The 57,671-nt window shown below is 42.3% G+C and carries 51 protein-coding genes and 2 pseudogenes (2 of these 53 cut by a window edge); 29 read left to right on the forward strand and 24 right to left on the reverse strand.

The genetic code is table 11. The annotated features are described in order from the left end of the window. On the reverse strand, positions 1 to 244 hold the 5' portion of the coding sequence (locus tag ACWU4D_RS17280; RefSeq protein WP_456052698.1) for a tripartite tricarboxylate transporter TctB family protein. Its footprint begins 230 nt before the window's first position; the window shows 244 of its 474 coding nt (coding positions 1-244); the start codon lies at positions 242 to 244; its stop codon lies beyond the left edge, outside the window. A gap of 111 nt (positions 245 to 355) precedes the next feature. Further along, complete coding sequence (locus tag ACWU4D_RS17285; RefSeq protein WP_456052699.1) at positions 356 to 1,339, reverse strand: tripartite tricarboxylate transporter substrate binding protein; 984 nt, start codon at positions 1,337 to 1,339, stop codon at positions 356 to 358. 176 nt (positions 1,340 to 1,515) lie between these two features. Here ACWU4D_RS17285 and ACWU4D_RS17290 point away from each other — a divergent pair, with 176 nt between their 5' ends. After that, a complete protein-coding gene (locus tag ACWU4D_RS17290; protein WP_456052700.1) occupies positions 1,516 to 3,120 on the forward strand; it encodes an ATP-binding protein in 1,605 nt (534 codons plus the stop codon). Positions 3,121 to 3,143: 23 nt separating this feature from the next. Beyond that, positions 3,144 to 3,830, forward strand: a complete 687-nt coding sequence (locus tag ACWU4D_RS17295) for a response regulator (protein WP_456052701.1) — start codon at positions 3,144 to 3,146, stop codon at positions 3,828 to 3,830. A 78-nt stretch (positions 3,831 to 3,908) separates the two neighbouring features. Here the strand turns inward: ACWU4D_RS17295 and ACWU4D_RS17300 are convergent, their stop codons facing one another. After that, complete coding sequence (locus ACWU4D_RS17300) at positions 3,909 to 4,337, reverse strand: Lrp/AsnC family transcriptional regulator (RefSeq protein ID WP_456052702.1); 429 nt, start codon at positions 4,335 to 4,337, stop codon at positions 3,909 to 3,911. A 152-nt stretch (positions 4,338 to 4,489) separates the two neighbouring features. Between ACWU4D_RS17300 and yjeH the strand changes: the two genes are divergently transcribed. Then, positions 4,490 to 5,746 carry an L-methionine/branched-chain amino acid transporter gene (gene yjeH, locus ACWU4D_RS17305; RefSeq protein ID WP_456052703.1) on the forward strand — a complete coding sequence of 419 codons (1,257 nt, stop codon included), beginning with the start codon at positions 4,490 to 4,492 and terminating at the stop codon, positions 5,744 to 5,746. A gap of 52 nt (positions 5,747 to 5,798) precedes the next feature. Here yjeH and ACWU4D_RS17310 read toward each other — a convergent pair. Beyond that, positions 5,799 to 6,062: pseudogene (locus ACWU4D_RS17310) on the reverse strand (cupin domain-containing protein); the annotation flags it as partial. A gap of 7 nt (positions 6,063 to 6,069) precedes the next feature. On the opposite strand from ACWU4D_RS17310, the pseudogene ACWU4D_RS17315 reads away from it, so the two are divergent. After that, positions 6,070 to 6,984 (forward strand): annotated as a pseudogene (locus tag ACWU4D_RS17315) (benzoate/H(+) symporter BenE family transporter); the annotation flags it as partial. Between the two features lie 162 nt (positions 6,985 to 7,146). On the opposite strand, the gene ACWU4D_RS17320 reads toward ACWU4D_RS17315, so the two are convergent. The 4 genes from ACWU4D_RS17320 to ACWU4D_RS17335 all read right to left on the reverse strand — a co-directional run bounded on the left by ACWU4D_RS17320 (position 7,147) and on the right by ACWU4D_RS17335 (position 9,771). After that, positions 7,147 to 7,854, reverse strand: coding sequence for a ChrR family anti-sigma-E factor (locus tag ACWU4D_RS17320; RefSeq protein WP_456052704.1), 708 nt, complete (start codon positions 7,852 to 7,854; stop codon positions 7,147 to 7,149). Continuing rightward, the gene (locus tag ACWU4D_RS17325; protein ID WP_456052705.1) at positions 7,847 to 8,491 is read right to left on the reverse strand and encodes a sigma-70 family RNA polymerase sigma factor; all 645 of its coding nucleotides are present in this window, start codon (positions 8,489 to 8,491) and stop codon (positions 7,847 to 7,849) included. The genes ACWU4D_RS17320 and ACWU4D_RS17325 overlap by 8 nt, the downstream gene beginning before the upstream one ends. 63 nt (positions 8,492 to 8,554) lie before the next feature. Next, positions 8,555 to 9,187: an LON peptidase substrate-binding domain-containing protein gene (locus ACWU4D_RS17330; protein ID WP_456052706.1), complete on the reverse strand. Its 633-nt coding sequence runs from the start codon at positions 9,185 to 9,187 to the stop codon at positions 8,555 to 8,557. Between the two features lie 89 nt (positions 9,188 to 9,276). Continuing rightward, positions 9,277 to 9,771: a fasciclin domain-containing protein gene (locus ACWU4D_RS17335; RefSeq protein ID WP_456052707.1), complete on the reverse strand. Its 495-nt coding sequence runs from the start codon at positions 9,769 to 9,771 to the stop codon at positions 9,277 to 9,279. 188 nt (positions 9,772 to 9,959) lie between these two features. Here ACWU4D_RS17335 and ACWU4D_RS17340 point away from each other — a divergent pair, with 188 nt between their 5' ends. Genes ACWU4D_RS17340 through ACWU4D_RS17360 form a run of 5 tightly spaced genes read left to right on the forward strand, consistent with a single transcriptional unit; the run spans position 9,960 to position 14,710 of the window. Then, a complete protein-coding gene (locus ACWU4D_RS17340) occupies positions 9,960 to 11,348 on the forward strand; it encodes a cytochrome ubiquinol oxidase subunit I (RefSeq protein ID WP_456052708.1) in 1,389 nt (462 codons plus the stop codon). Positions 11,349 to 11,360: 12 nt separating this feature from the next. After that, positions 11,361 to 12,359, forward strand: coding sequence for a cytochrome d ubiquinol oxidase subunit II (gene cydB / locus ACWU4D_RS17345; RefSeq protein ID WP_456052709.1), 999 nt, complete (start codon positions 11,361 to 11,363; stop codon positions 12,357 to 12,359). After that, complete coding sequence (locus ACWU4D_RS17350; RefSeq protein WP_456052710.1) at positions 12,359 to 12,463, forward strand: DUF2474 family protein; 105 nt, start codon at positions 12,359 to 12,361, stop codon at positions 12,461 to 12,463. The genes cydB and ACWU4D_RS17350 overlap by 1 nt, the downstream gene beginning before the upstream one ends. A gap of 7 nt (positions 12,464 to 12,470) precedes the next feature. Continuing rightward, positions 12,471 to 13,190, forward strand: a complete 720-nt coding sequence (locus ACWU4D_RS17355; RefSeq protein ID WP_456052711.1) for an SDR family NAD(P)-dependent oxidoreductase — start codon at positions 12,471 to 12,473, stop codon at positions 13,188 to 13,190. Further along, the gene (locus ACWU4D_RS17360) at positions 13,187 to 14,710 is read left to right on the forward strand and encodes a cryptochrome/photolyase family protein (RefSeq protein WP_456052712.1); all 1,524 of its coding nucleotides are present in this window, start codon (positions 13,187 to 13,189) and stop codon (positions 14,708 to 14,710) included. The genes ACWU4D_RS17355 and ACWU4D_RS17360 overlap by 4 nt, the downstream gene beginning before the upstream one ends. Before the next feature lie 391 nt (positions 14,711 to 15,101). Here ACWU4D_RS17360 and ACWU4D_RS17365 read toward each other — a convergent pair whose 3' ends face one another. The 7 genes from ACWU4D_RS17365 to ACWU4D_RS17395 form a co-directional block, all read right to left on the reverse strand. Continuing rightward, on the reverse strand, positions 15,102 to 15,866 hold the full coding sequence (locus ACWU4D_RS17365) for an SDR family NAD(P)-dependent oxidoreductase (RefSeq protein WP_456052713.1): 765 nt from the start codon (positions 15,864 to 15,866) through the stop codon (positions 15,102 to 15,104). A gap of 312 nt (positions 15,867 to 16,178) precedes the next feature. Further along, on the reverse strand, positions 16,179 to 17,897 hold the full coding sequence (locus ACWU4D_RS17370; protein ID WP_456052714.1) for a polysaccharide biosynthesis/export family protein: 1,719 nt from the start codon (positions 17,895 to 17,897) through the stop codon (positions 16,179 to 16,181). 2 nt (positions 17,898 to 17,899) lie between these two features. After that, positions 17,900 to 18,340: a hypothetical protein gene (locus ACWU4D_RS17375; protein WP_456052715.1), complete on the reverse strand. Its 441-nt coding sequence runs from the start codon at positions 18,338 to 18,340 to the stop codon at positions 17,900 to 17,902. A 284-nt stretch (positions 18,341 to 18,624) separates the two neighbouring features. Beyond that, positions 18,625 to 20,739, reverse strand: coding sequence for a glucans biosynthesis glucosyltransferase MdoH (gene mdoH, locus ACWU4D_RS17380; protein ID WP_456052716.1), 2,115 nt, complete (start codon positions 20,737 to 20,739; stop codon positions 18,625 to 18,627). Then, positions 20,736 to 22,310 carry a glucan biosynthesis protein G gene (locus tag ACWU4D_RS17385; RefSeq protein WP_456052717.1) on the reverse strand — a complete coding sequence of 525 codons (1,575 nt, stop codon included), beginning with the start codon at positions 22,308 to 22,310 and terminating at the stop codon, positions 20,736 to 20,738. Before ACWU4D_RS17385 ends, mdoH begins: the two co-directional genes overlap by 4 nt. A gap of 305 nt (positions 22,311 to 22,615) precedes the next feature. Then, a complete protein-coding gene (locus tag ACWU4D_RS17390; RefSeq protein WP_456052718.1) occupies positions 22,616 to 24,481 on the reverse strand; it encodes a DUF2207 domain-containing protein in 1,866 nt (621 codons plus the stop codon). Continuing rightward, complete coding sequence (locus ACWU4D_RS17395) at positions 24,481 to 25,035, reverse strand: LemA family protein (protein WP_456052719.1); 555 nt, start codon at positions 25,033 to 25,035, stop codon at positions 24,481 to 24,483. The genes ACWU4D_RS17390 and ACWU4D_RS17395 overlap by 1 nt, the downstream gene beginning before the upstream one ends. A gap of 231 nt (positions 25,036 to 25,266) precedes the next feature. On the opposite strand from ACWU4D_RS17395, the gene ACWU4D_RS17400 reads away from it, so the two are divergent. After that, on the forward strand, positions 25,267 to 25,512 hold the full coding sequence (locus ACWU4D_RS17400; protein WP_456052774.1) for a LysE family translocator: 246 nt from the start codon (positions 25,267 to 25,269) through the stop codon (positions 25,510 to 25,512). A gap of 127 nt (positions 25,513 to 25,639) precedes the next feature. On the opposite strand, the gene ACWU4D_RS17405 is transcribed toward ACWU4D_RS17400, so the two are convergent. Both ACWU4D_RS17405 and pdxR read right to left on the reverse strand, forming a co-directional pair. Beyond that, a complete protein-coding gene (locus ACWU4D_RS17405; RefSeq protein ID WP_456052720.1) occupies positions 25,640 to 26,416 on the reverse strand; it encodes an SDR family NAD(P)-dependent oxidoreductase in 777 nt (258 codons plus the stop codon). Positions 26,417 to 26,596: 180 nt separating this feature from the next. Next, positions 26,597 to 28,078: a MocR-like pyridoxine biosynthesis transcription factor PdxR gene (pdxR, locus tag ACWU4D_RS17410; protein ID WP_456052721.1), complete on the reverse strand. Its 1,482-nt coding sequence runs from the start codon at positions 28,076 to 28,078 to the stop codon at positions 26,597 to 26,599. A 167-nt stretch (positions 28,079 to 28,245) separates the two neighbouring features. Here pdxR and ACWU4D_RS17415 point away from each other — a divergent pair, with 167 nt between their 5' ends. From ACWU4D_RS17415 to serC, 6 genes are all read left to right on the forward strand, one after another. Then, positions 28,246 to 29,610 carry an aminotransferase family protein gene (locus ACWU4D_RS17415; protein ID WP_456052722.1) on the forward strand — a complete coding sequence of 455 codons (1,365 nt, stop codon included), beginning with the start codon at positions 28,246 to 28,248 and terminating at the stop codon, positions 29,608 to 29,610. A gap of 265 nt (positions 29,611 to 29,875) precedes the next feature. Further along, the gene (tauA, locus tag ACWU4D_RS17420; RefSeq protein ID WP_456052723.1) at positions 29,876 to 30,904 is read left to right on the forward strand and encodes a taurine ABC transporter substrate-binding protein; all 1,029 of its coding nucleotides are present in this window, start codon (positions 29,876 to 29,878) and stop codon (positions 30,902 to 30,904) included. Positions 30,905 to 31,014: 110 nt separating this feature from the next. Continuing rightward, positions 31,015 to 31,869: a taurine ABC transporter ATP-binding protein gene (locus tag ACWU4D_RS17425; protein ID WP_456052724.1), complete on the forward strand. Its 855-nt coding sequence runs from the start codon at positions 31,015 to 31,017 to the stop codon at positions 31,867 to 31,869. Continuing rightward, positions 31,866 to 32,813 (forward strand): ABC transporter permease subunit, encoded by a 948-nt coding sequence (locus tag ACWU4D_RS17430; RefSeq protein WP_456052725.1) that lies wholly within the window; start codon positions 31,866 to 31,868, stop codon positions 32,811 to 32,813. Before ACWU4D_RS17425 ends, ACWU4D_RS17430 begins: the two co-directional genes overlap by 4 nt. A 150-nt stretch (positions 32,814 to 32,963) precedes the next feature. Further along, positions 32,964 to 33,701: a TSUP family transporter gene (locus ACWU4D_RS17435; RefSeq protein WP_456052726.1), complete on the forward strand. Its 738-nt coding sequence runs from the start codon at positions 32,964 to 32,966 to the stop codon at positions 33,699 to 33,701. A 32-nt stretch (positions 33,702 to 33,733) separates the two neighbouring features. Beyond that, a complete protein-coding gene (gene serC, locus ACWU4D_RS17440; RefSeq protein WP_456052727.1) occupies positions 33,734 to 34,924 on the forward strand; it encodes a 3-phosphoserine/phosphohydroxythreonine transaminase in 1,191 nt (396 codons plus the stop codon). 155 nt (positions 34,925 to 35,079) lie between these two features. Here serC and ACWU4D_RS17445 read toward each other — a convergent pair whose 3' ends face one another. From ACWU4D_RS17445 to ACWU4D_RS17460, 4 genes are all read right to left on the reverse strand, one after another. Continuing rightward, positions 35,080 to 36,840, reverse strand: a complete 1,761-nt coding sequence (locus tag ACWU4D_RS17445) for an FAD-binding protein (RefSeq protein WP_456052728.1) — start codon at positions 36,838 to 36,840, stop codon at positions 35,080 to 35,082. A gap of 10 nt (positions 36,841 to 36,850) precedes the next feature. Beyond that, a complete protein-coding gene (locus ACWU4D_RS17450) occupies positions 36,851 to 38,521 on the reverse strand; it encodes an FAD-dependent oxidoreductase (RefSeq protein WP_456052729.1) in 1,671 nt (556 codons plus the stop codon). Positions 38,522 to 38,791: 270 nt separating this feature from the next. Further along, a complete protein-coding gene (locus tag ACWU4D_RS17455) occupies positions 38,792 to 40,114 on the reverse strand; it encodes an MFS transporter (RefSeq protein ID WP_456052730.1) in 1,323 nt (440 codons plus the stop codon). A gap of 738 nt (positions 40,115 to 40,852) precedes the next feature. After that, a complete protein-coding gene (locus ACWU4D_RS17460; protein WP_456052775.1) occupies positions 40,853 to 42,148 on the reverse strand; it encodes a serine hydroxymethyltransferase in 1,296 nt (431 codons plus the stop codon). Positions 42,149 to 42,454: 306 nt separating this feature from the next. Here ACWU4D_RS17460 and ACWU4D_RS17465 point away from each other — a divergent pair, with 306 nt between their 5' ends. Next, positions 42,455 to 43,825, forward strand: a complete 1,371-nt coding sequence (locus ACWU4D_RS17465; protein ID WP_456052731.1) for an L-serine ammonia-lyase — start codon at positions 42,455 to 42,457, stop codon at positions 43,823 to 43,825. Between the two features lie 76 nt (positions 43,826 to 43,901). Here the strand turns inward: ACWU4D_RS17465 and ACWU4D_RS17470 are convergent, their stop codons facing one another. After that, complete coding sequence (locus ACWU4D_RS17470) at positions 43,902 to 45,344, reverse strand: sigma-54 interaction domain-containing protein (RefSeq protein ID WP_456052732.1); 1,443 nt, start codon at positions 45,342 to 45,344, stop codon at positions 43,902 to 43,904. A gap of 524 nt (positions 45,345 to 45,868) precedes the next feature. Between ACWU4D_RS17470 and ACWU4D_RS17475 the strand changes: the two genes are divergently transcribed. The 12 genes from ACWU4D_RS17475 (at position 45,869) to ACWU4D_RS17530 (ending at position 56,828) form a co-directional block, all read left to right on the forward strand. Beyond that, the gene (locus tag ACWU4D_RS17475; RefSeq protein WP_456052733.1) at positions 45,869 to 47,149 is read left to right on the forward strand and encodes an MFS transporter; all 1,281 of its coding nucleotides are present in this window, start codon (positions 45,869 to 45,871) and stop codon (positions 47,147 to 47,149) included. 481 nt (positions 47,150 to 47,630) lie between these two features. After that, positions 47,631 to 49,346, forward strand: coding sequence for an FAD-binding protein (locus ACWU4D_RS17480; protein WP_456052734.1), 1,716 nt, complete (start codon positions 47,631 to 47,633; stop codon positions 49,344 to 49,346). Positions 49,347 to 49,470: 124 nt separating this feature from the next. Further along, positions 49,471 to 49,689 carry a 4Fe-4S dicluster domain-containing protein gene (locus ACWU4D_RS17485; protein WP_456052735.1) on the forward strand — a complete coding sequence of 73 codons (219 nt, stop codon included), beginning with the start codon at positions 49,471 to 49,473 and terminating at the stop codon, positions 49,687 to 49,689. A 90-nt stretch (positions 49,690 to 49,779) separates the two neighbouring features. Next, on the forward strand, positions 49,780 to 50,358 hold the full coding sequence (rsxA, locus tag ACWU4D_RS17490; RefSeq protein WP_456052736.1) for an electron transport complex subunit RsxA: 579 nt from the start codon (positions 49,780 to 49,782) through the stop codon (positions 50,356 to 50,358). Between the two features lie 13 nt (positions 50,359 to 50,371). Continuing rightward, the gene (locus ACWU4D_RS17495) at positions 50,372 to 50,923 is read left to right on the forward strand and encodes an RnfABCDGE type electron transport complex subunit B (RefSeq protein WP_456052737.1); all 552 of its coding nucleotides are present in this window, start codon (positions 50,372 to 50,374) and stop codon (positions 50,921 to 50,923) included. Beyond that, the gene (gene rsxC / locus ACWU4D_RS17500) at positions 50,916 to 52,409 is read left to right on the forward strand and encodes an electron transport complex subunit RsxC (protein WP_456052738.1); all 1,494 of its coding nucleotides are present in this window, start codon (positions 50,916 to 50,918) and stop codon (positions 52,407 to 52,409) included. Before ACWU4D_RS17495 ends, rsxC begins: the two co-directional genes overlap by 8 nt. Continuing rightward, the gene (locus tag ACWU4D_RS17505) at positions 52,409 to 53,392 is read left to right on the forward strand and encodes an RnfABCDGE type electron transport complex subunit D (protein ID WP_456052739.1); all 984 of its coding nucleotides are present in this window, start codon (positions 52,409 to 52,411) and stop codon (positions 53,390 to 53,392) included. The genes rsxC and ACWU4D_RS17505 overlap by 1 nt, the downstream gene beginning before the upstream one ends. Continuing rightward, on the forward strand, positions 53,389 to 54,063 hold the full coding sequence (gene rsxG, locus ACWU4D_RS17510) for an electron transport complex subunit RsxG (protein ID WP_456052740.1): 675 nt from the start codon (positions 53,389 to 53,391) through the stop codon (positions 54,061 to 54,063). Before ACWU4D_RS17505 ends, rsxG begins: the two co-directional genes overlap by 4 nt. Further along, positions 54,056 to 54,754, forward strand: a complete 699-nt coding sequence (locus ACWU4D_RS17515) for an electron transport complex subunit E (protein ID WP_456052741.1) — start codon at positions 54,056 to 54,058, stop codon at positions 54,752 to 54,754. Before rsxG ends, ACWU4D_RS17515 begins: the two co-directional genes overlap by 8 nt. After that, the gene (locus ACWU4D_RS17520) at positions 54,751 to 55,002 is read left to right on the forward strand and encodes an RnfH family protein (protein ID WP_456052742.1); all 252 of its coding nucleotides are present in this window, start codon (positions 54,751 to 54,753) and stop codon (positions 55,000 to 55,002) included. The genes ACWU4D_RS17515 and ACWU4D_RS17520 overlap by 4 nt, the downstream gene beginning before the upstream one ends. A gap of 121 nt (positions 55,003 to 55,123) precedes the next feature. Next, complete coding sequence (locus tag ACWU4D_RS17525; RefSeq protein WP_456052743.1) at positions 55,124 to 55,660, forward strand: flavodoxin; 537 nt, start codon at positions 55,124 to 55,126, stop codon at positions 55,658 to 55,660. A 271-nt stretch (positions 55,661 to 55,931) separates the two neighbouring features. Beyond that, on the forward strand, positions 55,932 to 56,828 hold the full coding sequence (locus ACWU4D_RS17530; RefSeq protein WP_456052744.1) for a homocysteine S-methyltransferase family protein: 897 nt from the start codon (positions 55,932 to 55,934) through the stop codon (positions 56,826 to 56,828). Positions 56,829 to 56,835: 7 nt separating this feature from the next. On the opposite strand, the gene ACWU4D_RS17535 is transcribed toward ACWU4D_RS17530, so the two are convergent. Next, positions 56,836 to 57,642: an ABC transporter ATP-binding protein gene (locus tag ACWU4D_RS17535; protein ID WP_456052745.1), complete on the reverse strand. Its 807-nt coding sequence runs from the start codon at positions 57,640 to 57,642 to the stop codon at positions 56,836 to 56,838. Continuing rightward, a protein-coding gene (locus ACWU4D_RS17540; protein ID WP_456052746.1) for an ABC transporter ATP-binding protein crosses the window boundary here: on the reverse strand, positions 57,639 to 57,671 show its 3' portion. Its footprint extends 846 nt past the window's final position; the window shows 33 of its 879 coding nt (coding positions 847-879); its start codon lies beyond the right edge, outside the window; the stop codon is at positions 57,639 to 57,641. Before ACWU4D_RS17540 ends, ACWU4D_RS17535 begins: the two co-directional genes overlap by 4 nt.

Genomic DNA, 57,671 nt, shown 5'->3' on the forward strand with positions numbered 1-57,671 from the left:
TGCCGACTAAAGCAAAGTCATAACCTTTTAGAGAGAGCGAGTTACTTCCATCGCGCTTTGCTGTAATCAGCAGCACAAGCGACAGAAACCCGCCCATCATGGCTAAAAACTTGGGAACCGTCTGAGCATGAAAAGGTTCAAATTCATCGCCGGGAAGAAGATGAATATCGCCCGCGTAATATCCGTAGGCAGCGGATAGCCCAAGAAACACTAAGCCTCCAATATGATCTTTACTAAGTGTCATCGAATCCTCCTGATGCGGTATCAACCTAATGCTTGTTCTATAAAAAGCGCCATTCAGTCGCGTTAAACCTGCGTACCGAATGGCCGAATTTATGATTTTTTGGCTAATGAGTTACTTAAGAAAACCCAGTTCACGCATCAAATCCCCTACTTCTTTTTCTTGCTCTTCTAGGAAAGCGATAAACTGATCGTCTGGCTTAAATATCTCTGTCCAACCATTACGAGCACGAACGGTTTCCCATTCTTCGGTTTCGTACATTTTCTCTAACGCATCGATAAATTCTGCTTTTTGTTCACTAGAAATGCCCGGTGCCGCAAAGAATCCACGCCAGTTTACAAACTCAGCATCGTAACCAAGCTCTTTTAACGTCGGAACATCAGGCGCCGCTTCATTTCGTTCACTGCCCGTCATCACAAGAATTCGCACTTCTCCGGCTTCAGCTAATGCTAATGCTTCCGAAAAACCCGTTGATAGCAATTGCGTTTCGCCGGATAACAATCCAGCCATCGCTTTTCCACCTGCATCGTAGGCCACGTAGCGTACCTTACGAGCATCACCACCGGCAGACTTAAACGCCATCGCGGCAACCAAATGGTCCATACTGCCTCGAGCTGAGCCACCGGCTATTTTGACCGAGCGAGCATCTTCATTGAAGTCTGCGACCACTTCACTAAAACTGGTATAAGGAGAGTCTTTACGTACTACAAACGCGCCAAAATCACCGATTGTCGCGGCAACAGGCGTTAAGTCTCTAAATGATTGAGGGAACACTTTTGAAAGTGAACGAATGACGATCGGTGTCGAATTCACCATCAAGGTATCTTGCTTTTGCTGGGCGGTTTCAATCAGATGCGCTATCGCTTTACCACCGCCACCGCCAGACATATTTTCGTAGGAAATTGAGTCAACGAGGCCAGCTTTCGACAGAGCCTCCCCGGTACCGCGTGCTGTGCCATCCCATCCACCACCAGCGCCGCCGGGAATCAAGAAGTGAACACTATCTAATGCTTGGACGTTAAACGTCGTACCAGCAGCTAAACAGGTCGCTAACACAGATACCAATACACTTTTTCTCGTTTTTAGTTTGCGGAGCATCACAATTACCTCGTCTTTATTTTTATGGAGAGCCCAATATAGTTCAATAATACGGAGGTAGAAGCTTGTGCATTTAAAGGGCGTTTAAATTATTAAGGCGATTTTGTTCATATTGTTTACGGGTCTTTAGCCACGTTATTGAATAGCATCAAGGATGAAATGAATAAGGACATAAGATGAAGCAATTCCGACGATTAAAACTCAAAGGTCGCATGATCCTAATCTTAGGGTTGATGGCGTTAATTCAGACCGTGGTAATTGGCGCCTTTGCGATAAACTATTTGCATAAATCGTTGGATGAGCAGATTGGCCAAAAAGCACTAGATGTCGCAAAAACCATTGCGGCTATGCCTCAAATTGTTGGTGCGATAGAACGTAGAGACAGTGAATATCTTCAACCAATTAGCCTAAACTTGGCCCACGAAACACAAGCACGTTTTGTCGTAATTGGCGATGGCGATGGTATACGCCTAGCACACCCAAATGCCAAAAAAATTGGCCACTCCATGTCCGATGACGAAGGCGATGATAATGCGCAAGTTCTTGTCGATGGACAAGCCTACTTATCCAAAGCACTCGGTAGTTTAGGTTGGTCGATTCGAGGCAAAGCACCCGTTTTTTCATTGGATGGTCAACGCATTGTTGGCCTTGTCTCTGTTGGCTACCACTTAGAGCAAGTCGCCAAAGTGACCTTCCACTATAAGATCGTACTCATTGCCGTAATTATGATCACATTTTTATTGAGTGTGTTTACCGCCGTATGGTTTGCCAATCACTTTAAACGCGCCATTTTTGGCCTTGAGCCGGAACAGATCGGACATCTATTTGAAGAACAAAAAGCGACACTAGAATCGGTTCGTGAAGGCATAATTGCCGTTAACAACGAGGGTCGTGTCACCACTCTAAATCGAACGGCCATAGAGACTTTGGGTCTACCAAAAGATCGAGAGCTAACTGGATTACACATTTCAGAAGTACTACCAGACAGTGCCATTATGGAAGTGCTGCGAACCGGCATCCCCCAATTTGACGAGGAAGTCTGGCGCGATGGCCACAGTATTATTGCTAACCGCCTACCTTTGATTCAAGGTGACAAAATCACTGGCGTAGTCTCAAGTTTTCGACGTAAAGATGAAGTCGCCATGGTGAGTATAAAGCTCACACGGATTCAACAATATGCCGACAGTTTACGAAGCCAGGCTCATGAATATTCCAACAAACTTCATACCATCGCAGGATTAATTCAAATTGGCGCAACTGACGAAGCCTTAGCCTTGATCGGACAAGAAACCCAAAGTCATCAAGAGCTAATCAAACTCCTTTTAGCGGCTGTACCCGACCCAATACTTGCTGGCTGTTTACTGGGTAAATATAATCGAGCTCGTGAAATGGGCTTAAAGCTCGTCATAGATCAAGACAGCCATATGACTGAAATCCCGGACCTACTGCCGCGGGAAAATCTTGTCAGTATCATTGGCAACCTGATTGATAATGCGCTTGAGGCGACAAGGATGCATAAAGGACATGGTGGTCAAGTCAGTCTTTCGATGACTGACTTAGGTAATGATTTGATTTTTGAAATTGAAGACCAAGGACCGGGTATTTCACCCGCACAACAAGCACAGATATTCGAAAAAGGCTACTCGAGTAAGGAGGCTGAAGGCCATGGCTACGGTCTCCATTTAGTGAAAAGCTTATTGAACAAGCTTGGTGGAACCGTCACAATCGAGCCTGCTGGCGACCTTGGTAGCCGCTTTATTGTTTATATTCCAAAGCGATAACTGTGTTCAATAGGATTAGACCGATGATAAAAGTCGTAATTGCAGAAGATGACCAACAAATTGCTGAAATACAAAAGCGCTTTCTAGAGCGTATTGATGGTTTCGAGTTAGTTGGCATCGCTCATGGCCTACAAGAAGCGGAAGACTTAGTTGAAGTAATGCAACCTGAGTTAGTCCTGCTCGATGTCCAATTTCCTACGGGCACTGGGTTAGATTTATTACGAAAGCTCCGTGCCACCAATAGCGCCGTTGATGTCATCCTCATCACAGCGGCAAAAGAAGTGGATACGCTGCGTGAAGCTCTGCATGGCGGCGTGTTTGACTATATTTTAAAACCCTTAGTATTTGAACGCTTACAAGAAGCGCTCCACAACTACCAGCAGCACATCAGCAAATTTCAAGCCATGCAGGAGCTGGCTCAAACTGATGTTGATATCGTATTACCTCGCAATCAAGGAACCATGACTGCGCAAGTTTCGACTGATGCTCGCCTACCAAAAGGTGTGGATGGGTTAACACTAGAAAAAGTAAAATTGGTCTTCGAGCCATCACCGTCACCGCTAAGTGCCGAAGAGGTCGGAGAGATTATTGGCGCAAGCCGAACGACAGCAAGGCGCTATCTAGAATACTTGGTGAGCACTGATGAAGTCATTGCGGAAGTGTCTTATGGTACAGTCGGTCGTCCAGAAAGACGTTATCGCAGTGTTTAACAGTGAGAAGTTTATGCATGATATGTAAGCATCACATAGACGCGACTCACACTTAACGTGACCGCGTCACATGAAGAACTACAATCTATCCACTCGCTTAGTTAAACACATATGTGTAACGACTTTATCGAGGTTTGGCCAAGACTCAATCGCTTGTCTAATATCATTTAAGCGTTGCATAGAAGGGGCTTGCACTAACAATAAAAGGTCAAGATCGCCACTAATCGAATGTGCAAGAGTGACCTCGGGTATGGTTTCAATTAACGGCACAACTTGATCACACGATAGTGGCCGAAATGTCAACGCAATATACGCATCGACCCCATCTGTTTGTAGCTTGGATACATGGGCGTGATACCCCGTAATCGTGCCATTCTCTTCCATGCGTTTTATCCGATCAGCCACAGCCGACCGAGAAAGATTCACTTGCCGACTAATATCAGACACCGACAAACGCGCATCTTTCACAAGTAATCCTAATATCTTTTGATCATACTGATCGGACACATTGATTCTCCATTCACACGTCACTTTGACGTTATTTCCGTTAAACTGCGCCTTAATACAGTCAATATGCTTAGCGCTTTTCTAGGGTGATTATTTTATCCTTATCATTAAGAAAAATCAGCAAGATAACAACTCTTATTAAAGGGCAAATTATGTCTCAATACCAAAAAACGCTTGGCCCAATTCAGGGGATCGCAATGACGGTCACCACCTTTATCGGCACAGGGCTGATGATTTTACCCGCAATGTCTGTAGCCGAAGCTGGATCATTCGCCTTCTATGCCTGGTTAATTACGGCAATCATGATTATTCCTGTTGCTTATGTGTTCGCTCTACTCGGCTCAAAGTACCCGTCTGCAGGAGGTGCTTCTCACTATATCGGTAAAGCGTTCGGCCCACTTTTCGAAAAAGCAGTTGGGTGGCTGTTTCTCAGTATTCTATTGGTTGGCCCTGCCGTCGCCATTAAAGTGGCTGCTGCATATCTTGCGATTATCTTCGATACCTCATCACAATGGATACCTGCCTTTGGTATTTTAACCTTGTTGGGAATTTTGGTTTTTTCAATTATGGGGATGAAAACCTCCGCTCGTTTTCAGACTGGTATCGTCATTGCGATGATTGCAGTGATTGCTTGGCTTTGTATTGCCGGTGATATCAACGCTAGCTTTAGTGTTATCGACACTCCAGTCAACCAGAGTGAATGGCAGCAAACGCTTTACGCGACAGGGGTTATTTTCTGGTGTTTTCTCGGCATTGAAGTGATGGCACACATGGGAGCTGAATTTAAAAATCCAAGTAGAGACTTTCCTATCGCGTTACTCGGGGGCATAACCTTGGTGATTCTCGCCTATCTCAGCTTAGTGTTATTGATCGCTTGGCATCATACCTATGGCGATGAGTTTACAAATAGTCAGTCTCTCGCATTGCTCGTAGAAAAACTCACCAATAGCACTTACAGCCGTGTATTTGCCATCGGAGCTTATGTGGTCGCTTTTGCTAACGTCGCGATCTATATATTAGGATTCTCTCGTATGGTTCAATCGATGGCAGAGCAACACACGCTATCGCCATCGTTCTCTCAGCTCAGCCACAACGGTGTACCAGTGAAAGCGGTGTTCTTAGTTGGATTGATTACATTATTTTCACTACTGTTTGCTCAGTTTTCAGGCTGGAAAATGGAGTGGTTTATTGAAATGACCAACGGCAGTTTCCTTACCATTTATACTCTGACATGCTTAGCGGCAGTCAAACTGGTTAGCCAAACGTCCAAAGTCATCGCCATCATTGCACTTGTCAGCTGCCTAGTTACGGTCTTATTCATTGGCCAGAATATGGCGTTCGCAATATTGATTTTCGTCTCTGCGTTTGGGTTTGAGTATAAGCGCCTGAACAAAGCTTCAGCGCTTTAAGTAAATTAAACTTCCCGAGCCACTTTGATGATAAGTGGTTCGTCAAAATACATTACCTTGGGTAACAATTGATATTTTGAAAAGTGACCGACTCGGTTATCGCTTCATAGCCGTGGGGTTGGTCACTAAAAAAGCGAATACTTTCTCCGGGGTTAAGCGGATGCCAGACATCATTAAATAAGACATTCAGTGTTCCAGCTAATACCACTATATGTTCAATCACACCAGCGCCGTGTGGGGTCGATAGTTGTTGATGATAGTCGCTCAATGGAATCTCAAACATTTCCATACCTGAATCAGCTTGAAATGGAAATAAAGCGATCTATGAGATGGCTGACATAGTTGGGGCTTTTGTTGTATCAGGATTTCTTATTTTTTTAACCGGTTTGATCACACCATTGAGCAAGATGCTAGCGCGAATCCCCTCGCAACTAGGCACTGCAATGTTGGCTGCGATATTACTGCCTTTTTGTATAAAAGGGTTCGAAACCATTGAAACGAGCCCATCTATTTTTCTCGTTATGTTTACCGCCTATTTGCTAGCAAAACACCTCTCTCCCAAATATACAATGCTAGTGTTGTTAATCGTTGGCTTTGGTTGCGCATCCATATTTAACAATACACCATTGATGGTCACTAACTTGTCGATAGCAATGCCTACTTGGATCATGCCGCACTTTGAGTTTCCAGCTATTGTTAATCTCTCAATCCCACTTTATCTCGTGACCATGCTTTCTCAGAATCTCCCTGGCATCGCGATGATGAAGACCTACGATTATGATACACCGGTAAAACCAATTCTGATCGGTACTGGGATAACCAATATCATCTCTGCGCCTTTCGGTGGATTCAGTGTCAATCTAGCCGCCATTTCTGCGGCTATCTGCATGACACCGTCGGTCGATTCCGATAAAACCCAACGATATCGTGCTGTTATTTGGGCTGGCATTTTTTATGTCAGTGCAGGTGTGTTTGCGACCACGGTCGTCACAGTATTTCTCGCCCTTCCTAAAGAAGTCACCGCAATACTGGCTGGATTCGCACTCCTGGGGACATTACTGATGTGTTTGCAATCTGCATTTAAGGACGAGTTAGTGAGAGAGTCTGCGCTACTTACCTTTTTAATTACCCTATCTGGAGTAAACGCCTTCGGTGTGAGTGCAACATTATGGGGGTTGGTTGTTGGGATTATCTATTTGAATGTCTCTAAGAACTCTCTCACTGCCACCATACACTGATACTAAAAATATTCTTGGTTAGCCGTACTTGAGCTCCCCGACAAATTCGTTTTTTACTTCAGCCGAACGGGCTCTCACGGGCCAACCAGCGATTAAAACGCAACTGTAAACAATATCAGTTTCATTGATTTCTCACTACTGAATCAAAAAGCTAGTTATTCCCTAATAAATTAGCTTCCCTACCGGGTTAATAACCTGACTCATTCCCTGCTTAAACTGTAAAGCATCATCTGAAACCGTCAAACAGACACATCCCTCATGTGTGATAGGGGTGTGGGTATGAGCTGTGTTTAGTTCAATATAGTCTCCTACAGAATATCGACCTAGCTCATCTTCGAAACTACCTTGTAATATCAAAGTAATTTCAAATCCGCGATGAGTGTGAGCTGGTATAAGTCCACCTTCACTAATATGCAATAGGCTCGCACGCCTAGCGCCATCATCTAGTTGTAGACGCGCTCGGGATATCTTACCAAACCCTTTCCAATCTTTGACCAAAACCGATCGCATTGAACGTGGTAATGAAATTCGTTTGCCAGCAACATCTATTTCGGTAACAGTAGACAAACATGGGCTCAATTTCTCGGGCTGATCAGACGTAATCTCATCAATCATGTCGATCGCATACTCTTCTAATAATGAGTCATCATCCGAGGAGTCACCAAACTTAAAAGTATCATAACCAACATCGGCCATGTCGCCATCCGACTCGAACGCTATGGACGCCAAATAAAGCGTGTGCTCTTCAACCAGTTTCTGGCATTCTGGGCACATCTCTACGTGTGCTGAAACAACGACAGATACAGAAACAGAAGTTTTTCCTTCAACAAATTGTTTTATAACTTCCGTACTTGGGTGGTAGTTAATCATTTATATCTTCTCCCATCTGAGAACGTATCTTCTCTAAAGCTAACCTCAAACGTGACTTTACTGTGCCAAGAGGTACACCGAGTTGCTTGGATAACTGCTCTTGCGAGAGCTGTTGAAAATAAACACCTCGGAGCACGGCCTGTTGATCTTGAGGTAAATTTATCACTAACTTTTCTACCTGTTTCGAAAGTAGATGATCTGGAAAAACAGTGTGATTAGGATGGGTTAGATCATTCGCTAACGCATTTTCAATAGGCCAAATATCATCACCGATCATTTGTTCATCTCTACTTTTCTGCTTTCGCAAGTAATCGAAAGATGCATTTCTCATTACGGTATAAATCCAAGTCGTTGCAGCACCTTTCGAATCATCGTATAGATGTGCTTTCTTCCAAACGTTGGTCATTGTTTCTTGTACTAAATCGTTAGCCTGAGCTTCATTGTTAAATTGCTTGATACCAAAGTTCTTTATTTTGGGAGCAAAAAACTTAAATAGCTTCGTAAAAGAAACCTTATCTTGGTCTTCTGCAACACGCCTGAGCCAAAGAGACAACTCTGAGTGTAGTGAGGTAGTCTTCGTGATCGACCCCGTTTGGCTATTTTTCATCGTGGCTGTTCTTAACTCAGTCTGATCCATAAATGAGCACTCATATTAGTCGTTATTAAACCATAACGCAGTAGTCAACCAGAACGATCATTATTACGTTGAGTTTTTTTCGCATAGATCACATAGCATTTGGTTCAATTGACTTTGGTCCAAATGGTGAACAAACTTTTCTTTTTCATCTACAGGAATCGGCATAACTTCTAATAAGCGAGAGCTCACCCAACTTGAATTGTTAAAATGTTGAATTTTGTACAATTGATTAAGAACCATATTATCGTTGAATACCTGTTCGAGAAAGAGCGTCAGGGTTTGTATCTGTGTGTTATCTAGATTCGGCTCTCCATCGCCCGAGGACCAATGAGGTAATAATTGAGTTTTCGCATTGAGCAATCCATTATCTTGTCGGAAAAAGCCGTCTAGAGAAACCAATTGTTGAGCTTGAACATCAATCTCCAAAATACCATCTTCTCCTTGGGTGAAATCTATGATGTTGACATGCACACCCCATTTCGAAGAACTAAAATCCTCTTCTTTCTTATATAAAGAAAGAACAAAACCATCGGTATCGTTAGCATTAGAGACCATTGACAAATATTTCTGCTCAAAAATACGTAATCTTTGAACACCACCAGACAATAGGAAGATAGGTAGGGGAAATATTGGATACTGTTCTTTCAAGTTTGAAAATTGAACGCTGGGCTGCGGATTTGATTTGGCTGTTGTCATAACGTTAGGACCTGAGGATTTTTATTGGTTTGTGGAATATTTCAAGAAAAATGTAAGTGCGGTGACTTGCCGCACTCAGTATACGAATACTATGGCATTAATACAGAGTCGATAACATGAATGACACCATTGCTCGCCTTCACATCGGTCATGATGACATTTGCATCGTCAACCATCACTGTGTCACCTTTGACGGAAATATCGACATTTGAACCTTGTACCGTCGCAGCACTATCCATCCCAACCACATCTTCCGCCATGACCTTTCCGGCAACGACGTGGTAAGTAAGAATATTCACTAGCTTATCTTTGTTCTCAGGCTTAAGAAGCACGTCTATCGTGCCATCAGGAAGCTTAGCGAAAGCTTCGTCCGTTGGTGCAAATACCGTTAAATCACTATCGCCTTTGAGTGTATCTACCAAACCTGCGGCTTCAACTGCCGCCACTAGCGTCGTAAAAGAGCCATTTTCTACGGCAACGTCTACGATATCTTTGTGAGTTTCATGGTGGTTAGCAAAAGACGCGGTAGCGAAAGATAGAGAGGCCATCGTAATAGTGGTTACTGTGAGTATTTGCTTTAACATTCTGTCGTTCCTTTTATCGATGATGAAATCATAAAATTATGAATTCAGAGAAATGAACATTCCGTCAATACAAACGAGCCTCTTCAAATTAAGGATCACTTTACTTTAAAAAAATTCGCTTTTAGTGAGTGATCCATCTTTCAAATAAAGTCGTAAGAATGTTTAGTTATTTTGAATCAGGAGCGAAAATGGATACATTAGCGATAGATTTGGCGAGGTTTCAATTTGCCTTCACCATTTCTTTTCATATTATCTTTCCAGCGTTTACGATTGGCCTTGCTTCCTTTCTTGCTGTTCTTGAAGGGCTATGGTTAAAAACGAACCAAGACAAATATATACAACTCTATAAATACTGGAGCAAAATTTTTGCGATCACGTTTGGTATGGGTGTGGTCAGCGGTATTGTTCTAAGTTATCAATTTGGCACCAACTGGAGCGTATTCTCGGACAAAACTGGTCCGATTTTGGGGCCACTTATGGGGTACGAAGTCTTTACTGCTTTCTTTTTGGAAGCTGGATTTCTTGGTGTCATGTTATTCGGGATGAACAAGGTAGGTAAAAAGTTACATTTTGCTTCTACATGTGTCGTCGCTTTCGGTACATTTTTGTCAGCCTTTTGGATACTAGCGGTAAACAGTTGGATGCAAACTCCAGCAGGTTACTCAATAAATGAGGTGGGACAATTTGTACCTGAAGATTGGTTGGAAATTGTGTTCAATCCTTCCTTTCCGTATCGTCTCGTCCACATGATCCTTGCCGCTTATCTTACAACGGCGTTCGTTGTCGCTGCTGTGGGTGCTTATCACTTACTCAAAGCACCAAACAACCCTCTAGCAAAAACGATGTTTTCAATGGCGATGTGGATGGCAGCTATCGTAACGCCAATCCAGATAGTCGCGGGGGATTTCCACGGTTTAAACACTCTCGAACATCAACCAGCCAAAGTGGCCGCAATGGAAGGTCATTTTGAAACTCACGATGGAGCTCCGTTAATCCTTTTCGGCATTCCTGATGAAGAAGCTCAGGAAACGAAATATCAAATCGCCATCCCTAAACTCGGAAGTTTAATCCTCACACATAGCTTAGATGGAACAGTGCTAGGTTTAGACGCCTTTCCGAAAGAAGATCACCCGCCTGTCACTATCGTGTTCTGGAGTTTTAGGATCATGGTAGGAATCGGCTTCGGTATGCTTGCTCTTGGTTTAACCAGCTTATGGTTACGAAGAAAAGGTCAATTATACGAGAAACCATTATTTCATCGTATCTGCGTTGCATTCGGTCCTGCTGGTTTTATTGCGGTACTCGCTGGATGGATAACCACTGAAGTTGGTAGACAACCCTATACGGTGTATGGGTTGCTAAGAACCGTCGATTCGGCTTCACCCATAGACGCCTCTGCCGTTAGTGCCTCACTAACCGCGTTCGTTGTCGTCTATTTACTCGTCTTCGGCGCCGGTTTTTTCTATCTTTTGCGGCTAATGCGCAAATCACCGTCGAAATACGAAGAAGCACCAGATCCAAAATTGCCAGATGGAACCAAAATTCCACCTGCAACTCACCCTAACCGTCTCAATTAATGGAGTAAAGACATGGATATTGCACTAGTATGGTATGGCATTATCGGGTTAGCCGTTCTCATTTATGTCATATTAGATGGTTTCGATTTAGGTATCGGGATTTTGTTTCCCTTTGCCTCGAGCGAATCAGAACGTGACATGATGATGAACAGTATCGCTCCTGTTTGGGATGGCAACGAAACATGGTTAGTATTAGGAGGTGGCGGCTTGTTTGCCGTTTTCCCACTCGCCTATTCAGTGGTCATGCCCGCGTTTTATGCTCCGCTTATTATCATGTTACTTGGGTTAGTACTTCGAGGCGTTTCCTTTGAATATCGTTTCAAAACCAAAAGAGGCAAATTTATTTGGGATTCCGCCTTTTTTCTAGGATCCTTATGCGCCACCGTTATGCAAGGGATAATGTTAGGTACACTACTCCAAGGTATTGAGGTAGAAGGCCGCGCTTATTCTGGCGGATGGTTTGATTGGTTGACACCTTTCACCTTGTTTTGTGGTTTAGCAACGATGTGTGCTTACACACTATTGGGTGGATGTTGGCTGATTATGAAGCTTCCTACGGAATTGGCTTCTCGCTACTATGGTTTAACACGTCGGTGGGGGTTGGGAATGGTTGCATGTATCATCGTGGTAAGTATCTGGTTACCTCTGACTAACGAGATTATTTTCGAACGTTGGTTTAGTTTACCAAACTCATTACTTTACCTTTCGGTCCCTATTTTAGCTGGGATTTTTATATGGAAACTCTTTAAATCATTACTAGAACATAAAGCACTGCGGGCCTATTTATACGGTGTGGGTTTGTTTTTGGTTTCTGCACTAGGATTTGCGTTAAGTACGTTTCCCTACATCATTCCCTTTTCGGTCACCTACACAGATGCTGCGGCACCAGACACAAGCCTGACGTTTTTACTCGTCGGGACGGTGGTACTGTTACCGACCATTATCGGTTATAGCGCCTACGCTTATTGGGTCTTTCGTGGAAGGATCAACCCAGATGAGGGGTATCACTAATGTATAAAAAAACGAAACAATTGTGCTGGCTTATGGGGATTTGGCTTGCGAGCGTTGCAGCACTTACAATAGTAGGATTTATGATCCGTCTAGTCATAGGGTAAAGAAAACATGTACAACACTATCGCTATAATCGGAAGCTCGGGAGCCATCGGCAAAGCCTTTACACAGTTAGTTATTGAGAACTATCCGATGGCCGTTATACATACTTTTTCTCGGTATCCTTCAGCGAGCACACATCAGCGTGTGCTCGCCCATCAGATCGATTATTCGAGTGAAGAAAGTATTGCAACGGCAGCGGAAATCGCCAGTAAAAATGGGAAGCTCGATCTTGTTTTCGTTGCAACTGGTCTATTACACGACGATACCTTAGCTCCTGAAAAAGCGCTTAAAGATATTACTAGTGGGAACCTCACTAAAATATTTCTCGCTAATACCGTAACACCTGCATTAATTGCCAAGCACTTTTTACCCATATTGAACAAATCTAATCGCTCTGTATTCGCCGCTATATCAGCTAGAGTTGGCAGCATTTCCGATAATCAGCTGGGTGGTTGGTACTCTTATCGAGCGTCTAAGTCGGCGCTTAATATGATCATAAAGTCGGCATCAATCGAAGTGGGCCGATCAAATAAGAACGCAATAATAGTGGGCGTTCATCCGGGCACTGTCGATAGTTCATTATCAAAACCATTTCAGAAAAATGTTCAGCAAGGTAAGCTATTTTCTCCAGCGTATTCAGCCGAGCACCTATTAGATGTCTTAAACAATCTATCTCACGAGCATAGTGGTGGTTGTTTTGCTTGGGACGGAAAGGAGATTCAGCCATGACAGCAGTAAGAATGGTCTTAGGAGACCAATTATCGACCTCGATAAGTAGCTTACAAGGAATCGACGTTAAAAATGATACGATATTTCTGTGTGAGGTAAGAGAAGAAACCCAATATGTAAAACATCACAAGAAAAAGATCGCGTTTATTTTTTCGGCTATGCGCCACTTTGCTCAAGAGCTAAAAAATGCTGGGTTCAAGGTTCGTTATATCAAGCTTGATGATCCTCTTAATAGCCAAAACTTTTGTCAAGAAATAGAGCGTTGTATCAATGAATGTAAACCTGAGCGGATTATTGTTACCCATCCGAATGAACATCGCGTTCTCAAAGATATAGAAACGTGGGAAAAAAGATTTTTTGTTCCGGTCGAAGTTCGCGCCGATGATCGTTTTCTTTGTTCGCCTAAGGAGTTTTCTGAATGGGCGAAATCCAAAAGTCAGCTCAGAATGGAGTATTTTTACCGCATGATGCGTAAGAAGTACAATATTCTAATGAACGATGATAAGCCGGTGGGTCAGCAATGGAATTTTGATGCCGATAACCGAAAGCCGCCCAACGTTGAGATTAACATTCCTCAAACCAGCACTTTTAAACCCGACGCAATAACATCTGACGTATTAAGGCTTGTGGCTGAACATTTCGGTGACCATTTCGGTGATCTAAAACCGTTTCAATTTGCAGTTACCCGAAAAAAAGCGTTAATCGTATTGGATCAATTCATCAAACAACGGTTGCCCTTATTTGGTGATTATCAAGATGCAATGATTGAAGGTGAACCATGGATGTTTCACGCGCACATTAGCTTCTATCTCAACATTGGTTTATTGATTCCAATTGAATGCGTGCAGGCTGCAGAACAAGCCTATATCGATGGCAGCGTCCCTTTAAATGCGGCTGAAGGATTTATTCGTCAAATCATTGGATGGCGTGAATATGTTCGAGGCATTTATTGGTTAAAGATGCCGGACTACGCCAATAAAAACTATCTCGATGCAAACAATAATTTACCTGATTTTTATTGGACCGCCGATACGAAGATGAATTGTCTACGTCAATGTGTAGAGGAGACCCGGCGTAATGCTTATGCACATCATATACAGCGATTAATGGTATTAGGTAATTTTGCCTTGATTGCGGGTATCGAGCCAAAGCAGGTCAATGAATGGTTTCTTATCGTTTATGCCGACGCGTTCGAGTGGGTTGAACTTCCTAATGTATCTGGAATGATTTTATTTGCCGACGGTGGTTACCTAGCAAGTAAACCGTATGCTTCCGGTGGATCATACATCAACAAAATGTCTAACTATTGTATAAATTGCAGTTATAAAGTATCGGTAAAAAATGGAGAAATCGCTTGCCCCTTTAACTACTTATATTGGGATTTCCTCACGAGAAATCGAGAAAAACTGGCTCAAAATCATCGTTTAAAAATGATGTATAGTACCTACGATAGAATGACTGAAGACAAGAAAATAGCTATTTCCAGTGATACGATTCGCTTCTTTTCTAAACTAGACTAAGCATTCCAGGCAACAGCTTTGAACCATTGAACTAGGTGTTGGGATACATCGATAAATGATACGTCACCACTCTCCAACTCACCCTGTCGAACTTTGGAGTTATTATAAATAAACAGTTTGACATCAAATAGATGCTTTTTTCTGCGCAAGGAAAAATTAAAATAATAGCCCGAATCTAAAGAAAAGAAAAAAGTGAGCTACGTATAAAAATGGTCATTTTATACGTAGCTATATTTGTACCACGAAACTAACAAACCACACCAACGGTGAATATTAGGTTGGCAAAACGGCGTTGCTTACCTACAAACAATACCAACATCGAGTCGTCATCATAGTACTATCGGCATTTGCATCAATGTATCTGAAAGGAGGACATTGAGTTTAATTTCTTTTACATTCGGTAAACTCCACCATTCACATCAATCGTCGCTCCGGATACAAAACCATTATATTCGCTCGCCAAATACGTAATCACATGCGCAACATCTTCCGATGTACCTGCTCGGCCAAGAGGAATGCCTTTAACCGTCTCATTCGCAGATTCTTCTGTGGTGTGAGTATTATGGAATCTTGTTCCTAAAATTAACCCTGGAGCAACAGCATTAACCCTAATTCCGTGCTCACCAAGCTCCGCAGCTAAAGAACGTGTCCAAGTCAATACCGCTCCTTTAGTCATCGAATACACCAAAGAACCAGAATGTCCGCCACAACGCCCTGCAAGAGAGGCTAGATTAACAATACTGGCACCATCACTTGCCTGTTTTAAATACGGTAGTGCCGCTTGGGTGACATTAAGCATAGTGGTCATATTGACATCAATTACTGTATTCCAGAACTTCTGATCAATCTCAGCCAACCACTTTCTAGCGATAATCCCACCAACATTGTTAACCAAAATATCGATTCCACCTAAAAACTCAGCGGCTTCTGCAATACACTTCTTGGTTTCTTCAGCATCGGTTAAATCGGCGTAGCCAATCATCGCTTTTTGACCTTTTGATTCCGCTATTTTCACCAACTCTTTGGGGCCTTCGTCACCCATAAAATAGTGGACATAAATATCACATCCAGACTCAATTAAGTCTTTAGCTGTAGCAAAACCAATCCCTTGCTCGGCACCTGTAACAAATGCCTTTTTTCCAACTAGTGACCCCATTTTTTTTATCTCCTATTACTGGTGTTTGGCTTGCGTGGATTTCGCGATGCTCAGTCAATGTTACTGGTAACAAATTAACCGCAACATTGTGCGATACAAACCCTAACCTACTTAAATTGAGATAACCGTCATAGAAAGAATGAATTAACAGAGAAATGTTTATTGAGAGAGTTCGTGAATATTAAGAAAAGACCGAAAAGCTGTATCTACACGAAATCAGTGAAAGTGGCCACAATAAAGCCATCACTATAAGTAATGCCTCATTGTGGCCCTCAAATTATAGAAAAGGAAACCTGATACTTTGCGCTGTGGTTAATCCAACAAAACAACATTTGCGGCAATAGCAATTTGATAAATAACCTGAGTGATATCTTTAACAGCCTGCAGTATTTTTGTATCTGTTTTTGGCAATACTAAAATTTCGTCACCTTTACGAATGTTTACTTGCTTGTCGATAACCACCATACCATTGCTTCGAATAACAGCAATTCGGCTATCTTCTGCTCTCTCAGTAAAGCCTCCGGCCCAAGCAACATAATCGTCTATCTTAGCTTCAGGGTTAAAAACGACAGCTTGAGGCATGAGTACTTCACCGGATATTTGTACTAGGTCTGACTTCGGTGGGATAACAATCTGATCCCCCTGTTCAAGCATGATATTGGCTAAATTTCCATCTTCAGAAACAATAACTTTTCCTAAAGGTTCAATAGACCTTGCTCGATCAGTAAACTGCATAATCAATTGCGCTTCTTTAACACGAATTTCTGCCTCATCACCGGAAGCAACTGACGTGGTGAGAACACTTCTCTCTAAGCGTTCAAGCGTCTCCTCGATCATTTCCTTTTGTCGTTCTGCGACACTCTTTCTTAATATATAGATGGCATTAATGTCAGCCAAATCTCTATCGATGGGTACGTAACTAAGCACATCAAACAAACGGGTGGTATTTTTAACCGAGAAGAAAGAAGGGCCCTGATAACTCCCAGAAATCTGAACATCGACGACCTGAACACGTTGATCATCATTAAAAACGACTTTGTCACCATCCTGAAGGATAAAGTCTTTAAAGGTAGAGTATTGAATATATTCAGAAAATGGGCCGGAAGCTCGGTCACCCACTATTCCCACATGACTTACCTTTGCTAGTGGGCGGGCATAATCGATCAACTGTTGCCCTTTTGCTTCGGTGTCTTTAAATTCGAAACGAAATGGATTGCGCACTCCACCAGCAACGGTTATCGCGGCTTTCTGTGGTTTGACTAAAATAACATCGCCATCTTTAAAGTTAATAACAGGCATAACGCCAAGTCGAATAAACTCATAAAGATCAACAGTTGCTATCACTCGGCCACGGCGCTTTACTTCAATCTCGCGATAACTGCCTCGCTCAGAGTCAATACCCCCTGCTCTTTTGAGAAAATAAAGAACACTTGAAGATGCCATCCCGGCGTATTGACCCGGTCGAATCACGGGTCCTGAAATATAAACATTCACAGCGGTTGCGGTGAGTAAGTTAACGTAGACACTAACATTCGTGTAAATCTCTTTAATTTTGGACGTCACTAATGCGTTGACTTCGTTTGCCCGAATGTCTGCGACATATACCGGCCCGATATTAGGAATAAAGATATTACCTTGAGTATCGACGGTAAGTACTTCAGAGAAATTAACCGCCCCCCAAAGCCAAATATTAATTTTGTCGCCTGAAGCAATTAGATAATTATCATTTAACCCATCTACGCGTTCGGCTTCAACACCGCCTGCGAATAGATTTGCCCCATAAGGAGGTGGGAATTGCTCACCGGATGAAGGCAGTAATTCACGCATATCCACTTCAGCCGGTAACAGTAAATTGCTCTTATTTTCTGAAGTATAATCACCCGACTCAAGTGATTGATTCGGCGAAATATTAAGTGAATGTGTGGTAGCTGGGCTCTTTTGATCGTCAACAAAATCAGCTGCATAACTGGGTGATGCAGCAATTGTCATGAGGGTAAATATGCAGCTTAAAAATGTACTTATCTTTTTCATGATCACAACTCGATATCCGGTGCTGTATCTCGGAGGCTCTTCACTAAATACCATGTCTTAATCGTTTCATCATCATCAACTCTAAGTGTCGAACAAAACACTCGAGTCTGACTACGATAATCTCCGAAAATGAACGTTTGTTTACGGGATATGACGGCTACGCGACACTCAGAGCCAAGCGCAGAAGTATAAATGGGACCAAGCTTAATGTGATAGTTAACATGATCAAGAGATTCGCTAGACGTAAGGTTTAAAGCTTCCCAATAATCGGAAGGGACTTCATCCATAGATTGATATCTATTTTCTCCTACCACCAACTGAGTCTCAGCCACAACCTGACGGGGCTTGGAAACACATGCTGTCAGAAAGATCATCAAGACAAACAGAACACAAGATTTAATGACGTCTAACCTATAATCTAACGTTTTAAAATTAACTCTCATCTAGAAATACACCAAGAACCTATTTTCTTCAAAAGATCTATACAATCAGTTGGCGCCAATAAACTGTCAGAGTGGCCTAACTAATTACTCAATTCGGGCTTTATGAATTTAGTCATTCTTGCTTTAATCAGATTCAACGTAACACGAACTTAACCTTGTAACAACAACTCATAAGTCTCGCTAAGTTATTAAAATTACAACTACATTTATAAATTTCATAACCACTGTATTTACAAGTAACTATAATATTAGTGTAGTCGTGATTTCAGTGTTAACAACCAAAGTTAACGTGTTACAGCATCTAATTGTTCGATAGAAGCTCTATCATTAAGCAGCGCCAATGCTTCGTCAGACTCCAACCATTCATCCAATTGATCTAAATCGGACGCATGACGCAGTTTCCACTCAGCCAAAACTCTAGCCGCATCAAATTCCGGTGGTTGATCACTTAATACAGGTAACTGTGCTTTGTGCCACTTATATAGTGATTCATTTTTAACCAAACGATTTAATGCGTGAACCTCTTTTAACGGCGGATTTTTAGCCATTGCTTTTTCAAGTTCAACCAATATTTTAGCTGGCCGCTTTTCATCTGGAGCTCGAAGTAGCCCTAACACTTTCAAATATTTAGTGCGTTTTTCTCCGCCACTAATCCAAGAAAGCGGTATCGATAATACGAGCCCTATCGTGATCGGCAAAATCCAAAATACAAGTGCATTACTGACAGTAAAGGCAATAGCTGATAGCGCTAACCCAAACAGAGTGTGTAAAGTGTGGCCACGTCTCGCAGATGCCCAACTTATCGCACCATCATCTCTAGACTGAGGCTTCCAACCACTGTCTTTCCCTCGAAATATTCCAATGACCACGCCAAGTTGTGAGACCATAAGTATCGGGGCATACAAGGCAGACATCACCACTTCAAATAGTGTACTCAGAGTCAATAAAATCGGGCCACCGAATTGCATACAGCGACGGACATTCACCATTGCAGCAAACCAACCAAATATCTTTGGAGCAAGAACAATCAACATTGAAATGGCAAATAAACTTAATGCACGCTCTGAATCAAATATTGGCCAAGTCGGAAATAATGATGGATTAGAGAAATATTCTGGACGAATAAACTTAGCCTGAATCGCAATGGCTAGCCCGACAATGATCAATGCCAACCAAAAAATTGCGCTCAAATACGACATAATTCCAGCAAAAATATGCAGCCTAGTCGGCATACAGAATCCTTTTGCGAAGATAAACGCTTTGTGTTGTAAATTACCTTGGCACCAGCGTCTATCACGCACCATGACGTCACTTAATGAAGGTGGCGCTTCCTCAAACGAACATTCAATATCGGTATCAAAGCGAACGCCCCATCCAGCACGTCGCATTAAAGCGGCTTCTATAAAATCATGACTGAGTACGTGACCACCAAATGGAGCTTTACCCGATAAAATAGGAAGATGAGCCGCTTCGGCAAACGCGCGAGATCGAATAATCGCATTATGTCCCCAAAAGTTTGAGGATAACCCATGCCATGCCGATAAACCTTCTGCATAAATAGGCCCAAAACACTGATTGGCAAACTGCTGCAAACGGCTATATAAGGTATTCGCAAACACCAGTTTTGGCAGAGTTTGGATCAACCCAACATTTGGAGCTGCGGCTAAACGACGTGACAAAGTAATCATCGACTCAGCGCTCATTATGCTATCGGCATCGAGCACAATCATCGCTTCATATTCACCGCCCCAGCGCTGAACCCAATCACCAATGTTTCCAGCCTTGCGTTCAACATTCTTATGTCGGCGACGATAATAAACCGGGCAATCTTCTGTCCTATCAGCCATGAGATCTAAAAAAGCTTCTTCTTCAGCTATCCAAGCATCCGACCGATTGGTATCACTAAGAATGAAAAAAGCATACTTACCTGGCGATTTCTCGACTAAGTCCGCTTTCATCGCTTCAATCGTCGACTTAATACGGATAGGGTTTTCATTATAGATAGGCAATAGAATTGCAGTCTTAAATTCTGGCTCAACCTCCTGATGCTTTATAATTCGAGGTTTAAGATGTATTACAAAACCGAGCAATGCTTGCGCAAAAGCGAACGATACCCAAATAAAATTCACACTGAACAGTACTAAAAAAAGCAACTGCAAATTGGTGATCTTATTGGTATTAAGCACCCCGTGCATTTCCGTAATACCATATGCAGATAACCCCACCGTTACTCCTAGTACGATCAATCGCGATAGCAATGTCCATAGGCTGTAGAGTAAAGTTTGCTTATAACGCTTAAGTTTGGTGCCGGCTTCTGATACTTGATGACGATTCATCTGAAGGCGCGATTCTTTCGGTAACGCGACTTCATTAAACGTATTGTTGTTTATTGGTTTCATTGTGCCCAATCCTCAGCTACATAACGATAGAGCCAAGTAACCCCTATTGGCACATTGTCCTCAAAAAGCTGCACGCGAAACTCTGATACTTCCGTGTCTTCAGGCGAAAACGTGATAAAAACACGTGCACCTTCGACACCTGGATTAGGCTCGATTCGAGACTCTAGAATCACGTTATTGCTTGCACTAGCAGATATTTTAATATTCTTGAAATCATCAAAATTTAGGTGACTATAATCAATCACAATTTCGTTTTTCTCTTCGGATAATTTTTTCCCGCCAGAAGTACGAGCGATGGTTACATTATCCTTAGACTTTGGAAAGCTATCCAGCCATGTGAGCTCATAAGCAAAGGTATAAACCTGGTCTTTCTTCAAGCCATTTTTAGGCTTCCAATACGCAACGATATTATCGTTTGCCTCAAAGTCCGAAGGGATCTCAATCAACTCTACGCTGCCTTCTCCCCAGTCACCTAAAGGCTTAACCCAGATTGATGGTCGCAAATGATATTTCGCTTCAAGATCTTGATAATATTCAAAATCACGGTGAGGCTGAATTAACCCAAACCCCTTCGGATTTTTATCCATAAATGTACTTACTTGTAAACGACGTGGATTGCTTAATGGTCGCCATAGCTTCTCATCATTGCCTCTCACCATGAATAGGCCTTCTGAGTCATGTACGGCCGGGCGATAATCTGCAACATCAGAACGATCGATTCCGCCATGCATAAACATAGACGTTAGCGTACCTAATCCGACATTTTGAATATCGACTCGAGGGAAGAGCTCTGCTTTCACCTTCATACGTGTAGGAGCGCCGGGATAAATCGCAAAACGGTAAGCGCCAGTGACACTTTTACTATCTAATAAAGCATGGACCACAATGGCTTGATGGCGGCTAGAAGGACGTTCGATCCAAAACTTCTTAAATAGCGGGTATTCCTCTCCTTTCTCTCCGGCGACATCAATCGCCAGTCCACGAGTTGAAACACCATAAGCTTGCCCTTTCGAGATACCTCGGAAGTAGCTTGCTCCTTGAAATACAAGAAATTCGTCCTTGTAATCACTCGTATTTATCGGATAATGCAAGCGAAAACCAGCATATTTACCTACCTGCTCTAACAACTCTCCGATCGACTCATCTGGGACTTGAAATGACGATTCAGTGATTTCTAGGGGGATAGATTGACTGTTTTCTACTACGTCAATATCAACTAACTCTCGATAGATATATCCAGGAGCGAACAATTGAACCGAAAAAGGCGTTGATGCTTTTCCCCAAATCGCAGCATGCTGTTGATAATTTATTTGGCGGTAACTCGAGTAATCTAACTGATTCAACGCATCTGGGGCACGTTGAGGTTCAACAAAAGGATGCTGAGAAAGGCGACGAGCGGTATCAACAACCGTCTGACGAGTAAACGACGCATTTTCAGAAATATCAACCTTCGCTTCAGCGCGAACAAAGTGTGTCCACGATAATAAAAACAGCAATAGCATAAAGACTATGCCGCTATGAAAATTAAACCCATCATCTGTTATTAGCTCATTCGATGAATTTGAAAACATACTAAATACCCTTAACTGAAACTTGGAAAATCAAGTTCTACATAACCATAGCGTGTAACAATAAACTGATAAAAATCGATAGCATAAATGGGCAGAATTCGCGTGAGCCGATCTGGTCACGTTAACTCTACCCATTCAACAAATTTTTATATTAGTAATGTATATATAGTAGAGAATTGATACTTGTGTCAGGCGAATGTTGAATTAAGTTTGGCACTCGAAAAAATTAACCTGAACAATTATTTATAATACATATTAGACGATTACTTTCGCATTAAAGCGCCAAACTTACTTGCAAGGCTCCCTTACCAACTACCACCGCCACCTCCGCCTGAGCCACCTCCAGACGAACCTCCAGAGGAAGAACTTCCACTAGTCCCTTTTGAAGAAGGTGCGGAGGTCATCGACGAAGTCATAGAACTAAAGCGATTATTTAACGTGCTGGTAATAGCCACGGCCCCCATTGCGGAAGTGCTTGCGCCACGATACCAATTTGGTGGCTCCACACTCATACCCTCAAAATGAGTTGACCATTTATCACTCAGTCCAAAAACCATTGCATAGGGTAAAATATTATAGAAATATGAGGGATTTGATTCGAATAAAGCTTCTAGCTTGTCTTTTTCCGCCGTCTTAATGAACTCTTTAAAACCAAGAACTTGCTCAAGTACCTTGTCTCCATATCGAGTACGGCGCGACATAATCGAAACAAAAATACTGGTGATTACGCTCGCAAGAATAGCAACGCCATACTGAACCAAGGAAATATCCCCTTCAACAGTACAAAGTATCGCGAAGAAGACTAATGAGAAGCCACCGAAAATCGCAACAAATATAATATTGCGTTTCTTCCCTTCACCGGAGAGAACAGCTCCAAGTGTTAAACTCGGAATCACGAGGAACAAACTAAAAGGGATAGAAAATATAAGTGCTGGCACCAGATCACCCATAAAATCTAAAAAGCCTTGAAACAGTAACGTGATGATCGGTAAGGCCGCAAGTACGGTGGTTAACCGGCTGTAACGCTCCGTACCTTTCGCATATATTCTGCGTTGCTTATGATCAGTAAAGCTCTTAGTGATCTCCTTTTTCACCTGACGCACAGTAGTGTAAAACTTATGCGTTAAGTCGAGCGTCGAAACAGAGTTTCCATCACCGTATTGAAACAGTTTGGCAAACAGCGTTTTTTCATAATCTTTTGCATCGTTACCGAGTCTCTTTAATCGTGTCAGTCTAAGTGATTTATCCTTAAATCGTGACCCCGTCACTGAATCATCTTCAATCTCTAGGTACCCTTTCTCAGCCCAATAAATAATCAACGACGTCACGTCTTCATTATCCACTCGGCCATCAATAACATACCCAATTTCAGCAGGAGTCATACCTTGTGGAGGATCAAACTCAACAGTAGGAAACAATGTATTATCTCGCCCCTTTAAATACCAAATAGCCGCTGAAATGAGAATAACCAGTAAATACAGGGGATAACCTAGGATAAGGGAGAGCAACCAATCTGGTTCTCGGTGTTTCACCGCACCGACCCAATAACCTTCAGGTAGAGGCAACGCGAGCGTTAGTCCTTGATAATGATCTAACGGCTTCAAGGTACGGCCAGAAATCACATTGCCATTTACTTGCCATTCTACCTTACTATTATCCGTTGAACCGAAGTCTCCCGAGGTAACGTTGATATCTTTAGCGTTGAAAGATTTAGGCAACCGAACCTTGAATTCAACATTGGCAATAGTGGTTCCCCACTGATTTCCGATCAGGTTATGGTTAAATTCATCCATATCAGAAAGAGCATCTGCACCAACATCATAGGTATAAGTTATGACGTAACGTTGTTCGCCCATAACATATGTATCAACCGAGCCAATCCGTATCGTTGCAGAGTCGCGCTCTTGATTAACGGTGAAATGATGATTTTGTACGGAAACATTGCTAAGTTCGACTCGCATATCGTCGAACTGCAATGGTATCTCCCGGAAAATACCATGTCGCTGTGCCGAGAAATCTACCTCTATAACTTCAGTAATATTGTAGGCATTGTTTTCCAATACCTCGATATCAACCTGATAATGATCAATAACAAAGTATTCATCGGCATAGGCAGCACATGTGGATAAGCTAACTAGCAGAAAGAGTAAAATCGATCTCAATATATTCATTAGAATTTTACTTCTACATTTTTGCGTTCAGCAGCGTCAATCTCAAAATAATCACGCTTCTCCAGCTTCATCATCGCCGCAACAATTGACGCAGGAAATAGCTCGCGTTTGGTATTAAACGCTTTGACTACCGCGTTGAAGTATTTACGCCCTTGCATGATGTCATCTTCAACTTCTTCGAGCTGGTTTTGAAGATTGATGAAGTTCTCGTTCGCTTTTAAGTCTGGATAAGCTTCACTCAGCGCAAATAAATTTTTAAGTCCTGCAAACAGTGCATTTTCGTTAGTCTGTCGTTCTGCCTGTCCTGAAGAGTTCATCGCCATGCTTCGAGCTTCAATAACGCGAGCAAGTGTTTCCTGTTCATGGGAGGCATACCCCTTCACCGTCTCAACTAAATTTGGAATGAGATCCCAGCGTTTTTTCATATAAACATCCATGGTTGCAAAGGACTCTTCCACTTTATTACGCAGCCGGATAAAATCGTTATAAGTCACAATGAAATATGCTACGACCACGACTAAGACAACAACGAAAATGATAATTCCTGTGCTCATCACTCAGTACTCTCCTATGTTCTCTACCAATAAATTAAACATACATCTGAAACATTTCTATTCAATATGAAGGTTTTGATCTAATTAAAACCTTCATATTAAAAATATGCTGCCCCTAATTGCAGATTTAAGTGTGCCTGCAACTCCTAATAAAGTCACACCAAAAAATCAATGAAATTGACTCTTTTTACTATCGTAAAATCGTAAAAAATTCAGTAGTTAGGCATTTTTATTGCAATGGTAATTCTGGCTTCAGTTTCAGCATTAGGACTTGGTGCAATTATTATGGCATCTCACTCGTTATTTTATACGATGAAGATAATGGGATGTTTATATTTAATTTATCTAGGAATTCAAGTGTGGAGAGCGCCAACTAAAAAGCTTGAACAGGTAGAACGAATAAGAAACAAGAGAACCTTTTTCGCTAGCTTTAAAGAAGGGTTTGGTTTGTCTCTTGTTTATGAGGAAGATGTTTAAGGTTAGTAGAACGACATAACTTCAAACCTTATTCAAAGAAATTCAAAAAGTGAACGTGGTATAAGCAGATACAGTCAACTTTGTGAAATTCTGAGCAACATAAACTATTGACTGCATCTAATCTAACTTAAGTGGCTTTCTGCTTTACAACTTTAAAGTTATCCCATGCCTGACTAGTTGGCATTACTTCTATACTATTAATATTGATATGGCTTGGTTGGTTAGCGATCCAAAAAATAATATCAGCAATATCTTTCGGTTGAATGGCATTTGTTCCTTCGTAAATATCGTTATATTTATCTTGATTACCTCCAAATCGAACTAGACTAAACTCACTTTCTGAAAGACCCGGTTCTAAGCTTGTGATTCTAAGTCCTGTTCCCGCAAAGTCACAACGAAGGTTACGCGAAAACTGTTGAACAAATGCTTTGGTAGCACCATATACATGGGCCCCAGGATAAGACCAATTTGACGCAATACTTGCTAGGTTAATTATGCTCGCCTTAGGTTGAGCTTTTAGTGTCGATAGAAGAGCGTGGGTAACGTTAACTAACCCTGTAACGTTCGTTTCAATCATAGTATGCCAATCACCTAGGTCCGCGCTATCTGCAGGAGAAGCCCCTAACGCCAAGCCAGCATTATTGACTAATATTTCGATATTTTTAAACTTATCCGGTAACGCATCAAGCATCTCAACAACAGCTTCTGAATTGCGCACGTCTAAAGGTGCTACATGGACTTTGGTCAATGAAGAAAGCTCATCAGACAAAGCTCGTAGGCGTTCTTCACGACGCCCAGTAAGTATCAAAGGATACCCGTTATCTGCGAATTTTCTCGCCGTTGCTAAACCAAAACCAGACGTTGCACCTGTTATCAATACCGTGGGTAAAATAAGATCGGGCATTCCTCTCTCCTACGAGTCGTAAATTATTCACATATTTTGTATTTAGAAGTAAATCTACATAATTTAAAAAATACAAAACCTGATACGTTGTTCTCAAAGAACTCAAAGAACGTATCAGGTTTTATGTGCTTTCATTAGAGCCAGCTTTCTCGTTTTTTAGAGCCAGCTAATTCAGTTCAATCATATATTTCCAAATAAACTCGATAATTTCTTAATCCCTGGTTCAATTTTGTTCAAATCGATTGCCGAATACCCCATACGAATGTAATTGCCCGACCGTATCGAGTACCGATGAAAATGAATATCGCCAGGTTCAACCAGCACGCCGATTTCTTGAGCTCGTTTAGCAAACTCTTTTGCGGGATAGTGTTTTGGAAGCTTAAGCCAAAAGGCACTGTCTCCCAATGTTTCGGTTGTAATACACTCGGGCATATAAGTTTCAATCGCCTGGCGCATTGCCGTCCATTTTTCTTTGTAACTGTTACGCAGTTTGCGTAGGTAAGTATCGTAATGCCCAAGAGAAATAAACAGTGCACAAGTACGCTGGTTATTGGCTGGTGGATGACGATACATTAAGCGGCGTAGCTTGCGAGCTTCTTCAATTAACGCTTCATCCGCGACCATAAAACCTATTCTTAAACCCTGAGATAACGTTTTGGATAGGCTACCCACATAAACTACCCGACCATTTTTATCCAAGCTTTTTAACGAAGGAGATGGCTGACTAACCAAATTAATCTCACTATCGTAATCATCTTCAATAATGATCAGATCTTTTTCTTCTGCGAATTCAAGTAGTTTCTCTCGACGTTTCATTGACATAGTGACATTGGTCGGAACTTGGTGGCTAGGTGTTGTATAAATCAGATTACAACTGGCCAACTTCGTTGAAATTTTTAACCCCTGCTGGTCCAACGGTAAGGTCTGGATATGCGCACCATGATGAGCAAAAATATTTCGTACATCTGGGTAGCCTGGGTCTTCGATTCCAAACGTTGTCTGTTTGTCTGCCAAAAGGTTGGCTAATAGATACAGAGAATTTTGTGTCCCGATGGTAATTAAAATTTCTTCTGGCTTTGCACTGATCCCTCGTTTACTCAATACATTCGCTTGCAACTGTTTAACCAACATTGGGTCATCACTATCGATCGAATCTGAAATCCAGTCTTTTATAACGCTACCTCGTTGTGCTAATCGACCACACTCGCGCCAATGTGCTAACGGGAAAAGCGAATGGTCAGGTTGACCAAAAAGAAACGGATATGGAAACTGCTTCCAGTTTCTGGGCTTTTCAATATTTCGCTGAGATTCGAGGTCGGTTTTAAAGCGAGCGCGCCAAAATTGTGCAGGTTTCGCATTATACGCCTCTGTATTATTCTGTGGTGGTGGTGCCGCTAACTCATTTAGATTACTCGCAGCTTCGGTCGCATAATATCCACTGCGTTCATGTGAAAATAAGTATCCTTCATCCACCAAGCGATCGTAGACCAATACAATTGTGTTCCTTGATACACGCAGCATTGAGGCCATTTTCCTGCAAGAAGGCAACGCATTATTGGCAAAAATTCCCTGTCGAATATTTTCAATTAGATGCTCTCTAATTTGTTCTTGAAGGCTACGTTCAGGAGTGAATTGAATATGTATCAAGTGTTCATTTTTCATAACGATTCCAATACACGGAGGACTATATTTTTGTACTCTGCAGAAAACATGCCGACTAAAGTCTGATGATTTTCTTATCTGTACCAACAAATAAATATAGCTGGCTCTATGGACTTTCCAGATAAGCGACTACCTTAATCTGGTATGAAAACGCATGGAGGCTCCTAATGGACGATATGACTACTGAACAAATCCTCGAGATGAATAAAACGACGGTTTGGCACCACCTTACACAACACGCAAGTTACGATGATCAAACTCCTATGATGATGGAACATGGCAGTGGTTTATATGTTTGGGATATTAAAGGGAATAGATATTTGGATGCATCTTCTGGCGGTGTGTGGTCGGTAAACGTAGGTTATGGGCGAACAAGTATCGCCGATGCAGTACGAGCACAATTAGTAAAATTAAACTTTTTTGCTGGAACGACAGGGACACCAGTCGGGGCGCAATTTGCGGCAAAACTATTAGAAAAAATGCCCAATATGGCGCGCGTCTACTTTTCTAATTCTGGTTCTGAAGCCAATGAAAAAGCTTATAAAATGGTTCGACAAATTGCCCACAGAAAATATGGAGGAAAGAAACATAAAATCCTTTTTCGTGAAAGAGATTACCATGGAACCACAATTGCGTGCTTAAGCTCTACCGGCCAGGAACAAAGAAAGAACCAGTATGGTCCATTTGTGCCTGGATTCGTCGAATTTCCTCACTGTTGCGAATACCGAAGCCAATTTGGTGACGTTGAAGATTACGGGATTAGAGCTGCCAAAGCCTTTGAAGACGTCATTCTACGCGAAGGACCAGAAACTGTCGGTGCCGTTGTATTAGAACCTATTACTGCCGGTGGCGGTGTGATCACACCTCCAAAAGGTTATTTCAAGGAAATTGAACGTATTTGTCGTCAATACGATATTTTACTGCACATCGATGAGGTTGTATGCGGATTAGGCCGTACTGGGAAATGGTTTGGGTATCAACATTATGGTGTAAAACCGGATATTGTTACTATGGCCAAGGGTGTCGCTTCTGGTTATGCCGCAATATCTTGTACTGTTACAACTGAGGAAGTATTCACCTTATTTAAAGATGACCCAGCGGATAAAGAAAGTTACTTTCGTGATATCAGTACTTTTGGTGGATGTACAGCAGGACCAGCAGCGGCATTAGAAAATATACGAATAATTGAGGAAGAAAACCTAGTCGAAAATGCAGCTCATATGGGCGAATACATGCTTACTAAACTTGAAGGTCTTAAACACGAATTTCCAATCATTGGTGAAGTGCGTGGCAAAGGGTTATTTCTAGGTATTGAATTGGTTAAAAATCGAGAAACCAAAGAGCCAGTAGATGAATCCATCGCGGCAGGCATAGCGGCTAAATGCATGAAAAATGGCTTAATTATAGGGCGTACTAATCGCTCATTCGTACAGTTCAATAATACATTATGTTTCAGCCCAGCGTTAACGATAACTCAGTCACAAGTCGATAGTATTATTGATATATTAGCGAAATCGATGCGTCAATCTTAATAAGTTTCGTTATATACTCAGTAAAAATGCTGTAAACAACATGAAAAGTCCTTTGGTATGTTACCGAAGGACTTTTTTGATCATCACTATCGAATAAGAGACCTAATTCACAATCTTTCTTTAACAAAGCGCACGTTTATTGCACCGATAAAGTGCGCCAGAACAGTGCGAAACTGGCCCAATAAAGATTAAATTTGGCTCTACTTTGGCCCTATTGTAATCAGTATTCTATAAAGGTAATCAACACAAAGAGGATGTGACAACCATGACAAGTATGTTTATGAAATCTAAATTAGTGAAGTCGGTAGCGCTTGCTTCTACCATGCTCTTCTCACTCTCAGCTATGGCAGCGAAAGAAGTAACCATTGGTTACCAAAGTATGTATAACCCGATGAAATATGCCATTGATACTAAGTTGTTCGAAGAGAAAACAGGTTATGAAATTAAATGGCGCAAATTCGATTCTGGCGCAAAAGCTATCACAGCTATGGCAGCTGGTGCAGTAGATATGACAGTTGCAGGATCTAGCCCAATTGCGAGTGCAGCAAGTAAAGGCATCGAAATGGAGCTAATTTGGGTGATGGAAAACATCGCTGAAGCGGAAGCCTTAGTCGTGCGGAATGGTAGCGGCATTATTGCTCCTGCTGACATGGTTGGTAAGAAAATTGCCGTTCCGTTTGTATCAACCACTCACTTCCACATGTTGTTTGCTCTTGAGCAATTCGGTTTATCTGAAAAAGAAGTAAAACTCATCAACATGCAGCCTAATTCTATTATGGCCGCGTGGATTCGAGGTGATATCGATGGTGCGTTTATTTGGGATCCAGCATTGGCGAAAATCAAGGCAGATGGGAAGGTATTGGTAACCTCTAAAGAACTTAGCTCTTGGGGTAAACCTACATTTGACGGCATGATCGCAAGCAAACAATTCACATCGGAAAATGAAGAATTTGTCGTTGAGTTTTTAAAGACACTTCAAGGTGTTGATGCAGAATATATCGCAGGTAAAGACAGTATGACAGCCGAATCTCCAATTGCTATTTCAGTAGCGAAGATTGCTGGTGGAGATCCTCAAGGTGCTCTAGAAGCTATGAAACTCTATGAGTTCTTGGATTTTGACGCACAGCTATCATGTCAGTGGTTAGGATGTGGCGCTGAAGGTGGTGCAACTCAAGCGATAAAATCAACATCTGAATTTCTATTAAAAGAAAAGAAAATCACAGAGTTACAACCCGACTATAGCTTATACGTAAACCCAACGTTTGCAATGAAAGCAAAAGAAGCATCAATGTAATCACTGCTGATTTTGCGTACGCCCCTCCTAATCAGCATAGTCTGATAGGAGGGGCGTAAAAAACTAGAAATACCCAGCATATGAATAACAGCACATTCAGGGAGAGAACGATGTCAGATAAAAAGCAGTTAAAGATACAGGATGTATCAGTTATCTATAAAGACCGTCAAGGCGGTGACCCGGTAACGGCTCTTTCCGGTGTCAATTTGGAAATAGAACAAGGCGATTTAGTCGTTGCGTTAGGCGCATCTGGCTGTGGAAAAACGACGCTCCTCAATCTTATGGCTGGGTTTATTCAACCAACAACGGGGTATTTAACATTAGGAAGCTCAAATATTGATGGTTTTCCTCGTGTTCAGATGGGCCGAGATATTGGTGACCAAATCGTTGGCCCAGGAGCAGAGCGTGGAGTCGTGTTCCAAAAAAATGCGTTATTTCCTTGGTTGAATGTTATTGAAAATACGGCGTTTGGTCTCAAGCTACAAGGCTTTAGTAAAGCAGAACGTATAGAGCGTGCTGAAAAATATCTAAAATTGGTAGGACTTGAAGACTTCCACCATCATAAGATTTATCAACTGTCTGGTGGCATGCAACAACGCGTCGGTATTGCACGTGCGCTGACTAACGATCCAAGTATCTTATTATTGGATGAACCATTGGGAGCGTTGGACTCCCTAACTAGAGAAGTCTTGCAAGAGTTACTTCTTGATGCTTGGGAAACGACAAACAAAATGATGTTTTTCATTACTCATAGCGTAGAAGAAGCTTTATTTATGGCTTCCCGCCTTATTGTCATGTCGCCGAGACCGGGACGAATAACACACAGTTTCGAACTAGATTTTAATAGACGATTCTTAGAGTGTCGTGATGCTCGCAAAGTAAAATCAATGCCTGATTTTATTGAAATGCGAGAAAAAATTCTTTCGATCATTCATCAGGATGAAAATTCTGAGGAGGCAGCATGAGTACTCAAAAAAACGTCGAGATAAAAAACAAACAAACGACTACAGAATTAAAAGAAGTAACGTATACGCCAGTAAAATCTTATACGGAAGAAACGTCTTCTACCGAGCCTCAAATGAACACATTATTTAAAAAGCTCAAAGACTATACTCTGACACCCGGTGATTATTATGGTGAACCAGGACAAGGTAACTCCCGTATCGTTTCTGTAATTTCCGCAATAAGTTTTATTTTACTTTGGGCGGCAGTAACAGAAGGAGGATTGATTAAGCCTTTGTTTCTTCCCTCTCCCTTCGATGTGATGGCTCGATTTGGTGATCTATGGACAGAAGGGTTTGCCGGAGTATCTCTCGGTCAACATATGTCAGCAAGTTTAACGCGAGTATTCGGAGCCTTTATATTTGCGGTTATTACTGCGGTACCCGTTGGTATCTTAATTGGATGCAATGTATGGGTCCGAGGTATATTCGATCCATTAATTGAATTCTACCGTCCGTTACCTCCTTTGGCATATCTACCTTTGGTGATTATTTGGCTAGGTATTGATGAAACTAGCAAAATAACACTTATCTATTTGGCGATGTTTGCACCGATTGCTCTAAGCGCACGTGCTGGGGTCTCATCCGCCAAAAGTGAACAGATACAAGCGGCATACTCTATGGGTGCCTCGAAATCTCAAGTTCTCTACCACGTCATTATCAAAAGCGCGATGCCTGAAATATTAACTGGACTACGCATTGGTATCGGCTTCGGGTGGACAACATTGGTAGCCAGTGAAATGGTGGCGGCTGAAGCAGGTATTGGCTATATGGTGTTAAACGCCGCAGAGTTCTTAGTTACCGATGTCGTTATTGCAGGCATTATTATAATTGGTGTTGTCGCCTACTCCTTTGATCTATTTATGCGTTACCTTGAGACCAAATTAGTCCCTTGGAAAGGATACTAATAGCAATATCAAGTCGTATTTTCTCTATGTCGCAACAATTGCTTGCGGCATATCAACCAAACCAACGCTCAAAGTTGGCGCAAACATGCCACCAACTTCGTGATGAAACCCAATATAAATTTTAAAACAATAAGAACAGGATGAATCTTCGTGCACGAATCTTTATGGATAATAATGCCGGTTGTCGCATTCGCTGCGTTGGTTCGAGGCTATGCTGGTTTTGGTTTTGCGGCTATTGCAGTGGTTGGGATGAATCTTTTTCTGACTCCTCAACAAAGTATACCGATTATACTTGGGCTCGATTTACTCTGCAGCATTAGCTTGTGGAAGCAAGCTCGTCAGCAAGCGGAAATAGCTACCTTTAAAATACTTACATTAGGCTCATTGGTTGGTATCCCTATTGGGTTCAGCTTGCTTATCCTTGTCCCCCCAGAATTACTAAAATTTTTAATTTGTTTAGTCATCTTAATTTTTGCCTTGATCCTAATTTTTGATTTTCGTTTACAGAATGCAGATTCATTATGGACGAAACTGACTTTTGGGTTGGCAAGTGGCATTGGTACAGCTGGAGCTTCTGTCGGTGGACCAATGATTGTCAGCTACATGCTCTCAAGTTCTCTTGCTCCCGCTACACAAAGAGCAACAATGATTCTGTTTTTCATTATCAGTGAAACGTTAGCACTTATCGCCCTGTTCACAGGAGGACTTATAGATTGGCGTATCACCACTCTACTATTAACTCTGCTAGTGCCTACATTAATAATGGTTAAAGTTGGACAGTCTATGTTCAATCGCTACCCTCCCAAATCGCTCAAGCATTTTGCGCTCCCTATTATGACAATGGTTGCGATATTTGGCATTAGCGCTTCAATTCAAAAAATGAATTAACTACGTATTAAGTAAGATAAATTGAGAAAACTATGGAAGAAAAGCATATGGACATACACAATCATCCAGCTCTTATTGGTGCCCTTAGCTCAACCGCACCCTCTGATGCGGTAATCAACTTTAGCCCAGGTCCAACCGGACTGCCGAAGGATGTTGAAGCGAAGATTGCAGCAAGCTTTCAAACTACTGGGATTACATCGCTCGCAATGTCTCATCGTGCACCAGAGTTCCAGAAAATCTTAGATAACACCTTAGCCACGACTAGACGTGTAATGAAAATACCCGATGACTACGCAATCCTGTTTACTCATGGCGGTGGTCATGGGCAGTTTGCCGCTCTTCCTCTCAACCTTTGTCAGAACCAGTCGGATATTGCAACGTATGTTGTCAACGGTACTTGGTCTGCACGAGGAAGAGATGAGGCTGGGAGATACTGCAATGTTCAAACGATAGATGCACAAGATCCCAGTACAGGTACATACACCACTTTTCCGGAACTCACTGAAGACGCAATTGATTCGAAGAGCAAATACCTTTACCTCTGCTCTAATGAAACGGTAAATGGTATCGAGCTTTACCGCTTACCTAAACTACCAGAATCTCGCCAACATATTCCGTTGGTCATCGATGCCAGCTCTGATTTCTCAACCAAACCGATAGATTGGATTAATGCGAATGTTGGTGTGCTATTTGCCTGTGCATCTAAAAATATCGGACATCCAGGCTTGACAATGACGGTTATTCGTAAAGATCTGTTAGGCAATGCATCACCACTGTGTCCAGGCGTATTTAACTATACGATCAGCAGTGATACTGGGAACTTATGGAATACACCTGCAACATTCAATATCGAGGTTGTAGGCTTTTTAATGGATTGGCTCGAACAAAATGGTGGTGTTGATGCTTGTGAACAACGCTCTATCGCGAAGTCAAACGTTCTTTACGACGTGATCGACAGTTCCAATGGTTTCTATGGCACCCCAATAGTGGATAAAAACCTACGCAGTCGTATGAATGTTCCTTTCAATGTAAATGGTGGCAATGAGGAACTCACTAACAAATTTCTAATCGAAAGCTGGGAAAAAGGAATAGTGGGTTTACGAACACTAACACCCTTTGGCGTTGGAGATTATCTTAGAGCAAGCTTGTATAACGGTATAACTCTTTCAGATGTAACAACTCTAACAGAGTTTCTGAGAGATTTTGCTATAAAAAATGCATAGTTAAAAACTCTGCGATTTCATAAATAACTATTAGAACTCAGTACCAATAAAGCTATCAATAATCGCAATAGTATAAAAAATCGCCCAGCATAACTGGGCGAAAATGGCAGTATTACTAAACAAACACTTCAGAGCGTTGGTAGAACAAATCTCGGTTAACTTAGCCCAAGCTCTTCAATATATTGTTCTTCTTCAGGAAACGCGAAATTGTATTTCTCGCGATAACTTAACTCTGGAGATGGGTGCCATTTCTCGGGGATTTTCTCCAAATCAGACTCAACATGACCACCCTCATTTAAAGTGAGTGTCACCCACGCAAGGAAGTTCTTGTCATCTCGGTATGGGTAATCCTCTCGATAGTGAGTACCTCGGCTCTCTTTACGAGCCATACCAGCTATTAATTTCATCTCCGCATTGAGCAACATGTTGCGACACTCGTGTGCGTTGCGCAGCTCATGAAAGTTTTCGACTTTTAAATTGTTGGCAAATTTCTTTTGTAGGTACTTAATCTGTTTGAGTGCAATCTCCATACGATCTTGGTCTTTTACATACAGCACGTAGTAAGGGAACATGATCCCCTGCATCAAACGCGTCACCCAGTTAGGGTTATAGCCCTGGCGATTGTTGTATGGAAAAATCACAGCTTGCAGGTATTCATTCAAACGTTCAGAAGTAAGCTTGGGCGCTTCTTGGGTTTTAATGTATTCCGCGGCAGCCCATCCAGAGCGAGCACCCTGAACGGATGAACCGGAAGATGAGGAACCAAAGCCTGAATAACCCGCACCATTTTGCATCGAACACATCGCATCGCCTGCAGCCCAAAGACCTTCTACGCTAGAGCGTCCATTGATATCTCGAGGGAAAACACCTTCTCCTTTGTGATTTCCCATCCCGACGGTTGAGAATCCTTTAAAAGGAGGAGGACCGCCCGCTGGGTGCCCTGGAGGCGGTGGCGGTAAACCATCAGGTATGCCCATAGGCGGCTTCTCGCCTTGAGCGACCCCTGGTGGTCGCGCATAATCGGGATGGATAGGAAATCCTCCGCGATCAAAGCCGATTGCCATATCGGTTCTTAAACCTAGAGCAGAACCATTGAGTTTATTTGGATCAAAAGGACCATCTTGGCTCGGCGGACCACCACCTAAGCTAAGTGCGCTTTTTTTCTCTTTTCTTTCTGGATAGAGATAATTATAAGGCATTGATGGGTGCGCATCATTGAACTCTTTGCCTGAAATTTGAGCACCGGCACGAATGGCCATTGCATCACCATCAGCCGTTGCCGAACTACATGGGTAGCCCATTCCTACTGGTTTAAGCGACGATGGTCCGGTACAGAGGATAGTCGCTTTAGCTAATACAGCATAAGGTTGCCCCGATTCCATATGGAACCCTATCCCGCCAATAACCTTATCTTCATCTTTAAGTAACTCGACAAACATGACGCGTTCAAGCATTTCGACGCCAACCTCGAGCGCTTTACGACGCATTGGGTCACCACCACCAACATGCTCTACCGAACGTGATACTGATCCCGGTTGGTAGTAATATGGACGTCCACCTTCATGTTCATGGGTAAGCCCTGTTTTAGTGCCCCAAGATTGAAGTTCTAACAAACGATCCATCGATTCGTCCATCAACAGATTGGAAAAATCTAAGTTATTAAGGTACTCGCCTGACAATACAAATTGCTTAATGTAATCTTCTCGGGTTAGCGCACCATCAAAGTCATCCCATACAAACCAAGAGTTTGCCCAAGGTGTTAAACCCGATCGACCGGTACGTCCCTTAACCGCCATAATCACATTAGCACCGGCCTCTGCCGCTTTAATCGAAGCAAAGCAACCAGCAAAACCACCACCGACAACTAACACATCGGTTTCTAACGTAATTAGCTCAAGATCTTGTTTCTTTTTCATGACTGAACTCCTACTTATCTGCTAATGCGGTGCCAAGCTGCACGACATCAAAATTGTGTAACGAGGTCATATAAGCACCATCGGTGATTTCAATACAGTCTGCCGGGCAGTAATGAGCACACAAGCGACACACCTGGCAATCATCGACAGCGGCGATGGTTGAACGACTACCACAAGTGAGACAGCGTTCAGATTCACGTTGGACTTGAGCTCTAGTAAGGTTTTGCGATGTTTCTTTGAAATTATTGATCCGTTCTTGTGCACACGTCTTATTGCGCTCTTGGCGAACGTCGGTGTAGAGGTTGTGATTTTCAGGTACATCCTTAGACATAGGACGCTCTATATCAAGACCAACGGCTAACTCTTCACCTTTGAGATATTGATCAACAACCGCAGCAACCCGTTTTCCCGAAGCTAAAGCTCGGACGACCGTTGTTGGACCGGTAACCCCATCTCCCGCGGCAAATAGGTTGTTAGAAACCTGCAACGTTTTACTGTCTGCATTGATAAAACCGCGTTGAGTTGTATTAAAATCTGTCGGAACCAGCTCACCATCGGCAGTTTGACCAATAGCCATGATGATGCCATCTACGACTAGTTCTTCGACAACATCACTGCCAATACAAGGATTAAAACTGCGGTCTTCATTACGCACAGAGGAACACTCAACCAGAGAAATGGCGTGCACTTGATCCTTGTTTAACTTGAATGCTTTTACCGAACGCTGAGTATGGAAGATAATGCCTTCTTCGTGGCATTCTTCAATTTCTTCGGTCAACGCCAGCATGGTATCTTTGTGACCTGGTTGAATGCGTTCTAAACAAACCACATGAACTTCTTTCGCGCCTATACGTAACGCGGTTCTTGCGGCATCAAGAGATACAGACCCACCACCTATCACCGCAACTTTCGTTGGTATATTTTGAGAAACGTCAGTACGGGCATCTTTAAGAAATTGAATCGCGCTGGTGATATTTGCAGCATGACAACCAGGAACATCTAGCGTCATAGGTTTAGCGGCACCAACTGTTGCGATAAAGGCTTTAAAGCCCTCGGCTTCTAGTTGATTCTTCGAAACATCCTTACCGACTTGGGTCCCGAGACGAAACTCGATACCCATCGCTTTGTAATAGTTTATTTGCGCTTCGATGGTTTCATTAGGAAGACGAAATGCAGGAATTGAGTATTGTAAAAGTCCACCAGGTTTAGGGTCTTTTTCAAATACTGTTACTTGATAACCATTTTGTGCGAGATTAAATGCAGCACTCAATCCAGCGGGACCTGACCCAATAACGGCCACTTTATCTCCTGAGCCATTTCCACCCGCCGTAATATTATTCAACATGTAATCACCTAGGTACTGCTCTAGACCATTAATGTTAATTGGGCTGTCAACTTGTTGCCGGGTACAGTTGCTTTCACATGGATGAGGGCAAACTCGACCAGTGATGGAAGGCATAGGGTGACGTTGCTGCAGTATAGTAGCGGCTTCATTCATCCTGCCTTGCTTCATTAAGTTGTGATATTCCCGTTGGTCAAGTCCTAATGAGCAATCATTACTACACGGAGATACTTCAATTCGACGACTTGATGTATCCAAGCGAAAGACATCCATTGGACAAGACTCAATACACGTTCCGCATCCAATACATAGCTCTTGGTCAATACTCGCTACTGGCATAAATCCTCTTTATTTGTCGTAGAAATCTAATAACCAAAAATATTTAAATTCGACTGGCTATTAATTCCAAATAAGAACAAAAATTTACAGTTTATAAAATTTAACAATTGTACTAACAAGCTTTAACAACATTGTTTTTTAAGAACAAATAAAGTTCATCGATATAGTTAAAATTAAACTTATAAAAACCATTTTAAATTTTAAAAGGCTAGATTGAGTTAAAAATCGAGTACAGAAAATATTTCAATGTACTCAATTTTCCACGCTAGCTTATTCGGTTATTGCTTGCCCCACTTTTAGCTTTGCATTATTTCTTTCACGCTCTTTATCAACTTCCATATTCTCTGCATCATGGGTTTTACCTGTGAAAGCAAATAACACCGCTGCTAATATCGAGAACGGCGCTAGAAGAAGGAAAACGGTTTCGTAAGAACCCAAAATCCCAAACATAATCGGTACGTAAGCAAACGCGAAACTAATCGCGAGTGACTGAAATATGATCCAATAGCGATTTACATTTAGGAACTCTCTTCGACCAACCAAGTAGGCTAGATGAGATGGCATTAAGTTCGGAGTTCCACCAGTCCCAATAGCAATGCAGAGTATTGATAGGTAGTAATATCCAATGCTTTCAGCCGAACCAAATGCAAAGCCAATAGGACCGAAAATAGTAATTACAGCAAAGACAACACACGCTTTTGTTGTGCCAACTTTGTCGCTAAACCATCCCCAAAAATACGTTAGAGGGATCCCCATAAGAGACGCTACCGTCATCATAAGTAATGCTTTATTGACCTCGATGCCACCAGATGTGAGCACCGGCACGATTTGGACGACTAATCCAAGATTCACGATGGTGACAAACCCCCAACCAAAACAGTAAAACCATATTTCCTTAGTTTTTAATACCTTAACTAATGACCATTTTGATTTAAATTCGCGCATTGCTTTGATTTGTTTGAGTTCCACTTCCGTAAACGGGATACCATCTGGGTCAAGACCAACCTGCTCTGGTGCGTCTTTTATAACAAAAAATCCAATCAATCCCATGGCAGTGAAAATGGCACCGACACTTGTATATAGTGCAGTAAAACTAAAATGCTCAATCAAGTGGTAGCCGATCGGTGTAAACGTAGCAGTACTAAAAGGCGCAGCTATGGTGACAATCCCAAATGCTTTCCCACGATTTCGGACAAACCAATTCGAGATCAAAGCGCCTTGAGATATGAATATTGCAGGTGTAAAAATACCAATAATAATGTTGGCAGCAACAAACTGCCCCATGGTCTGCGACATGCCCATTCCAGCAATTGCCAGACCAACCAAAGTAATACTTGGGGCAGTTACATTTCTAATCCCCTTTTTAACCATAAGCGTGCTAAGAACTACGCCACTAATAACGGCAAGCAATTTCACAATAGATACTTTGGCAACAACGTCGCTCGGGTTCCAACCAAATTTTTGTTCCAGTGACGGTAAGATAAGGTTCATACTTTCAGGGCCAGCTGTCGCCATGATGAAGTAATAAACTACAAACAAGTAAAATATTAAAAATATCGCAAATACTTTGAATGTGCTTGGGGTTCGTTCCATTTAAATACGTCCTAAATGTAAATTATTAAAGCTAAAGTGATTAATTAAAAAATAAAGAGATAACTAAATGTTAAATCTCATAACAATGCGTGTGACGTCTCTTATTATTTAATGACCATATTTTTCACTTCATGGAAACTAAATTTAACAATTAAGGAGATTCGAAAGACTAAAGAACGAGATACCAGCAATTTGTAATTTTTGATACGTTTGCTTAGTTTTGTAAAACGCTTCATTTATTTTCAACTCGGTAATACTAAGTGACTCATCAATGCTCAATTTGTTGATATCCAGGTTGTTACTTCTCTCCAACTAACAACCTACTATCAACAAACCGTTAGATACCTACTAGTTAGCTATCTAACTATCAGAGTAAACAAACATAAAAAAAGAGAAAGGACTTTTATTGCATAATTTGAGGTGTATCACTTCCTAGTAAGGTGTATAAAGTAGTTAACTAGGAAACAATATTATTTGCTTGATCAATATCAACATATGTTTAGATTTCAGCGTCGAACAGGCGCATTATTTTGGTTAAAGCGTATCGGTGATCATTATTAGTTCAGCACTAAAAACGAGCGTTTCGGTTGAGGTGAAATGCGCGTAAGCTGTGTTGGTGAAATCATTCGCCGTTACATCGAGTTAGTTCGTAACGGCTACCTTATGGATCAATTCACGCGCATGATTACTGCGAAACTCTGCTCTAAATAATTTTCTGCTTTCATTTTCACATAATCACTATTGGTACAAAGGGAATCTGTCACACATTTTTTGGACCTGATTCTTAATGTGTGCTTCTACGACATCGGCATCTTCTGTGGAGCTTGCTAACGCATCAAGAACATCGCAGATCCATTCACCAATTTGTCTGAATTCCTCTTCGCCAAACCCTCGACTAGTGCCAGCTGGAGTTCCCAAACGAATGCCTGACGTGACCGTTGGCTTTTCGGTGTCAAAAGGAATGCCATTCTTATTACACGTGATACCCGCACGTTCCAACGCCGCTTCTACTTGATTACCTTTTAACCCTTTAGGGCGAAGGTCAACAAGCATTAAATGTGTATCAGTCCCACCAGTAACAATGTGACAACCACGTTGCGCAAGTACTTGAGCGAGCGCTTTAGCATTACGAACAACTTGACGAATATACAGTGAAAATTCTGGCTGTAATGCCTCCCCCAACGCAACGGCTTTACTCGCGATAACGTGCATTAACGGGCCTCCTTGCAAACCAGGAAAAACCGCCGAATTGATCTTCTTATGAGTTTCAATATCATTGGTCATAATCATACCGCCACGGGGACCGCGTAAGGTTTTATGAGTTGTTGTCGTCACCACATCGGCAAATGGTATCGGGCTTGGGTGTTCTCCTGTTGCAACCAGACCGGCAATATGCGCCATATCAACCATTAACAAAGCATTCACTTCATCTGCAATCTCACGAAAATGAGCGAAATTAATCTGACGAGGAATCGCCGAGCCACCCGCAATGATAATTTTTGGTTTACACTGATGAGCCAATTCCCTGACCTGCTCATAATCAATCTCAAAAGTATCTCTCGTGACACCATACTGTACTGCATTAAACCATTTACCTGACATCGCAGGACGAGCGCCATGAGTCAGATGCCCACCAGCATCTAACGACATTCCGAGAATGGTGTCTCCAGGTTGCAGCAATGCCAACATCACTGCGGCATTGGCTTGGGCACCAGAATGCGGCTGAACGTTGACATATTCACAACGAAATAGATGCTTTGCTCGTTCAATCGCGGTATGTTCCACCGCATCCACATGTTCACAACCGCCATAATAGCGCCTACCCGGATAACCTTCTGCATACTTATTGGTTAAACATGTGCCTTGAGCTTGCATCACGGCTTTGGACACAATGTTTTCCGATGCTATCAACTCAATTTGATTATTTTGACGCTGTAACTCTGATTCGATGGCAGAGAAAACTACACCATCAGTATTTGATAGGTTGGTTGAGAAGAAAGCCTGTAGATCATAGTTGTTATACAAATATCCCATTTCAAATTCCTCTTGATAGTCTCGGCCAGAGCATGCGTTTTTATTCACTATACTCATCACCCCTCCCATCAGCAAGAAATTTATTTCCTATTGGAAACACAGAAAAACCATGACAAAATTCATAAATCAACAGTCATTATCACCAAAATACAATAAGTTAGAGTAAATATTAATATTGTATTGTGCAATATCCTATATTTTCTTCTATGATATTTATTGATTCCACCCTCATTTTGTTTACTATTGGAAACATACTCTGAATTCTCAGTTTTCACTCCCTTGTACAAAGGTGGTAAGGATAAAATTATGTTATCCATATTTGATATCTATAAAGTCGGAGTTGGCCCTTCCAGCTCTCATACCAATGGACCTATGATCGCGGGGTACCAATTTGGGAATAAACTTCTCCCGGTGCTCAAGAAAATAAGTAGGATTCAGATAGAACTTTACGGTTCGCTGTCTCTAACGGGAAAAGGACACCACACAGACAAAGCGGTCGTTCTTGGGTTGTTAGGAAATCGACCAGACACTATCGACATAGCTACTGCCCATCAAGTGATGGAGAAGAGTGTCAGCGCTAACATTCTCCCTCTTATAGGCCGACATAACATTACCTTTGATGTTACGGCAGACATTTTATTTCATAGTCATTATTTGCCATTGCATGAGAACGCCATGTCTTTCTCGGCGTTTAACTCTGCTGGTGAACTCGTAGACAAAGAAACCTACTATTCAATTGGAGGTGGGTTTGTTGCAACTGAGCAAGAGCTAAAACATGGCGATCCTCAACATAATATTGATGTTGAATTTCCATTTCACTCTGCATCAGAGTTATTACAACAGGCCGATGATAATGGATACTGTCTTAGTAGTTTGGTTTTACGTAACGAATTGGCATTTCGGAATAACTCAGAAATCGATCAAAAGGTAGACTATATTTGGCAAGTAATGCGCACGTGCGTTAATGACGGATTGAGCACTGAAGGCATTTTAGAGGGCGGCCTCAACGTCACCCGTAGAGCTCCCGCATTGTTCAAAAAATTAGAATCGAATCAAGCATTAACCAAAGACCCAATGGAAATTATGGACTGGATTAATGGCTATGCTTTTGCTGCGAGTGAGCAAAACGCGAGTGGTGGTCAGGTCGTCACCTCACCGACAAATGGTGCGTCAGGGGTTATTCCCGCTGTTTTAATGTATTACAACCAATTTATCCGCCCTCTTGATACCAAACAATTAAAAGATTTTATTGCCGCTTCTGGTGCAATTGGAATGCTTTATAAAATGAATGCGTCTATTTCTGGAGCAGAAGTCGGCTGTCAGGGGGAGATAGGCGTGTCATCATCGATGGCGGCTGCGGGATTAACGGCACTGCTGAGTGGCAGTAACGAACAGATTTGTGTCGCCGCCGAAATCGCAATGGAACATTCTCTTGGAATGACCTGCGATCCAATTGGTGGCTTAGTGCAAGTTCCATGCATCGAACGGAATGCTATGGGAGCAATTAAAGCCATCAATGCGTCTCGCATGGCTCTAAAAAGAACCAGTAAACACATTATTTCATTGGATAATATCATCGCGACTATGTATCAGACTGGAAAAGATATGAATAAGAAATACCGTGAAACATCGCAAGGCGGATTAGCCGTCATTCACTTAGCCCCACCGTGTGAATAGCTGTCTCAATAAAAAAGAGAGCACCAGGTCATGTCTCATACCTAGTGCTCTCTTTTTAATTCATATCTTACAGTCGTTACACTCTAGATTGATTAGAACTTTCAGAGTCGCTGCATTTTTTGAACTTCCGCCCGTAAAGGATACCCAACTTTTCCATACGTTTAGTTAACGTATGAGGGTTAATATCAAGTAGTTCCGCCGCGCCGTTTGGACCATGAATCTTACCTTTCGTCTTATTAAGCGTATCTTTGATGTGTTGAGTCATTACATCATCTAGTGAGGCATATTGTTCAAAGCTAGCCACATTTTTCATGGGTTCGATAGTGCGTCTAGACGCATTGATCTCTTTGAACTGCAGCGTTCCCGTTTTATTTTGGATTAGCTCTCGCTCAATCACATTTCCCAACTCACGAACATTACCTGGCCAGTTATATGAAACAAGACGATCGAGTGCTGCTTTCGTTAACGTAGAGTATGACTTTATACCGAGTTCTTGGGATTTTCGATTCAAGAAATAGTTCACAAGTTCGGGGATATCATTCTTTCTCTCCCTTAAACTCGGAACAACGATAGGGAATGTATTAATCCTGAAACTGAGATCCTCACGAAACTTACCTTCTTTAATTAGAGCCTCGATATTTTGGTGTGTTGCACAAATAATACGAATATCCACTGGAATGGTACTCGTTCCACCAACACGCTCTATCTCTCGATTTTGAATGACTCGAAGCAACCTAACCTGTGCTTCTAAAGGCAGTTCACCCATTTCATCAAGAAAGATAGTCCCACCATTTGCTCTTTCAAAACGCCCACGTTTTAACGTAGCCGCTCCGGTAAACGCGCCTTTCTCATGGCCAAAAAGTTCACTATCAACTAATGATTCAGGAATAGCACCACAGTTAATTTTAATAAAAGGGCCATCTCTTCGCTGCGAGCTGCTGTGAATTGCATTCGCGATCAGCTCCTTACCGACACCCGTTTCACCTAAAATAAGCACCGTTGTATTAAGAGACGCAACCTGAGCAACCTGTTCCATCACATGACTTAGGCCCGCTCGCTCACCAACTATTTCTCTGCCAGCCTGTAGCATAAGTTCATTACTAAAGTAACGATTATCATCCACAAGACTGTCTTTGAGCTTTGACAGTTCGATGTAGATTAAACAGTTGGACATAGAAATAATGAACGGGTCTTTTAGCATTCTGATAAGTTCAACGTGTTCGTCACTAAACCTATTCGCGCCTTTTGCGATAAAATCGATAGCGCCGAGTAATTGGCCTTCCGATCTCAATATAAGGGTTAAAATTGATGAATCCCAAAGATCAATCGCGCGTCTTTTTATGTTCTCTATATCACCTTCACCCGGTGTATTGGTGTAAATAACATCTTGGTAGCCATGGTTCATCTGCTCGATAATACTGTTCGATACATTAATTGACCGCTCTAACGGTCTTCCACCGCGATTATCAGCTTCAGCAAAGTAATTCATACTTCCCGTCTCTGAATCGTGACTGTTCATTTGGATTAAATCCAAAGGAATATGTTTTTTCAGAAACTTAAAACACCGGTAAAGCGCTACATTACTATCAAGGCTACTGCACATAGCCAATGTAGCCTGCCTAAAGAAATCATCTCTGTTCATCATATTTAATTCTTCTAAGGCTTAATTTCATCTAGTTATCTCAAATGAACTCGCAAAAAGCAATAAATTAGCATATATGCAATTATTGGAGTTAGTTTTAGTAAATATTCAAATATCAATTAGCATATATACAAAATCTAATTTATATATTTTTAACTCGCTGTTTTTACACATAATATTATCTGGCGCGAAATATGCTATATAAATAACAATAAATAAATAGATAAAATATCAATAATTATTATTTTCCAATAAATAGACCTTCGTCACATATAGAGTTTTTCAATAAATAGATATAGGTCACATATATTTATTAATTAAAATTATTGCAATTTAAATAAATAAGAATGATTCGTGATTACAAATACCCTACTTTAATAATTAACAGGAATATATTTAATATGAACAAAAGAAAAAGCTTTAAATATTACAGCATAATTAACGTTGTCTTTTCATTTTTAACTTTTTATTTCTCAGTATCTCTTACAAATGATGCTCTAAACACTATTCTCCCTGCATTAGAACAGATGAATGGTTGGTCTAGAGGACAGATAACTTCCGCTGTATCAATAGGCGCGATAATTTCTATCTTTTCGATCTGGTTATTGGGGACATTAGTTCTCAAAGGTGGTGTGCGTAAAGTATTGTCAACCTCCTTGCTCTTGCTCGGTATCGTAACAATATTTATGGCGCAATCTGGTGAAGCTGGGGTATTTAGCGAATTCTCTCTATATATTGCAATTGTTCAAATCTTTGCAGCAAGTTTATTCGCCCTCCCTCCTGTCCTTCTTTCAAACTGGTTTGTTGAAAAACGAGGTAGAGCTTTAGGCATAGCGACAATAGGCGCACCTTTTGGTGGCGCAACGTTTAACCTTGCTGTTGGTAACGTAATGGGTGCACAAGGTTTTGCATTTGCCTATACCGGTGTTGGTATCGCAGTCATTATACTTGCCATCATAGGCTTCCTAGTTATCGTTGATAAGCCAGAAGATGTTGGGCTTGCTCCAGACGGTGCTGACTTAACTGAAGAACAGATTCAAGCGCTAAAAATCGAAATGGAAAGTACTAAAACCGATTGGCCACTGATAAAAATGTTTACCAACAAAAAGACTTGGTTGTACGTTGTTTCATTTGGTTTATTGAACTTAATGATCACTGGTGTCATGAGCCAACTAATACCACGTCTTTTGGATGTCGGTCTAACAATGCCTACCGCTTTACTTGCGTTAACGTTTGCTTCACTTTTGGGTATGGTTCTTAGTTATGCTTGGGGTTGGTTGGATGATAAATTCTCAACGACAACTGCATGTTTCTTCCTATCACTAACTTTTGGTTTAGCAGGCTTATCCTTCCTTTTTGGTTCTGCAGACAACATGTTTGTGATGATTCTCGCCATTGTTTGTGTCGCGTCACTCATCGGTGGATTACCAAACCTTGATGCTTCGATGATCATATCAATTTATGGACGAAAAGAATTTGCTCATGTGACGCGTTACGTTCGTGTTGGTGTAAGTATTTTCAGAAGTTTCGGCTTTGTCGCGATGGGCGTTCTATTTGACCACTACGGTTCATACGACCTCACATATATGATATTCATCGGTATGTCGATTGCGTCAGCTTTATTGATATTACTTATTAAACCACAAGACAATCGAGACCTCTGCTTAAACCCAACAACTTAATTTAAACCTAGGCTAAGGCTTATAATAATTTAACTTAAATAATGAGGTATCCGAATATTGCATTCAGATACCTCATATATTTTTTAACGAACAAATACATAAAAATATAATTATTAGTAATTGAATATTTAATTTTATATTCAACTTATCATTAACCTTTTATTAACTTTAATGCGTAATTAACCAAATAATTATACGGTCCTCTTTATTTGCATATATGCTAATTAACTCCTCATTAGCATATATGCAAATAACATTTAGAAGATATGCTACATTATTGAAAAATAACCATATAACTTATTGATTTTAAATAATAATTAGTCTGGCACAATAGATGCAATATGTAACTTATATAGTAAGAGTAGCTAAATAATACGTTTCCCAAAACTTAACAAGTTACTTAATAAAATTTTAACAATCGTGAGCAAAGAGCGTTATCCCTTATATAACGTTCCCAAACAATTAACTGGAGGAAGCATTAGTGAATGCTGAACATGTTGTAGAAACAGATGTACTCGTCATTGGCGGGGGACTTGCTGGCTGCTTTGCAGGTATTAAGGCTCGGGAACAAGGAGCAAAAGTCATTCTTGTCGATAAAGGTCGTATCGGTAAAACTGGCGGAACGCCTTATGCCGGTGACACTATGGTGTTCAATGAAGATTGGGGCCACGACTTGGAAGCTTGGTTAGATCAGTACTCAGCACTAGGTGAGTATATGAACAACCGTGAGTGGAATGAAATCGTATGTCGTGATTCTTATGAGCGATTCCTTGATTTGAAATCTTACGGTGTCAAGTTCGAAGAAAAAGATGGCGAGGTTGTCCGCTTTGCTCACCCTAATAATCATGTTGACCTACCTGATAAAGACAAGTTCCCACCATTAGTAAGCGAAGTTGTGCATTGGCTACCAGGCTGGATGAAAGCCATGCGCAAGAAAGTGAAGAAAAGCCGCATCAAATTGATGGAAAGAACAATCATCTGCGACCTGATCAAACAAGACGGCGTCATTGTCGGTGCGGTCGGCCTTCCGGTTGATGGCGACACACCTATCATCATCAAAGCTAAATCGGTTGTCGTTGCAGCGGGCGGCGGTGGTTTTAGACCACCAGGCTACCCAACTCATGGATTGACTGCTGATGGTATGGCGCTTGGTTATAATGTTGGTGCAAAAATTACCGGCTGTGAGTGGGTCTGCTCGATGACTCCAAACAGTATGGAAGTTAGCCCTCTCCCTGATTCTGAAGACGCACCTAAATTTGAATCATTATATGAACACTTCAGCAGTGGCGCTACTGCAGCGGCTCCTGGTGCAACCAAATTTATTCCATTTTTGAATCCTTACTTTAATGCAGAGGGCGATGAAGTGCCTCACCGTGGCGTATCTTGGCACGGTTGGATTGATGCTCACTACGAAATCCACCAAGGTAGAGGCCCTATCCACGCTGTAATGGGCAATGGTGCTCAGGTTCCTATCGCAGGAACAGGATCGGCAGGATCGTCACATGGGCACGCAACGAATGGACTTGTTCCAGTAGACACTGACTGCAGTGTTGGTGTTCCTGGATTGTACGCTGCTGGTGATAGCTTAGGTTCGCATTTTGTCGGCGCAACCTATTCTGGTTTTGGTTGTGCAACTTCTCATGCTAGTGCAACCGGAGCTCGCGCTGGAAACGCAGCTGCTATTTTTGCACTGGATTCCAACGACGTAGAGCTTGATGAGCAACAAGTCGATGGGCTTGTCACTAAAATGCTGACTCCACTCGTACGCAAAGGCGGTTTCAGCCCACGCTGGGTAACTGAAACGCTAAGAAGCTACATCACTCCGTACTATGTTATGTACATCAAGCATGGCAAACGACTGCAAAATGCCCTCGATAGTGTTGAGTTCATTAGAGACCACATTGTGCCAAAAATGGTCGCTAACGATCCACATGAGCTACGTATTGTTCATGAAACGAAAAACATGGTTTTTAACGCTGAGCTCAAACTACGTTCTTCGCTAATGAGAACGGAAAGCCGTGGTAACCACTACCGTGAAGACTACCCTGATCGCGACGATTCTTGGCTAGCCCATGTTGTACTGGAAGATGTCGACGGACAAATGGTCGCGTCTAAGAAACCAATACCAGACTCGTGGAAGCCTAAACAAGATAAGTCTTACGAAGAGAAATATCCAATGGAGTTTCCAACTCACTAACACAGTTAGAGCGAATCGTTTATTTGCTTAACTGATTTTATTAAAGGGATAAATCAGGCGTTAATGGAAGTAACAACGCCTTGGTTTACCCAACAGAGAATTTAAATTTTATAAAGGAAACTTTATGCCTATTTCAAAAATCGATAAGGACCTTTGCACTGGCTGTGGCAAATGTGTTGAAAGTTGTCCGATGGATGTCATTCGTTTAGATAAAAAGAAAGAACTTGCCGTTATTACTTACGTAGAAGACTGTATGTATTGTGGTTTTTGTACCGATTGTCCAGAAGGTGCATTAACCGTAACTGCCGGTCCCGTACGTTCAGCAATTCTCGGGTGGGGTTAAGCATTTATTGCATTATTTAACCCGTTATTTCGACTGGCCCAACTCTGTGTTGGCCAGTCTTAATCAATACTATTTTATAGGACCGCTAGAATGCAGGAATTAGGGCTACTCATCGTTGCCAATGTTTTAGTAAATAATGTCGTACTCTCTCGATTTTTGGGTTTGTGCCCATTCATGGGAGTTTCCAATAAAGTTCAATCTGCGTTTGAGATGGGGCTTGCGACAACTTTTGTGCTTACGATGGCGTCAGGCGCATCATGGATGCTCGAACATTGGCTTCTACAGCCGCTTGGACTTGATTACCTTCGTCTTCTTGGGCTTATCATGGTCATCGCATCAATGGTGCAGCTTACCGAGCTATATATTGCGAAACAGAGCCCTTCCCTACATAGAATTTTAGGTATTTTCCTGCCCTTGATTACGACAAACTGTGCTGTATTAGGTGTCGCAATCTTGGTCATTCAAGAGCAGTTAACGTTTCTTGAAAGTTTACTTTATGGCTTCTCTAGCGCTGTGGGTTTCACTTTAGTCATCACTTTATTTGCCGGTCTTCGAACTCGTTTAGAGCTCAATAGTGTTCCATCACTCTTCGCTGGCTCACCTATCGCCTTTATAACTGCGGGTGTCATGGCAATGGCGTTCGCTGGTTTTGCTGGCATCGCAGGATAAGGAGCTTAAACTTATGATTATTTATACACTGGCTTTTCCTATCCTAGCAGGTGCAATTGGTTATTTATTAGGTGTCGCAGCACAGCACTGGCGCATTGAGTCTGATCCATTAGTTGAAACCATCACGGCAATGTTACCGAATGCACAATGTGGACAATGTGGATACCCAGGATGCGGAGAAGCGGCAAAAGCGGTTATTGCAGGTGAAATTCCACCTAGCTTTTGCCCACCAGGCGGTAACCTTGTTGCCAGCCAAATCGCTGAAAAGCTTGATATTCCACTGGATCAAGATGGCCTCGCTATTCCTATGGTTGCCGCAATCGACCCCGACACATGCGATGGTTGTGGTCGCTGCTTTAAGACCTGCCCATTCGACGCCATAGTTGGCGCGAATTTTCAACTTCATGGCGTTGTATCTGATGCTTGTACCGGTTGCGGACAATGTGTTCCAGTCTGCCCACACAATGGCATTATGCTTAAACCGGATCCTATTTTTGCATCCGTGCCCCAAAAACCGACAGTACTATCATCTTCAACGAGTCAAATAGGGGTGCACCATGTTTAGCCTAAACAAACGCATTCAGGGTGGCGTACACCCAAAAGACACCAAGTTTCTTAGCAAAGAATCGCCAATAGAGTCTCTTAAAACCTTGCCACCCAAATTGACTCTTTTGCTCAAACAACACTTAGGGCAACCTGCCACTCCAGACGTGAGCATTGGCCAACACGTTAAAGCGAACGACTTAATTGCCCACGCAAATGGGCGTTTTAGCGCACCGATACATGCGCCTTTAGATGGCGTGATCGAATCTATCGTTACCACTGGTTCTCAACCTTATATAGAGCTGATTCCAGCGAGTCAGCAAACCGCTTACAACGAAAACCTAGGATTTTCGCTTGAAGAACAACCACAGCAAACATTAATCGAAGCGATTCACAATGCCGGCTTGGTCGGTATGGGTGGCGCGATGTTCCCAACCGCGGATAAATTGAAGCTAAGCTTAACCAATGATATTCATACTCTAATCATTAACGGCGGTGAGTGCGAACCCTACCTAACGTGTGACGATCGATTAATGCGTGAGCGTGCCGAGAATATCTTAAAAGGTATTCAAATCCTGTTACGAGCGTGCAAAGCTAAGAAAGCAATCATCGGAATTGAAGAGAACAAACCTGAAGCAATCAAACGTATGCGAGCGTTGTGTGAAAACGATGGCTCTATTACGGTGAAACCTCTTCCTGTGTTATACCCAATGGGCTCTGAAAAGCAGATGATCAGAGCATTAACTGGCCAGCAAGTTCCTTCGGGCAAACTCACTTCTGAATTAGGCATCATTATTCAAAATGTGGGGACTTGTGAAGCGGTTTATAATGCTTTGTATGAAGGGCAACCTTTAACTCACCGCGCCATTACCGTCAGTGGTGGCTCTATCACTCGACCAGCCAATATTTGGACGCCAGTAGGAACGCCAATTTCGCACCTCATCGACCAATGTGGTGGTGTCACAACTGAACCTCAACGCATGATCCTTGGTGGCCCAATGATGGGGCGAGAAGTGACTGATAAACAAGCTCCTATCACCAAAGGCAGCAGCGGTCTATTACTGCTGAATAAAAACGAAATTGCTGACGATCAACCAAAATCGTGTATTCGCTGTGGTCAATGTGCCGACGCGTGTCCAATGCAACTTCAACCATTAAACCTATTCCCAATCCTTCAGAACGATAAAATCGATGCCGCGAAAGACGCAGGTGTAATGGATTGTTTATTGTGTGGTGCCTGCTCATTTTCATGCCCCGCTTCTCTTCCACTTACCGCAACATTTGGGTGGGGTAAACAGCAGATAGCGCTACAAACCAAACAAGAACAGAAAGCCGATTCTACGCGTAAAGCCAGTGAAGCTCGTCGTATCCGAGTAGAAGAAGAAGCCAAAGCCAAAGCGGCGGCAAAAGCGGCGAAGGCAGCAGCAAAAGCCGCCAAAGCGAGTAAACGCGCTGCGAGAAAACCCCGTAGTACTAAGGTTGAAACAACCGTAGAGGATCAAAAGTAATGCTACAGTCTCCCCACATTCATCAGGGCGTTCACATCCGAGATCTGATGTATAAAGTTGTTTATGCCTTAGTACCAGCGGCTATATTTGGTTTCTGGCAGTTTGGCTTGCCGGCGGTGATGCTGACTGCGGCTTGTGTTTTTACTGCAGTAATAACAGAAATTATCTGTCACAGAATCAATCCTCAAACTAAGGGTGAATGGCAAGATGGATCTGCGTTACTCACAGGGTTAATTCTGGCAATGAGCCTGCCTCCCCATGCTCCTATTTGGATAGGTATTATGGGCAGCGCGATCGCTATTGCACTGGGTAAACACAGTTACGGTGGTTTGGGCCAAAATCTGTTTAGCCCAGCAATGCTAGCACGCGTGCTGCTACTGATTGCTTTTCCTTTAGAAATGACTCAATGGCCAATTCCCTTTAGTCAACTTAGCGAAGCGACTTGGTATACCAGCGCGGCAGACAGTTTTACAGGTGCAACGGCATTAGCGAGTCACGGTATATCGACCACAGGATTTGTCGATAGCGGGCTTGGTATAGTCGCCGGCAGTATGGGTGAAACATCCGCAATACTATTAATTTTAGGTGGCTTGTATCTTATCTACACAAAAGTCATTCATTGGCAACTTCCCGTTGCAAGTCTCTTAGGCTGCTTAGTTCCTGCGGGTATTGCTTGGGGTATTGATTCGTCGTCGTTTCCACCGATCGAACACCTTGTGAGTGGTGGTTTACTATTCGGCGCATTTTTCATCATAACCGATCCCGTTACGGGCCCTTCTACCTCGCGAGGACGTTGGGTATACGGTCTTTTGTTTGGCTTCTTGGTTTGGATCATTCGTAGCTTTGCAAACTACCCAGAAGGCGTAGCGTTTGCAGTACTGTTATGCAATATGTGTAATCCACTCATTGAGCAATTTACCCGACCAACTATTTATGGTCACAAGAAAATGAATCAGAAAAAGCCTCAAGCGGAGGATGTATGAGCGAGACTCCAGAAACAATCGAGGTAAAAACCGATCTTACTCCTAGCTCAACGATCAGACCGCCTAAAGAGCAAGCTCTTCGCTTAGCGGCTTTTGCTACTGTTGTTGCGTTTATTGTGATGCTTTGTGATGTTTTTATTGGCCCCACTGTTGAACTTCGTGCTCAAGAAGATCGTCAAGCAATGTTCGCAGAAGTGTTACCTATTTCACTCTACGACAATGACCCCAGCTTAGAGCAAGAAAGTGTGCTTGTTGATGACGCCCCCATCACATACTACCGTGCCCGACTCAACGGTGAAGTTAGTGCTCTCGTGATGCAAGTCGCACCTCAAGGGTATGCGGGTGCGATTAATCTGTTAGTCGCGGCCAAGCCTGACGGCACTATCACGGGTGTACGGGTTATCGGACACAATGAAACACCGGGTCTTGGTGACAATATCGAAACCAGCAAAAGTGATTGGATTCTTCAATTTAATGGTCTCTCTTTAACAAACCCTACTCCAGATCAATGGGGAGTAAGCAAAGATGGGGGACAATTTGATAGTTTTACAGGCGCAACGATAACACCAAGAGCCGTCGTGGCAGGCATCAAGCAATCATTAGAAGTTATCCAAAACAATAAATCGGACCTAATTGGTCAAACGCATTCTGAGGAGAGTCTTGATGACTAAGTTGTCTCTGCGAAGCCAGTTTATCGATGGATTATGGCGCAATAACGTTGTTTTCAGTCAACTATTGGCTCTGTGTCCACTCGTCGCCGTCACCAGTTCAGCAACCAATGGGTTGGGAATGGGTTTAGTTACAACCGTTGTACTTATTGCATCTAATATTAGTATTTCACTGATTCGACATTGGGTTACGCCACAGATTCGAATTCCCGTTTTTACCCTAGTTATCGCGTGTCTAGTGACCGTAGTTGACTTAGGAATGAACGCATGGCTCCACGATCTACACAAAGTACTCGGACTCTTTATCCCACTTATACTAACTAACTGCGCCATCTTAGGACGAGCTGAAGCCTTTGCTTCTAAAAATAAACCATTTGCATCTTTGATTGATGGTGCCGGTATTGGTCTTGGTTTTACCATCGCCTTAGTTCTCTTAGGTGGATTCCGTGAGATCATCGGCTCAGGCACCCTATTTTCTCATGCTGCGCTGCTTCTTGGTGACAGTTTTAGCATCATCGAGCTTACGTTGATTCCCGACTACCGCGGTTTCTTACCAGCTCTGCTTCCTAGCGGTGGATTTATCTTCCTAGGGTTACTTTTGGTCGGAAAACGCCTTCTCGATCGTGGTATGCAACGCAAACAAAAAATTCCCGCATCGATGACAAATGATACGACGTTGGAGGAGAAGGCATGAAGTTTTCAGTCGCGCATGCTCAAGGTGATAAAGGGCACTGGATTCAAATGGATCTTCCAGAACCCATCAGTTTGCGTGAAGCGATAAACGCTTCACCTTTAATGGGACTCTACTCAGATTTGGATTTAGACAGCTGTAAATTTGGCATATTTGGTAAGGTTTTACCCGCTGACACCATGGTAAAAGAAGGTGACAGAGTCGAAATCTACGTCCCTATTCGCTGCAAAAATAACGACGATGAGAGTTAAGCATCAAGGCTTACCTTAACTCTTATTTGAATGAATACACAATAAATCAAAACATTAAAATCAAACCCTACATAGAACAACTTTAACGTAGCGGTTATACAACCATTTAACGGAGACAATTATGAGCAAAATAGGCATTTTCTTTGGTAGTGAAACCGGAAAGACACAAGCCGTAGCCCAACTGATTCACGAGAAATTCGCCAGCAGCGACGTTGCCGAGCCTGTCAATATCAACACCTGTAAACTGGCTGATTTAATGCAGTATGATGCCTTAATCGTTGGTACTCCAACTCTTGGTGAAGGAGAACTTCCAGGGTTATCGACACAGTGTGAGTCTGAAAACTGGGAAGAATTTATCCCTGAAATTGAAGGACAAGACTTATCTGGCAAAAAAGTGGCGCTCTTTGGTTTAGGCGACCAAGTAACTTACCCAGAAGAGTTCGTTGATGGCTTAGGTGAGTTATTCGATCTATTTGCTGACACTGATGCTGAGATCGTTGGTAGCTGGCCAAGTGAAGGTTACACATTCGAAGAGTCTACCGCGCTTGATGGTGATGAGTTTGTTGGTTTAGTTATCGACCAAGACAACCAAGCTGATCAAACTGACGCACGCGTAACCAAATGGGTGAGTCAATTAAAATCTGAGCTAGGCCTGTAGCCTCAATTAACTTGATATTACCGTCTCTTAGTCACCCACTTAGATTAAGAGACGATACTGTTGTTACCTTTCTCACAAATCGTATGTTTCATTTCAAGTACGAACACTTTATTATTCTCTCGCGATCGTCGTCAATCGACTAAGCTATAACAATTCGACATCGCACACTTCGCCGCACTTGACTCTATTCATTCGGATCACAACTCATTTATTCGGCTTGATAGATTAGGTTTAGCACCACTTAATTTGGTATACACAAAGAACGCAGCAGATGAAAAAGATAACGATTTTAGATGGTGGCATGGGACGTGAGCTCCGAAATATTGGCGCCCCCTTTTCGAACCCACTTTGGAGTGCACAAGCACTAATAGAAGCGCCCGAATTCGTTGCTCTTGCTCACCGCAGATTTATTGAAGCGGGTGCCGATATTATCACCGTCAATAGCTATGCATGCGTCCCCTTTCATCTAGGTGAAACTCTGTATTCTGAAAAAGGAGCTCAACTGACTCAGCTCGCGGCAAGTATCGCAAAACAGGAAGCAGAAAACGCGACGCGAAATGTCCTCGTTGCAGGCTCTCTTCCACCTCCTTTCGGGTCATACCGCCCCGATCTATTTGAACCAGAACGTGCTTTTGACATTCTAAATACACTGGTTGAATCACAACACCAATATGTTGATCTGTGGCTTGCGGAGACGGTTTCGAGCATAGAAGAAGCTCGTGCTATTGCACACGCTTTAGAAGAAACATCACTCCCTTGTTACTACGCCTTTTCTCTCAGTGATGACACGGCGCAACCTGCAATGCTGCGATCTGGTGAATCGGTCACCGACGCGATAGAAGCCATTATTGAGAGCAATATTGATGGAATTTTATTTAATTGCTCCATCCCTGAAGTAATCACCCAAGCATTGGAGGTGACAAATACGGTATTGAGCAAACACAACAAAACGATTTCAACAGGGGCGTTTGCCAACAATTTCACTCCAATATCAACACAACATCAAGCGAATGAAACCATTCAAACAACACGCGACTTATCACCATTAGAGTATCTCGAATTCGTCAAACAATGGCACAAAGCTGAGGCGACAATTCTCGGCGGATGTTGTGGCATCGGCCCTAGCCATATTGCGGCGATCGCTAAATGGAGTGAAGAAAACAACTAGCTGTACTTCAACTATGATCAATAAATTGATCAATAACGGCTCGGTCGTATCCTTTAGAGGCCAAATTCAATTGAATGGTATAAGGATTCTTCGCGTGGGTTTCACCATGCTTGTCAACATCAAGTATTTCGACCAATTTACCGTGTTGCATCACCGCAACTTTTTCACACATATACGAGACAACACCTAAGTCATGACTAACCAATAAGTAAGTCAACGATAACTCTTCTCGTAGTTGGTTAAGCAAGTTCAATATTTCAGCTTGAATAGAAACATCAAGTGCTGAGGTTGGTTCATCTAACAATAGAATTTTCGGTTCCAAGATCAGCGCTCTCGCAATGGCTACGCGCTGGCGTTGACCACCTGATAATTGGTGAGGATAGCGAAATCGAAATCGACGCGGTAACGCCACTTGATCCATTACTTGAGTGATTCGTTTTTCTGAATTCTTTAACCCATGAATAGCCACGGGTTCAGACAGTATCTTATCAATCGTATGTCTAGGGTGAAGAGAAGCAAAGGGGTCTTGAAATACCATTTGCACCTGTTTATAAAACGCTTTAGTCCGTTTGTGGTCTAATCGCTGTTGACCAATTATCATTTCACCGCCACAACATTGGTTCAGCCCTGCTAGTCCACGCAAGATTGTCGATTTTCCTGAGCCAGACTCACCAACCAGTCCGAATGACTGTTGGTCTAATACTGCAAAACTCACTTTGTCTACTGCTTTAACTTGGTCATCACCTTGGCCAAAATGAATTGATAAGTCATTAAGCTCGATTGCATATTTCGACTGCTCAATCGACGACGTCATACTAGATTTCCTTTTCTATCCAATGTGCT

This window comes from Vibrio phycocola (assembly GCF_053850235.1).

What these genes read in the sequence shown, in the direction of transcription:
- ACWU4D_RS17370 (WP_456052714.1), bottom strand. Translation starts at nt 17,897, where the DNA reads ATGAAAAAGATAAGTACATTTTTAAGCTGCATATTTACCCTCATGACA.
- mdoH (WP_456052716.1), bottom strand. Translation starts at nt 20,739, where the DNA reads ATGAAACCAATAAACAACAATACGTTTAATGAAGTCGCGTTACCGAAA.
- ACWU4D_RS17470 (WP_456052732.1), bottom strand. Translation starts at nt 45,344, where the DNA reads ATGAACAGTCACGATTCAGAGACGGGAAGTATGAATTACTTTGCTGAA.
- tauA (WP_456052723.1), top strand. Translation starts at nt 29,876, where the DNA reads ATGACAAGTATGTTTATGAAATCTAAATTAGTGAAGTCGGTAGCGCTT.
- ACWU4D_RS17520 (WP_456052742.1), top strand. Translation starts at nt 54,751, where the DNA reads ATGAAGTTTTCAGTCGCGCATGCTCAAGGTGATAAAGGGCACTGGATT.
- ACWU4D_RS17375 (WP_456052715.1), bottom strand. Translation starts at nt 18,340, where the DNA reads ATGAGAGTTAATTTTAAAACGTTAGATTATAGGTTAGACGTCATTAAA.
- yjeH (WP_456052703.1), top strand. Translation starts at nt 4,490, where the DNA reads ATGTCTCAATACCAAAAAACGCTTGGCCCAATTCAGGGGATCGCAATG.
- ACWU4D_RS17455 (WP_456052730.1), bottom strand. Translation starts at nt 40,114, where the DNA reads ATGGAACGAACCCCAAGCACATTCAAAGTATTTGCGATATTTTTAATA.
- ACWU4D_RS17475 (WP_456052733.1), top strand. Translation starts at nt 45,869, where the DNA reads ATGAACAAAAGAAAAAGCTTTAAATATTACAGCATAATTAACGTTGTC.
- serC (WP_456052727.1), top strand. Translation starts at nt 33,734, where the DNA reads ATGGAAGAAAAGCATATGGACATACACAATCATCCAGCTCTTATTGGT.
- ACWU4D_RS17465 (WP_456052731.1), top strand. Translation starts at nt 42,455, where the DNA reads ATGTTATCCATATTTGATATCTATAAAGTCGGAGTTGGCCCTTCCAGC.
- rsxA (WP_456052736.1), top strand. Translation starts at nt 49,780, where the DNA reads ATGCAGGAATTAGGGCTACTCATCGTTGCCAATGTTTTAGTAAATAAT.
- ACWU4D_RS17530 (WP_456052744.1), top strand. Translation starts at nt 55,932, where the DNA reads ATGAAAAAGATAACGATTTTAGATGGTGGCATGGGACGTGAGCTCCGA.
- ACWU4D_RS17415 (WP_456052722.1), top strand. Translation starts at nt 28,246, where the DNA reads ATGGACGATATGACTACTGAACAAATCCTCGAGATGAATAAAACGACG.
- cydB (WP_456052709.1), top strand. Translation starts at nt 11,361, where the DNA reads ATGGATATTGCACTAGTATGGTATGGCATTATCGGGTTAGCCGTTCTC.
- ACWU4D_RS17445 (WP_456052728.1), bottom strand. Translation starts at nt 36,840, where the DNA reads ATGAAAAAGAAACAAGATCTTGAGCTAATTACGTTAGAAACCGATGTG.
- ACWU4D_RS17395 (WP_456052719.1), bottom strand. Translation starts at nt 25,035, where the DNA reads ATGAGCACAGGAATTATCATTTTCGTTGTTGTCTTAGTCGTGGTCGTA.
- rsxC (WP_456052738.1), top strand. Translation starts at nt 50,916, where the DNA reads ATGTTTAGCCTAAACAAACGCATTCAGGGTGGCGTACACCCAAAAGAC.
- ACWU4D_RS17360 (WP_456052712.1), top strand. Translation starts at nt 13,187, where the DNA reads ATGACAGCAGTAAGAATGGTCTTAGGAGACCAATTATCGACCTCGATA.
- ACWU4D_RS17535 (WP_456052745.1), bottom strand. Translation starts at nt 57,642, where the DNA reads ATGACGTCGTCGATTGAGCAGTCGAAATATGCAATCGAGCTTAATGAC.
- ACWU4D_RS17295 (WP_456052701.1), top strand. Translation starts at nt 3,144, where the DNA reads ATGATAAAAGTCGTAATTGCAGAAGATGACCAACAAATTGCTGAAATA.
- ACWU4D_RS17385 (WP_456052717.1), bottom strand. Translation starts at nt 22,310, where the DNA reads ATGTTTTCAAATTCATCGAATGAGCTAATAACAGATGATGGGTTTAAT.
- ACWU4D_RS17525 (WP_456052743.1), top strand. Translation starts at nt 55,124, where the DNA reads ATGAGCAAAATAGGCATTTTCTTTGGTAGTGAAACCGGAAAGACACAA.
- ACWU4D_RS17430 (WP_456052725.1), top strand. Translation starts at nt 31,866, where the DNA reads ATGAGTACTCAAAAAAACGTCGAGATAAAAAACAAACAAACGACTACA.
- ACWU4D_RS17505 (WP_456052739.1), top strand. Translation starts at nt 52,409, where the DNA reads ATGCTACAGTCTCCCCACATTCATCAGGGCGTTCACATCCGAGATCTG.
- ACWU4D_RS17390 (WP_456052718.1), bottom strand. Translation starts at nt 24,481, where the DNA reads ATGAATATATTGAGATCGATTTTACTCTTTCTGCTAGTTAGCTTATCC.
- ACWU4D_RS17450 (WP_456052729.1), bottom strand. Translation starts at nt 38,521, where the DNA reads ATGCCAGTAGCGAGTATTGACCAAGAGCTATGTATTGGATGCGGAACG.
- ACWU4D_RS17460 (WP_456052775.1), bottom strand. Translation starts at nt 42,148, where the DNA reads ATGGGATATTTGTATAACAACTATGATCTACAGGCTTTCTTCTCAACC.
- ACWU4D_RS17290 (WP_456052700.1), top strand. Translation starts at nt 1,516, where the DNA reads ATGAAGCAATTCCGACGATTAAAACTCAAAGGTCGCATGATCCTAATC.
- ACWU4D_RS17365 (WP_456052713.1), bottom strand. Translation starts at nt 15,866, where the DNA reads ATGGGGTCACTAGTTGGAAAAAAGGCATTTGTTACAGGTGCCGAGCAA.
- ACWU4D_RS17425 (WP_456052724.1), top strand. Translation starts at nt 31,015, where the DNA reads ATGTCAGATAAAAAGCAGTTAAAGATACAGGATGTATCAGTTATCTAT.
- ACWU4D_RS17350 (WP_456052710.1), top strand. Translation starts at nt 12,359, where the DNA reads ATGTATAAAAAAACGAAACAATTGTGCTGGCTTATGGGGATTTGGCTT.
- pdxR (WP_456052721.1), bottom strand. Translation starts at nt 28,078, where the DNA reads ATGAAAAATGAACACTTGATACATATTCAATTCACTCCTGAACGTAGC.
- ACWU4D_RS17330 (WP_456052706.1), bottom strand. Translation starts at nt 9,187, where the DNA reads ATGACAACAGCCAAATCAAATCCGCAGCCCAGCGTTCAATTTTCAAAC.
- rsxG (WP_456052740.1), top strand. Translation starts at nt 53,389, where the DNA reads ATGAGCGAGACTCCAGAAACAATCGAGGTAAAAACCGATCTTACTCCT.
- ACWU4D_RS17485 (WP_456052735.1), top strand. Translation starts at nt 49,471, where the DNA reads ATGCCTATTTCAAAAATCGATAAGGACCTTTGCACTGGCTGTGGCAAA.
- ACWU4D_RS17515 (WP_456052741.1), top strand. Translation starts at nt 54,056, where the DNA reads ATGACTAAGTTGTCTCTGCGAAGCCAGTTTATCGATGGATTATGGCGC.
- ACWU4D_RS17325 (WP_456052705.1), bottom strand. Translation starts at nt 8,491, where the DNA reads ATGGATCAGACTGAGTTAAGAACAGCCACGATGAAAAATAGCCAAACG.
- ACWU4D_RS17335 (WP_456052707.1), bottom strand. Translation starts at nt 9,771, where the DNA reads ATGTTAAAGCAAATACTCACAGTAACCACTATTACGATGGCCTCTCTA.
- ACWU4D_RS17285 (WP_456052699.1), bottom strand. Translation starts at nt 1,339, where the DNA reads ATGCTCCGCAAACTAAAAACGAGAAAAAGTGTATTGGTATCTGTGTTA.
- ACWU4D_RS17405 (WP_456052720.1), bottom strand. Translation starts at nt 26,416, where the DNA reads ATGCCCGATCTTATTTTACCCACGGTATTGATAACAGGTGCAACGTCT.
- ACWU4D_RS17355 (WP_456052711.1), top strand. Translation starts at nt 12,471, where the DNA reads ATGTACAACACTATCGCTATAATCGGAAGCTCGGGAGCCATCGGCAAA.
- ACWU4D_RS17495 (WP_456052737.1), top strand. Translation starts at nt 50,372, where the DNA reads ATGATTATTTATACACTGGCTTTTCCTATCCTAGCAGGTGCAATTGGT.
- ACWU4D_RS17320 (WP_456052704.1), bottom strand. Translation starts at nt 7,854, where the DNA reads ATGATTAACTACCACCCAAGTACGGAAGTTATAAAACAATTTGTTGAA.
- ACWU4D_RS17340 (WP_456052708.1), top strand. Translation starts at nt 9,960, where the DNA reads ATGGATACATTAGCGATAGATTTGGCGAGGTTTCAATTTGCCTTCACC.